The following is a 55737-nucleotide window of genomic DNA, read 5'->3' as shown; positions in this document are numbered from 1 at the left end:
TTCCCTAGAATATCGCCGCCGCGAATGGCCCTGCCTCAGCAGTAGCGAGCATGCTCACCCGATCACCGCGTTTCGCACTCTACAGGTCGCACCCCGAGCTGATCCTCAACCTGGGCAGTTGCCTCGCCGTGCTCGCCATCGTGGCCATCGTCAGCTACCTGCTGGCCCGTGAGCGCGACAGCGTCGAGCTGTCGGCCATCCGTTCTTCCAACAACATCGTCCAGCTGATCGAAAGCGATATCCTGCGCAATGCCGAACTCTACGATCAGTCGTTGCAAGGGCTGATCTGGGCAGTCGGGCGCAAGGAGCTGCCTGAAGTGCCTGGCGTGTTGCGCCAGCGCCTGTTGTTCAATGAAGCCTTCGTCGACCGCAAACGCGGTGACGTACTCTGGCTCGACAAGCAAGGTAACGTGGTGGGCGATTCCACCAGCGCCATACCGCGCCAGGCCAACTTCGCCGACACCGGTGTGTTCAAGGCCCATCAACACAACGCCAACCTCGGCTTGCTGGTCGGCCCGCCGTTCAAGGCCAAGCTGGGCGACCTGGACTGGTGCATCAGTTTCAGCCGGCGCATCCCCGGCCCAGACGGCGAATTCGCCGGCCTGGCAGCGGGGGCCCTGCGCCTCTCGTACTTCAGCGAATTGTTCAAGCGCCTGGACATCGGCGATGACAGCAGCATCAACCTGTTCAATACCGACGGCCAGTTGCTGGCGCGCCAGCCGACCCGCCCGCAAGACCCGCTGATCGGCACCAATTACGCCGAGCGGCCCAACTTCAAGCGCATCCTTGGCGAGCGCAGTGGCAGCTTCACAGCCCTTTCTGCCACCCACGGCACCTCGCGCATGTACACCTTCGCCCGGGTCGCCGACCTGCCGCTGATCGTGTTGGTGGTGCACTCGGCCGACGAGGTGTTCCAGTCGTGGCGGCGCACTGCGATTCTGGTCAGCGTGGCCACCGGCGTGCTGTGCATCGGCATCCTCTGGCTAACCTTGCTGCTGGGCCGCGAGCTGCGCCGCCGCCACGAGGCCGAACAAGGCCTGGCCACCCTGGCCGCCACCGACAGCCTGACCGGCCTGGCCAACCGCCGCCGGCTGGACCAAGTGCTGCGCCAGGAGTGGGCACGCGCGCAGCGCAACCACAAGCCGTTGGCCGTGCTGATGGTGGATGTGGACCATTTCAAGGCGTTCAACCAGCGCCACGGCCACGCGGGTGGCGACCATGCCTTACGGGAGGTGGCGAAGTGCATCGAGGGGTGCATCAGGCGCCCGGCGGACCTGGCGGCACGCTATGGCGGGGAGGAATTTCAGGTGATATTGCCAGAAACCGATCTGGCCGGCGCCACCCTGCTGGCCGAGCGCATTCGGGCCAGCGTCGCGGCCCTGGCGCCGTTTGCCAATGACACCCGTGCCGTCACGGTCAGCATCGGCATCGGCCTGTACGAAGCAAACCCCCAGCACGATCTGGCGAGCGTGCTGGGGGCTGCGGATGAGGCGCTCTACCGGGCCAAGGCCAACGGCCGTAACCGGGTAGAAGGGCCTGGCGACTAGGAGCGGGCGCGGGCGGCGTTACGCAGCGCTTTCACCTGGTCGTGGTTACGTTGCACGCCTTGCAGTTGTTTTTCCACCAGGGTGTAGCTCTGATCGCTGGCGGTACGGCCCAGTTTGACCAGTTTCTCGCGGGCTTCCTTGTAGGCTTTCAGGGCATGGTCCTCGCCCCGCTCCACTTCGTTCAGCACGGCCTCTTCATCCTTGCCGGTGACCATCGCCTTGAGGTTGACCCAACCACGGTGCAGGTCGCCGCTGATGCTGGTGGAAGTCTCAGGGTCGCCACCCAGGCGGCGCACTTCGCTTTGCAGTTCACCGGCGGCATTGGCGCACTCACCGGCGCGCTGCACGAAGAAGGCTTTCAGCTCTGGGTTCTTGACGTCATCAGCCGACGACTTGAAGCCTTTTTCGCCATCCTTGCTGTATTCGATCAGGTCGTTGAGCACATCAATTACGTCTTTGTTGGGGTTGCTCATTTCACGAACTCCTTGGCAGGTGATAGTCATCTGTAATGGAGCAGCGTTCGTGCCAACCTTAGACAGAAAAATAAATCGTTATAAATCAATAAGTTAACTAATTAGAAGAATGCACTCGAAGCGGCGTTCTGCATGATTGCCGCTTGGGCCTTCGTGCAGATTGCAGTATGGTCGGCGCTTTTGGACTGCCAGGTGCGTCGATGAAACCGGAAACCCTCGAACTGCTGGTCACCCGGACCATGCCCTTTGGCAAATACCAAGGCCGGATTATCGCCGACCTGCCGGGTGACTACCTGGCCTGGTTCGCGCGCAAAGGCTTCCCGGCTGGGGAACTGGGCGGGTTATTGGCGTTGATGCATGAAGTCGATCACAACGGGCTGATGGACTTGCTAGAGCCGTTGCGGCAAAAGCATCGGCGCTAATAGCGCCTCATTGGGTGCTGTAGGAGCAGCCTTGTGCTGCGAAAGGGCCGGTATGGCTGAACATTTTGTTAGCCGGTGATGGCCTCTTCGCAGCACAAGGCTGCTCCTACAGATACGGTCGCCAGCCGACCTCAGGGTCGGCTTTTGCTGGTTCAATGCTGACTTCAGGCTTGTGCTTGACCTGTAGGAGCAGCCTTGTGCTGCGAAAGGGCCGGTATGGCTGAACATTTTGGTAGGCAGTGATGGCCTCTTCGCAGCACAAGGCTGCTCCTACAGATACGGTGGCCAGCCGACCTCAGGGTCGGCTTTTGCTGGTTCAATGCTGACCTCAGGCTTGTGCTTGACCTGTAGGAGCAGCCTTGTGCTGCGAAAGGGCCGGTATGGCTGAATATTTTGTTAGGCGGTGATGGCCTCTTCGCAGCACAAGGCTGCTCCTACACAGTTCGCGGCTGGGTGGGGCTAGCCTTTCACCGGCGCGACGGCCAGTTCCACTTGCTCGCTCTTCTTGATCACCGCATACACCACGGCCGTCAGCAAGCTGCCGGCGACGATCGCCAGCAGGTACAGCAACGCATGGTTGATGGCATTGGGGATCAGCAGCACGAACAGGCCACCGTGCGGCGCCATCAGCTTGCAGCCGAAGTACATCGACAGTGCACCGGTCAAGGCCCCCCCGGCGACACTCGCCGGGATCACCCGTAGAGGGTCCTTGGCGGCAAACGGGATGGCACCTTCAGAGATGAAGCACAGCCCCAGTGCCAACGCGGCCTTGCCCGCCTCGCGTTCACTCTGGGCGAACTTGCGCCGGGCGAGGAAGCTGGCAATGCCCAGGCCGATGGGCGGCACCATGCCGGCGGCCATGGTCGCCGCCATGGGGGCGTAGCTCGACGAGGCCAGCAGGCCCACCGAAAACGCGTAGGCGGCCTTGTTGATCGGGCCGCCCAGGTCGACGCACATCATGCCGCCGAGCACCAACCCCAGCAGGATGGCATTGGTGGTGCCCATGCTGTCGAGGAACTGTGTCAGCCCTTCGAGCATGGCCGCCACCGGCTGGCCAACCACGTAGATCATCACCAGGCCCGTGAACAAGCTGGCCAACAGCGGAATGATCAGGATCGGCTTGAGCGCCTCCAGGCTGCTCGGCAAGCGTGCCCAGCGGGCAATGGCCTTGGCGCTGTAGCCGGCGAGAAAACCGGCGATGATGCCGCCGATGAAGCCCGCGCCCAGGGTGTTGGCCAGCAACCCACCAATCATACCGGGCGCCAGGCCCGGGCGGTCGGCGATCGACCAGGCGATGTAGCCGGCCAACAGCGGCACCATCAGTTTGAACGCCGCCTCGCCGCCAATCTGCATCAACGCTGCCGGCAAGGTGCCCGGCTCTTTGTAGGCCTCGATGCCGAACACGAACGACAAGGCGATCAGCAGGCCACCCGCCACCACCATTGGCAACATGAACGACACCCCGGTGAGCAGGTGCTTGTACACGCCGGTCTTTTCACCCTTACCGGAAGCGGAGGCCGCCGCGGCATCTGCAGCGTTCTCGACCTTGCCTTCAGCCAGGGCCTTGTCCAGGGTGGCGCGTGCCTGCTTGAGGGCGATGCCGGTGCCGCAGCGGTAAATGCGCTTGCCGGCAAACCGTGCGGTGGGCACTTCGATGTCGGCGGCCAGCAGCACCACGTCGGCTTCGGCGATGGCTTGGGCGGACAGCGGGTTGCGTGCCCCCACCGAGCCCTGGGTCTCCACGGTGAGTTGATAGCCCTGCTGCTGCGCGGCCTGCTGCAAGGCTTCAGCGGCCATGAACGTGTGCGCGACGCCGGTCGGGCACGCCGTGACCGCGACAATCCGCACGCCAGCCCCACTCAACGCTGCCGGGCTGTCGGGCGTATCCGCCAACAGCTGGGCGTTGGCCGCCGCCTCGTCGAGGAACCCCTCACGGTCGGCCAGGGCCTGGGACGGCGTGCTCTGGTACACGCGCTTGCCGACGAAGCGGGCCAGGTCGATAGGCCCGGTGCTGACTACCAGTACCCAATCGGCCTCGGCAAGCTGGGCCGCCGTCAGTTGCCGCTCGGGGTGCTCAGCGTCCTGCACCTCGACACGGGTGCTCCAGCCACGGCGCTGCGCGGCTGCCGCCAGCAAGCGCGCGCTCAGCACACTGGACACCTGGCCGTTGGGGCAGGCGGTGACAATGGCAATGTTCATCGGCAACCCTCTTGTTGTTCTGTCAGTTGCACGCCGGCTTCAAGGCGTGCCAGTTGCTCGCGGTCACGTATGCCAAAGCCGACCTGGGTCACGGCCTGGGCGGCAATGGCGGTAGCGCGGCTCAAGGTCTGCGCCGGCGCCTCGCCACGCAACAGGCCGTCGACCATGCCAGCCACCAGCGAATCCCCCGCACCCACGGTACTGGCCACCCGCACCGTGGGCGGCTGGGCATGCAGGGCGAGGTCGCGGGCGAACCAGCTGACGCCGTGCTCGCCGGCCGACACCACCACATGCTCGATTCCGCTGGCCAGCAGCCGCTCGGCAGCCGCGCGTTGCTGCGCTGGGGTTTGTACGGCCAGGCCCAGCACCTCGCCCAATTCCTCGGTGTTGGGCTTGACCAGCCAAGGCGCACTTTGCAGGCCGACACGCAAGGCTTCGCCGCTGCTGTCGAGGGCGACCTTGAGGCCTTGGGCTTTGAGTTTTTCGAGCAACTGGCGGAACCATTCGGGGCTGATACCCCGTGGCAGGCTGCCGGCCACCACTACCGCGTCATGCCCTGGGGCGATCTGTTCCAGCCGCCGCAGCAACGCGGTACGGGCGGCTTCATCGACTTCTGGCCCCTGGCCGTTGATATCGGTCACGCGGCCCTCAGCTTCGACCAGCTTGATGTTGCTGCGCGTTTCGCCTGGCACGCGGACAAAACAGTCGGCAAAACCACGCCAGGCGATCAAGGCCTCGAACGGCTGCAGGTTGTCCTGCCCAAGAAAGCCGCCCACGGTGACGCTGTGGCCAAGGTCGGCCAAGACCTGGGCAACGTTCAGCCCTTTGCCCGCCGCATCGCTGTGCTGGGCCTGGCTACGGTTGACGTGCCCCGGGCGCAAAGTATCGAGGCTGATGGTGATGTCCAGCGCCGGGTTCAGGGTAAGGGTGAGGATCTTGGCCATCAGTAACGCTCCACCAGCGCGCGAACCGCCGCGGCGCTGTCTTGTTGCAAGGCTTCGCGCGCCAGGGCGCGGGCCGTTTGGTGATCGGCCTGGCGAACCAGGGCTTTGACTTCGGCAATGCTGCGGGCGGCGACGCTCAACTCGTCAACATCCAGGCCAAGCAGCACGGCCACCGCCTGCGGGTCGGCGGCCAGCTCACCGCACACGCCCACCCACTTGCCTTCGGCATGGGCAGCGCGCACGGTCATGTCGATCAGGCTCAATACGGCCGGGTGCAGGCCGTCGGCCTGGGCCGACAGGCTCGGGTGGCCACGGTCGATGGCCAGGGTGTATTGGGTCAGGTCGTTGGTGCCGATGCTGAAGAAGTCCACTTCGCGGGCCAACTGCGGCGCCAGCAGGGCTGCCGAGGGCACTTCGACCATGATCCCCAGTTGCAGGTCGGTCACAGGGATTTCCTCACGCAGGCGCTCGACCATGGCCCGCGCTTCACGCCACTCGTGCACCTGGCCGACCATCGGGAACATGATCCGCAGCGGGCGCTGGTCAGCGGCGCGCAGCAAGGCGCGCAACTGGTCTTCCATGACCTGCGGGCGCTGCAACGTCAAACGCACGCCGCGCACGCCGAGGAAGGGGTTGTCTTCGGCAGCGATCGGCCAGTACGGCAGCGGCTTGTCGCCGCCGACATCCAGGGTGCGCACCACCAGGGGCCGGCCACCCAGGCCATCGAGCACGCGGCGGTACTCGGCCTCTTGGGTGGCGACGTCGGGTGCCTGGGGGTGGGCCATGAAGATCAGTTCGGTGCGCAGCAGCCCGACGCCTTCCGCGCCCTGCTCCACCACCTTGTCGATACCGCTGCTTTCACCGATGTTGGCGAAAACTTCGACCGCATGGCCATCGCGGGTGACTGCCGGCTCATGGCGACGGGCCCAGGCTGCCTGCAAGCGCTGTTCGCGCTGGTCGCGCTCGGCCAGGGCACGCTGCAGCTCGGCGGCCGCTGGCGCAACACTGACCACACCGCGTTGCCCATCGAGCAGCAATGGCGTGCCGGCCTCGAGCAGCAGAATCGACGCACCGGCACCGACCACTGCCGGAATGCCCAGGGCACGCGCGACAATGGCGCTGTGGGCCGTCGCGCCGCCTTGGGCGGTGACGATACCGGCGACCCGGCTCGGGTCCAGCCTGGCCACATCGGAAGGGCCGACCTCGGTCATCACCAGCACATAGGGCTGTTCGGGCTCGACCTGCGCCTGCACGCCGCACAACTGGGCCAGCACGCGCCGGCCGATGTCGCGCAGGTCAGCGGCCCGTTCGGCGAGCAAGGCGTCATGCAGCGACTCTTGCTGCCGGGCTGCCGCCTCGATCACGGCCATCCACGCCGCCGGGGCGCTTTCGCCCTGGGCCAGGCGCTGCTCGACATCGTCGGCCAACGCCGGGTCGGCGAGCATTTCTTGGTGGGTGACGAAGATCTCGCCGATGGCCTTGTCGCTGCGCTGCACCAAGTTGTGCAGCTCGCTGTTCACCGTTGCCAAGGCCTCGCGCAGCTTGGCCCGTTCCTGGGCGAGGGATTCGCCGCGCAGGGGGTAATCGATGTCGCGCTCGACGCAAACGTGCGCCGGGCCACTGGCAATCCCAGGCGCCGCGCCCACACCCTGAATCCGGCTGCCTGCGGCGGGTGCCTGAAGCACTTCGAGTGGCAGGCTGGCTAGCGGTGCGGAGCTTTGTGGCAGCGGCTCGACGTCCTCGCCCAAGCCCGCTTCGATGGCCGCCAGCAGCGCTGGCAAGGCATCGGCGGCGATGGCCGGTTCGGCAATCAGTTCCAGCTCTTGGCCACGGCGGGCGCCGAGGCTTAGCAGCTTGCTAAGGCTCTTGACCGACACCGCTGGCTGCGCGCTGTCGGTCAGCCGCACACGGATTTCGCCCTCGAAGCCTTTGGCCAGTTGCGCCAGCACCTTGGCCGGGCGGGCATGCAAACCATGGGGGTTGGCCAACACGATGCGCGCACTGGGCCAATCCGCCGGCGCCTCACCGCCCAGCACCTGCAGTACCGCACGGCTGCTGGTGGCCTGGTAGAGCATCTGCCCGCGCCCTTCGATCAGCACTTCGCACAAGCGCTCGAGCAAAGCCTGATGAGCGGCGCCGAGGCTGGCCAGGCAGAACAGGCCGTTGAGCGGCTGATCGCGATAGCGCAGCGGTTGCTGCGGGGTAATGAACGACAAGCCCGGCTGGCGCACCTGGCGCTCGCTGTGCAGCCACCACAGGCCCTCGCCCAGTGGCAAAGGCTCGGCCTGCTGCAGCACGGCGGCAAAGCCATTGTCGACGCAACCGGCGCGCTGCAGCAGGCGCGCACCACGCCAGGCCAGCTCGTCGAAATCTTCGGCCGGCAGGTTCAAGCCAACCAGTTGCGCATCCAACGCCAACGCCTGTGGCGCGCCTTGCAACAGTTTGAGCAAGGCTTCGGCAGAGCTGGCCCGGCGCAGCGCCTCGGCCAGGTCGGTCTCGCCCAGGGCACGGGTCAGCAATTGCAGCAGGCGCAGGTGTTCATCGGAACGGGCGGCGATGCCGATGGCCAGATAGACCTTTTGGCCATCGCCCCAGTCCACGCCTTCGGGGAACTGCAGCAAGCGCACACCGGTGGTGTGGACCAGGTCGCGGGTCTGCGGCGTGCCATGCGGGATGGCAATGCCCTGCCCGAGGAAGGTCGAGCCTTGTGCCTCGCGGGCCTGCAGGCCCGCAAGGTAGCCCTCGGCGACCAGGCCGTCGGCCACCAGCTGATCTGCCAGCAGGCGCAAGGCCTCGGCCTTGTCCGCAGCCTTCTGGCCCATGGCTATTTGCCCTGTGGCGAGCTCGAGCATGCCCTTCTCCTTTTGCAGTGCCCAGGTGGGGTACTGAGGTATTGTTGTCGAAAATGGCCAGTTGAACAGCCTTGCGCAGATGGCAGCCGAGGCAGAAAATTTGGCAGCTGAAACGATTAACCTGACCAGGCGGCCACGTTACTCGATAATCTCCCGAGGAAAAAGCCCCATCCTGTCGGACAATTGCGACAATGGTCGTCTGCGCGCGAGCGCAGCTCCGGGTCAAACTATCCGGTCTGGCCTCGCAGCCAGCCCCGGTAATAACAAGGAAAATTCGGTGAAACTCAGCGATATCGCCCGTCTGGCCGGTGTGTCCGTGACCACTGCCAGCTACGTCATCAATGGCAAGGCCGAACAGCAGCGCATCAGCAGCAGCACTGTCGAGCGTGTGCGCGCAGTGGTCGAGGCCCATGGCTTCACGCCCAACCCGCAAGCCGCCGGCCTGCGCAGCCGGCATACCCGCACATTGGGCTTCATTCTCCCGGATCTGGAAAACCCCAGCTACGCCCGCATCGCCAAGCAGCTCGAGCAAGGCGCCCGCGCCCGTGGCTATCAGTTGCTGATTGCCAGCAGCGATGACCAGCCGGACAGCGAGCGCCAGCTGCAGCAACTGTTCCGCGCCCGTCGTTGCGATGCCCTGTTCGTCGCCAGCTGCTTGCCTGTGGAAGACGACAGTTACCGTGAGCTGCAAGACAAAGGCCTGCCGGTGATCGCCATCGACCGTCGCCTGGACCCCGCACACTTCTGCTCGGTGATCAGCGATGATCGCGACGCCAGCCGTCAGCTGGCCGCCAGCCTGCTCAGCGCAGCCCCGCGCAGCATCGCCCTGATTGGCGCCCGCCCGGAGCTTTCGGTCAGCCAGGCCCGTGCCGGCGGCTTCGACGAAGCCCTGCAAGGCTATGCAGGTGAGGTGCGCCGTTATCAGGGTGAGGCGTTCAGCCGTGAATGCGGTCAGCGCCTGATGCAGCAACTGATCGACGAACAGGGTGGCCTGCCGGATGCCCTGGTAACCACCTCCTACGTGCTGCTGCAGGGCGTGTTCGACACCTTGCAGGCGCGCCCCGCCGACTCGCGCCAGCTGCAGTTGGGCACCTTCGGTGACAACCAGTTGCTCGACTTCCTGCCGCTTCCGGTCAACGCCATGGCCCAACAGCACGGGCTGATCGCCGCCACTGCGCTAGAGCTGGCCCTGGCAGCCATCGAGGAAGAGCGTTACGAGCCCGGCGTGCACGCCATCGGCCGAACCTTCAAGCAACGCATCCCAGCGGCCTGAACATGCGCCTGATCGACACCCACACCCACCTGGACTTCCCTGACTTCGACGCCGACCGCTCGCGCCTGCTGGCCAATGCGGCGGCGCGCGGGGTGGAACGCATGGTGGTGCTGGGGGTGTATCAGGCGAATTTCCAGCGGGTGTGGGACCTGGCCTGCGCCGACACGCGTGTGGCTGCTGCCCTGGGCTTGCATCCGGTTTACCTGGGCCAGCATCGCCCAGAGCACCTTGCCCAGCTGCGCGACTGGCTGGAGCGCCTGCAGGGCGACCCGCGCCTGTGCGCCGTGGGTGAGTTCGGGTTGGATTACTACCTGGAAGCATTGGACAAGGATCGCCAGCAGGCACTGTTCGAAGCACAACTGCAGATGGCCTGCGATTTCGAATTGCCGGCCTTGCTGCATGTGCGCCGCAGCCATGCCCAGGTGATCGCCACGCTCAAGCGCTACAAGCCGGCCCGGGCTGGGGTCATCCATGCCTTTGCAGGCAGCTATGAAGAGGCGCGCGAGTACATCAAGCTCGGTTTCCGCCTGGGGCTTGGCGGGGCGGCTACCTGGCCGCAGGCAGTGCGCTTGCGCAAGACCCTTGCCCGACTGCCGCTGGAAAGCGTAGTGCTGGAGACCGACGCGCCAGACATGGCCCCGGTGATGTACCCCGGGCAGCGTAATAGCCCGGAACACCTGCCGGAGATTGCCGCAGCGCTGGCTGAGGTGATTGGCATAGAGGTGGACGTGTTGGCTGACGCCAGCAGCAAGAATGCCTGTGAGTTATTTGGCTGGTAGCTGCCTGCCCCGGCGCTAGCGCTGTAGGAGCAGCCTTGTGCTGCGAAGAGGCCATTACCGCCACAGCCTCTCTACAGCCAAACCGGCCTCTTCGCAGCACAAGGCTGCTCCTACAGAGGTAGCCTCATTAAACCCTGAACGCCCCGATCAACCGTTTCAACTCCACCACCTGAGCAGACAATGCCCGGCTAGCCTCCTCGGTCTGGCAGGCTCCTTGGGTGGTGTCCTGCGCGGCGCTGTTGATCGCCACGATGTTCTGGTCGATGTCATGCGCCACGGCGGTCTGCTGCTCCACAGCAGCGGCAATCTGCTGGTTCTGCTCGACGATACTGCCCACCGCACCCAAAATATTGCCCAACGCCTGCTGCACCTGTCGCGTTTCATCCACGGTGCCAGCGGCCATCTGGTGGCTGCTGCCCATGGCACTGACCGCCGCTGCGACCCCCTCCTGCAAGCGCTGGATCATCTGCGCGATCTCTGCGGTCGAGTCCTGGGTGCGCCTGGCCAAGGTGCGCACCTCATCGGCGACCACCGCGAAGCCTCGGCCTTGCTCCCCGGCGCGCGCGGCCTCGATCGCGGCGTTGAGTGCCAGCAGGTTGGTCTGCTCGGCAATGCTGCGGATCACTTCAAGCACCCGCCCGATGGCCTGGCTGTCACTGGCTAGCTGATTGATGGCCCCCACGCTCTGGTCGATCTCGGCAGCCAGCCGGTCGATGCTGCCTTGCTGGCGTTGCACCAGGCCACGGCCAGTGGCGCTTTCCTGGTTGACCTGTTGCGCGCCATCGGCAGCCAGCGCCGCGCTGCGTGCGACCTCCTGGGCAGTGGCGCTCATCTGGTTCATGGCCGTGGCCACTTGCTCGATTTGCTCACGCTGGCCGCTGACTGCCTGGTTGCTCCGCACTGACACCGCCAACACTTGGCTGGCCTGTTCTTCGACGGCCACCACGGTGCGGCCAACCTGGTCGATCAGGCCACGGATACGCTGCACGGTGTCGCTGAAACCTTGCCCCAGCTCGCCCAACTCGTCGCGGCTGCGGGCCTGGAAGCTGACCGTCATGTCGCCGTCGGCGACCTTGCCCATCGCCTTGCCGAGCTGGCGCAGGGTCGCCCGGGTCGAGACGTAGAACCCGCTGTACAGGTACACAATCAGCGCGAACACACCGGCCAGCACCGCCACCAGGCCGATCATGCGCCATTGTTGCTCGCCCAGCCGGTCCTGCAGTTGGCCCCGCAGGTGCATGAGAATGGCCTCGTTGAGGCGGTAGGTGTGCCCCATCAGCTCATGGGTTTGCTGATAGAACGCAGGCCAGGGCGCGTCCAGAGTCTCGGCCACCACCACCTGCGCTTCGAATAACGCGGCGGCCTGCCTGACCGTCGCCTGGCTGGCCTGGGCGCTGCTGGCCAGGGCTGCTTTGGCCGCGGGGTCACTGCCCAGGGCGTCCTCCAAACGCAGTGCGTAGTCGGTGGCCAGGCGCTCGAGGCGCTGCAGCAAATCTTCGAAGCGCGCGCTGCCGGACGAATCCATGAAGCCACGCCCCAGGGCAATGGCCCCCATCGCCTGCCCGTCCGCCAGGGCCTGGGTGACCTGCGCCGTCGCCACACCAAGCAGGTCGTTCAGTTGCCGCACCGAGGTTTGGCTGTCCTGGCTCAGGCCAGATTGGCTGGCCACCAGGCGGGTCAGTACCTGGGCCTGGGCGAGCAAGGCGTCGAACAACGCCGTTTTGTTCTGCAGCGAGGACTCTTCGCGGGCGCGGGCAAAGGCATCGGCCAAGTCCTCGCGCTTGGCTTCCAGCTGCGGGTCGTCGCTATGCAGTGCCTGGAGATGCTCCTGCACGTTGCCCTGCAACGCAGCAATACGCGATTCGACATCACCGGCCTGGCCCGACTGGCCGATTACGGCATTGATCTGCAGGAGGCTGCCCAAGGCTTCGAAGCCTGCGCGCAGGGCCAGGCTTTCGCGCAGGGGGGCGATGCCCTGCAGCTCGGCGCGGGTGGCCTGAAACTGCTGGTACGCATCGCGTACCAGGTAGCCGCTGATGACCAGCATGGGCAGGAAAAACAGGACGCTGACAAGGCTGAACTTCTGACCGAAGCTCAGCCGGTTCATCAGTGCGATCGCCGGATAAAGCAGACGCTTCACGGGGCACCTCCTTGGATTCTTATTGTTCTACGGGGTAGCACAGTGCCACGTGTATACCGCAGATCGAATCGGAGGTTTGTAACTTATGGTTAAGCCCCGGTAGGAGCAGCCTTGTGCTGCGAAGAGGCCAGTTGCATCCCGAAGATTCAGGGGTGGTGCTACTGGCCTCTTCGCAGCACAAGGCTGCTCCTACAGGGCGCGTGTTACGGCGGTGAGGTCAGACCAGCACCGTCCACAACGCAAACGCGGCGTACCACAGCACCGCGCAGCGCAGCAGCAATTCCCAAAGGCTGTCCAGCCGGCTTAGGCCACGCTGGCTGTCTTCTTCCTCGGGGATATCGTCGGCAATGCGCCCAACCCTGGCCACCAGGTGGCCGGCGCTGATGTGCCAGTTAAGGAGCTCGTGCAGCATCACGCGGGTCACCGCGACGAAGTTGCCGACCAGCGCAAAGCTCAAGGCCATCACCCGCACCGGCAGCCAGTCCATGATGTGCCGCAGTTGCTCGGCACGCGCCTTGAGCGCGGGCTGCTTGCTGTGCTCGCCGCACAGCGCCAGCAGGCGATAGGCCAAGGCAGCGCCTGGGCCGAGCACGAAATACCAGAAGATCACGGCGAAGAAGCTCTGGTAGGCCTGCCACAGCAGGTAACCCTGCACCCGCACCAGCAGGCTGTGAGGCTCGTCGGCCACCAGGCCCAGGTCGCGCTCGGCCACGTGCAGGGCGGCCTGATCGTCACCCCGCCGCCAGGCATCGCGAAACGGCCCCAGCGCCGCTTTCGCATCGCCGCGGCCCAGGCTGTAGATCAACACCAGCAGGTGCACCGGCAATGCCAGCAGGCCATAGGCGACGGGCTCCAGCACATGCAGCAGCAAGGCCAGCACCGCTACCGGCGCCAGCACCAGAATGGCCAACGTCCACCACGGCTGCACCTTGCCGCTGCGCTCCAGGCGCACCAGTTCACCGAGGAAAAAACCATCGCGCTGTATTCGATGGCGCAGTGCCGAAAATTTCTCGACCCACAGCGCCAGCAGCAAAACCAGAAAACTCATGAGTTGTCCTCGTTATCCTTCACGGTTTGGCGATAGCGGCCCCAGTCGAAGGCCGGGCCTGGGTCGGTCTTGCGCACCGGTGCTATGTCGCTGTGGCCCTGGATGCGTTCAAGGCTGATGACCGGCCAGGCGTCGCGGATCTGCCGGGTCAGCTGCGCCAGCGTGGTGTACTGGGCATCGGTGTATGGCAGGTCGTCAGTGCCTTCGAGTTCGATGCCGATGGAGAAGTCGTTGCAGCCCTCGCGCCCGTCGAAGCACGAGACACCGGCATGCCAGGCGCGGTCGAGCAACGACACGAACTGGGTCACAGCGCCATCGCGCTCGACGAACAGGTGCGCCGAAACCGTCAGGTGGCAGATGCTCTGGAAATAGGGATGTTCATGGGCGTCCAGGCGGTTCTGGAAGAATGCCTGAACCTTGCCGGTGCCGAAACACGCCGGCGGCAAGCTGATGTTGTGAATCACCAGCAGGGAGATCGACTCGCCCTCGGGGCGCGCGTTGAAGTTCGGCGACGGGCAGTGGGTGATTCCGTGGAACCAGCCGGTGGCACGGTCCAATTGCATGGGGCAGATCCTGAAAAAACGCCGGGTACAGAGCAGCAGTATGCCCTGCGTCCGCGGCCGTTTGCATGTGAATCATTGTAATGATGACTCAATGGACCTGCTGTTGCCGCAGCCCTTCGAGCACCGACTCCAGCGCCCGCTCAAACAGCGCGCCGTCATCGAGCACCCGCACCTCTCCCCGGTGCAGCGCCTGGGCGAGGCTGCCGCTGTTCCACTCACGCACTTTCATGCCCGTGCGATTGGCGAACACCAGCCGATCGTTGCTGTCGATGCGCGCCACCAGCTTGCAGCGCAATGGGTCGTCTTCATCGAACACCTCGACCCAGCTGCCGATACGCAGGCGCTGCACCTGGCGCAATGCCGAGGCATTGCCGTCGACAAGGTGCAGGGGGGCGCAGGCGGGCTCTTCGGCAAGGGCCAGCACAATGTCCTCGTCCACCAGCACCTCGTCCAGCACGGGCGGGCCATCGGCCCTGTGCCCTTCGGACGCCGAGCAAGCGCGCAGGTGCAATTGCTCAAGCTGCTGGAAGAAGTCACGGGTGGCGGTGGAGTCCAGCGCCACGCCTGCCAGGCCTTCGCGCAAGGCCTTGAGCAGGCCGGGCACCTGTTGCAGCAGTTGCTGACAGGCCTGCGGGTCGTGGTGCGGGGCGATACTGGCGAGCAGCGTGTCCAGGGTGGCCAGGCCGTTGCGCCATGCCTCGGACCCTTCGCCCTGCTTGAGCCACGCCAGCAGCAGCACCTGGCTCCAGCCCTGCACCAGCATTTGCACCACCACGTGCGGCAGCACCCGCCCGCGCAGACGCTGGTTGAGCACCTGCTGCACCTGCTGGCGGGCCTGCAGGGTACGCGCCCGGCCCTCTTCGGCGTCGCGGGTACGCTGTTCGAGTAACTCGTTGCGGCGCCGCTCGTCCTGGCTGAAGGCGAGAAACTCGTCGAGCAGTTCAGCGAACAGGCAGGCGTCATCGGTGAAGTCGTTGAGCAGACGCTGAACGATATGTTCCACCCGTACATGCAAACTGTCGCGCAGGCCTTCGGCGCTGCTCTGCCAACCGATCGCGGCACCCGCGATCTCGTTGAGCAAGCGCCGAGCCGGGTGGCTGGCGCGGCTGAACAGCCCCTTGTCGAGCAGCGCGACCTTGAGCAGCGGGATGTGCAAACGCGCGATCAATGCCCGTAGGCTGGCGGGTAAGTTGTCGTCGTTGTGGATGAAATCGAACAGCAGGCCGATCAGGTTGATCATGTCTTCATCGGCCGTGGCGATGCGCCGACGCGTGCCACTGCGCACACTGACGCGCAACAACAGTTGTTCCAGCTGCTGGCCTAGCGCGAAGTCATCCGCCGCCTGCGTGGCGGGCACATAGTGCTGCAGGTGCGAAAGCAGGCGCAGCAGGTCGGCGGTGCTGATCGGCTGGGCAGCAGCCACCCGCTGCAAACGCGGCGCGATTTGCCCGCGCGCGGGGGCCAGAAGTGTTTGCAGTGAAGCAAAATACGCTTGCCCGGCACTGTCCGCCCCCAGCGCCCCTTGCGCCTCCAGGCTGGACGACCGGCGCCCGGCGCTCAGGCACCGATCCTCGGCGCGCCGACGTGGCGCAGGCTGCAGCTCGGGCAGCACACCGGCCGCGGCCAGCAACTGGTTAGCCTCTGCGTAGAGCACCTCCACATCACGCAACACGTAGCGTTCAAACAGCTTCAAGAGGATCAGCTTGACCCGCAGCCCGACTCCTAGGTTGCGGCCCGCTTCGAGGAAATAGCCGCACAGCGCAGCGGGGCCCACGGGGTTTTGCTGCTCGCCCACCGGGCGATCGAGCAATGCCTGCAAGCGCAAACCCAGTTGCTGCAGGGCAAGGCCGTCTCGCGAGAGCACCCGCGCGACCATGCCGTCGATGGCGGATTCACGCTCGCGCTGCGCCTTGTTGCCTGAACCCTGCGCTTCACCCAGGCCGCCCAGAGGGTCTGCCCGGCCGAGGCTGGCGAAGGTGTGATGGAAGGTGTCGAGAAAACCGCGCTCGATGCTCTTGCGCTTCAGGCGCACGTCGCGCATCGCTTCGAAATACAGGTTCTGGTCGCAGCGCTCAGCGGCCTTGTCGGCCATCTCGAAGAGGGTGACGTCGGTGTTGTCGAACAAGGCCTGCAGGCCTTGGCGCAATTGCAGCGCGGCTTTGTCGCGCACTTGCAGGAGCAATACCGGAAGGCAAGGCAGAGGCGTGCGCGCCCCTCGGTCGATGGCTGCCGCCAGGGGCACCACCTTGCCTTCTTTATGCATCCCTAACTCCTTGCAGGCTTGCTTGCCCCACGGGCAACGAATCGTCAAAGCTATGACGCCAAATACTGGTCACTATTATCGGCAAAAAAACGGACAGCTGCCAGCGCCGTTTCGCTTGCTGGGAAATGACCCTGTATTCGGCCAGATGCTCAGACGGGCCGACCAAAGGTCACCGGCCATGGCCCTGTACACACCGCTCCCCTGCCCTATAATCGCGGGCATCTAGCTTGTGGAGCCGACCATGCCGAACCTACGCCTCGCCGACCTGACCGCTGAAATCGAAGCCAACGTGCGCCGTGCACTGTTGGAGGACATCGGCAGTGGCGATATCACCGCGCAGTTGATCCCGGCCGAACGCCTGGCCAAGGCGACCATCATTACCCGCGAGGACTGCGTGATCGCTGGCACCGCCTGGGTCGACGCCGTGTTCCGCCAGCTCGACCCACGGGTGGCGGTGCACTGGCAAGTGGCCGATGGCGACCGCGCGCTGGCCAACCAGCCGCTGTTCCACCTGGAAGGCCCGGCACGCTCGCTGCTCAGCGGTGAGCGCAGCGCACTCAACTTCCTGCAGATGCTGTCGGGCGTCGCCACGCGCGCACGCTTTCTGGCCGACCTGGTCGCAGGTACCCAGGTGCGCCTGCTGGACACCCGCAAGACCCTTCCCGGCCTGCGCCTGGCGCAGAAATACGCGGTCACCTGTGGCGGTTGCGACAACCACCGCATCGGCCTTTACGATGCCTTCCTGATCAAGGAAAACCACATCGCCGCCAGCGGTGGCGTGGCCGAGGCAGTGGCGGCAGCGCACCGCATCGCCCCTGGCAAGCCGGTGGAAATCGAGGTGGAGAGCCTGGATGAACTGCGCCAAGCCCTGAATGCGGGTGCGGATATCGTCATGCTCGACGAGCTGACCCTGGACGAAATGCGCGAAGCGGTGCACATCACTGCGGGCAAGGCCAAACTCGAGGCCAGCGGCGGCGTCAACGAGAGCACCTTGCGGGTGATTGCCGAGACCGGCGTCGACTACATCTCCATTGGTGCCATGACCAAGGATGTGAAGGCCGTAGACCTGTCGATGCGTTTGAGCCTCTGAGAGGACGCGGTGCTTGTTCCGCCCTCTTCGCGGGTAAACCCGCTCCCACAGGATCACCGAAGGCTTGAGTAATGTGCGCCCCCTGTGGGAGACCGGCGTCGACTACATCTCCATTGGTGCCATGACCAAGGATGTGAAGGCCGTAGACCTGTCGATGCGTTTGAGCCTCTGAGAGGGCGCGGTGCTTGTACCGCCCTCTTCGCGGGTAAACCCGCTCCCACAGGATCACCGCAGGCTTGAGTGATGTGCCCCCCCTGTGGGAGCGGGTTTACCCGCGAAGAGGCTCGCACAGGCGCAGCAGATCTCAGGCATAAAAAAACCGGCCAGATGGCCGGTTTTTTTTCGGGCGTGGATCAGAACGCGGCGTTGGCCAGGCCGTCCAGGTAGCGCTCGACGTCCAGTGCGGCCATGCAGCCTGCACCGGCCGAGGTAATGGCCTGACGGTAAACGTGGTCGGCCACGTCGCCCGCAGCGAACACACCTTCGACGTTGGTGGCAGTGGCGTTGCCTTCGCGGCCGCCGTTGACCACCAGGTAGCCGTCCTTGAGGGTCAACTGGCCTTCGAACAGCGAGGTGTTCGGGGTGTGGCCAATGGCGATGAACACGCCGTCGACCTTGATTTCTTCGCTGCTGCCATCGTTATTCTTCAAGCGCGCACCGGTCACGCCCATGTTGTCACCCAGCACTTCGTCCAGGGTGGCATTGAGCTTGAGCTCGATCTTGCCTTCGGCCACACGGGCGTTCAGCTTGTCGACCAGGATCTTCTCGGCGCGGAAGGTTTCGCGGCGGTGAACCAGGGTCACTTTGCTGGCGATGTTGGCCAGGTACAGGGCCTCTTCCACGGCGGTGTTGCCGCCGCCGACGACCGCTACCGGCTTGTTGCGGTAGAAGAAGCCGTCACAGGTAGCGCAGGCCGAAACGCCCTTGCCCATGAAGGTTTCTTCCGACGGCAGGCCCAGGTAACGAGCGCTGGCGCCGGTGGCAACGATCAGTGCGTCGCAGGTGTAGGTGCCACTGTCACCCTGGAGGGTGAACGGCTTGTTGGCCAGGTCGACAGCGTTGATGTGGTCGAAGACGATCTCGGTCTCGAAGCGCTCGGCGTGCTCTTGCATGCGCTGCATCAGGGCTGGGCCGGTCAGGCCATGGGGGTCGCCCGGCCAGTTGTCGACTTCGGTGGTGGTGGTCAGCTGGCCACCGGCCTGCATGCCAGTGATCAGCAGCGGCTTGAGGTTGGCACGGGCGGCATAGACTGCGGCGCTGTAACCGGCAGGGCCGGAACCGAGGATGATGACGCGCGAATGACGTACTTCAGACATGTCGAACTCCTGTCGAGCCGGCCGCACGGGGCCAGCATCGGTGTGCCGGCGTTGCCAGCTGGAATTTAAAAAGGACCCACGCAACCTTGGGGAAGGCTACAACGCGTCGATCCAAAACCTAAAAGTTGAGCGCACTGTAGCGAGGTCGCAAAGATTAAGGAAATATCCTTCGACAATCCACCTCATAGGCATCGTCTATCCAGCAATTTCATTCACGAAAATCGCCCTGACGCTTTTGTTACAGCCGGTTTCGCCAACATCGCCCGCCTTTCGTCGGCGCGACAAACTCGGTAAGGTCAGCGCGTTTTCCTTCTGTTCGGAGTGTCTCGATGCAAGCCCCTGTCCTCTCTGGCCCCCAGTACCTGCGCGAAGGCCTGAAACTGGTGCTGAGCCCGAACCTGCGGTTGTTCGTGCTGTTGCCCCTGGCGGTCAACCTGCTGCTGTTTGGTGGCCTGATCTACTTTGCCGGCCATCAGTTCAGTGTCTGGGTCGACGCCCTGATGCCAACCCTGCCCAGCTGGTTGAGCTTCCTCACCTACATTCTGTGGCCACTGTTCGTCGCCTTGGTGGTGCTGATGGTGTTCTTCACCTTCACCCTGGTGGCCAACGTCATTGCGGCGCCGTTCAACGGTTTTCTGGCCGAGAAGGTCGAAGTGGTGGTGCGCGGCCAAGACAACTTCCCTGCCTTCAGCTGGGCCGAGCTGGTGGCCATGGTGCCGCGTACCTTTGGCCGCGAGATGCGCAAGCTGGGTTACTTCCTGCCACGGGCCATCGGCCTGTTCATCCTGTCGCTGATCCCGGTGGTCAACGTGGTCGCCGCGCCGCTGTGGCTGATCTTTGGTGTGTGGATGATGGCTATCCAGTACATCGACTACCCGGCGGACAACAACAAGATGAGCTGGCAGGACATGCTTGCCTGGCTGCGCCAGAAGCGCTGGCAGTCGCTGGGCTTTGGCGGCATCACCTACCTGGCGCTGATGGTGCCGGTGGTGAACGTACTGATGATGCCGGCGGCGGTGGCGGGGGCTACGTTGTTCTGGGTGCGTGAACGCGACTAAATCCAAACGCAGCCCTGTGTAGGAGCAGCCTTGCGCTGCGAAGAGGCCATTACTGACAATACCTGTCTGTGGCTAGTACCGGCCTCTTCGCAGCACAAGGCTGCTCCTACCGTCATTGACCGAGCCGGCTGGAAAACTGCCCCACTACATCCACCACCCGCTTCGCCCCCTCCTGGATTTCGACGATCACGTTGCCGGTTTCATCGGCCAACGACAGCCCCTGCTCGGCCTGGCGCTTGCTGGTGTCGATGATCGCCACCGCAGCCTGGGCCAATTGCTCGTTCTGCTGCACCACCCGGGCAATCTCTTCGGTGGCGGTGCTGGTACGCGAAGCCAGCTGGCGCACTTCGTCGGCGACCACGGCAAAACCACGCCCCTGCTCGCCCGCCCGGGCCGCCTCGATGGCAGCGTTGAGCGCCAGCAAGTTGGTCTGCCCGGCAATGTCACTGATGGTCTTGATGATCGAGCCGATCACCCGCGACTGCGTGTCCAACGCCTGAATGCCCTCGGCGGCCTCTTGCATCGACGACTCCAGGCCACGCATGACGTTTACCGTCTGCGTGACTACGTCGGTGGCCTTGCGCGCACTGGCGTCAGTGCTCAGCGAGGTGTTGAAGGCGATGTCCGCCGCCTCGGCAACCGCCTGCTCCTGGTTGACCTGGTCGGTGATCACGGTGGCGAACTTGACCACTTTGTACAGCACATCATGGGCGTCGAAGATCGGGTTGTAGGACGCTTCCAGCCAGATTACCCGGCCATGGGCATCGATACGCTTGAAGCGCTCAGCCACGTATTCGCCACGGCGCAGCTTGTCCCAGAACGCCTGATAGCCCGACGAATTGGCCTCTTCGGGTTCGCAGAAAATACGGTGATGCTTGCCGCGTATCTGTTCAAGGCGATAACCGACCGACGTCAGAAACCGTTCGTTGGCGGTCAGGATGGTGCCATCAAGGCCGAATTCGATGACTGCGGTAGAGCGCATCAGGGCCTTGATCAGGCTTTCGTGCTCACGGGAGGTCTCGATGGTGCGGGTGAGGTCGCTCGAGTGCAGGGTGAAATACTTGATGCGCCCTTCGCTGTTCTTGACCGGCTGCAGAATCGAGCGCAACCAGGCTTCCTGGCCATTGCCGCGCAGCAGGCGGAACGCCCCGTTGAGGTGCTCGCCCCGGCTGATCGCGCTTTTCATGCGTTGGTAGAAGTCGAGCGACTTCACGTGGGCCGGGACAATGTCCTCGAGTTTGCGTCCAAGCAATTGGTCGGCACGGTAGAGCATCTCGCTCTCGAAGTTGCCGTTGACCATCTCGATCCGTCCCTGGGGGTCGAGTTGGAGCACCAGCATCTCGCTGTCGAGGCTGCACTTGACCTGTTCGACCGACAGCAGGTCTTCGCGCAATTGCTGGATTTCTTGCTTGAGCTTGTTGTTGAACATCACCGCTCTCCTGGAGCGCAGCACGTAATCGAATGCATCTTCATCGGCTGCCACTGCCAGCTTCTTGAGCGCCGCCCACGCAAATATTCACACAATTGAAACAGCCGGCAATCAGGCGTCATTTGCACGTCACAAGGCCGTCACATCAGCGCAATGATGCGAGCGGAAACTTTTTGTCATGAATACACCCGCCCTACGCATCACCCTCGTCAGCGAAACCTTCCCACCCGAGATCAACGGTGTCGCCAACACCCTTGGCCGCCTCAGCGAAGGGTTGCGCCAACGCGGGCATGACATCGAGATCGTCCGCCCCCGCCAAGCCGGCGAGGAGCCTGTGCACAACGATCCGCAGCTGATGCTGTGCCGCGGTTGGGCCTTGCCCGGCTACCCCGGCCTGCAATGGGGCGAAGTGTCGATGCACCGGCTGTTGCGGCGTTGGCGCAGGCAGCGACCGGACGTGCTGTACATCGCCACCGAGGGGCCTTTGGGGTTGAGCGCATTGCGTGCGGCACGGCGCCTGGGGGTGCCGGTGGTCAGCGGGTTCCATACCAACTTCCCGCAGTATTCCGGCCAGTACGGCTTGGGCTTGCTGGCACGCCTGCTCACCCATTACCTGCGCTGGTTCCATCGCCGCACGGCAGTCACCCTGGTGCCCAGCGTCAGCCAGCGCCTGGAGTTGGAGCGTCGTGGTTTCGAGCGCCTGGACCTGTTGGCCCGTGGCGTCGACGCCTGCCTGTTCAACCCGGCCCGGCGCAGCCAGGCGCTGCGCGAAAGCTGGGGGGTCGGGCCGGACGATATCGCCGTGCTGCATGTCGGCCGGCTGGCGGCGGAAAAAAACCTAGGGGTACTGCGACCGTGCCTGGACGCCCTGCAGAAGACTTATCCACACAAGCGCTTGCGCCTGATCGTGGTCGGTGACGGCCCACAGCGCGCCACCTTGCAGCAGCAGGTGCCTGATGCCGTGTTCTGTGGTGCCCAGCGGGGCGAGGTGCTGGCCGAGCACTATGCCAGCGGTGACTTGTTCCTGTTCCCGAGCCTGACCGAAACCTTTGGCAATGTGGTGCTCGAAGGCATGGCCTCAGGCTTGGCGGTGGTCGCCTATGATGAGGCAGCGGCTGCCCAGCATATTCGGCATGGCCATAGCGGTGCGTTGGCGATGCCCGGCGATCAGGCGGCCTTCATCGATGCCGCTTGCTGGCTACTGGAAGAGGAAGAAACCCTGCGCCGGGTGCGCCTGAACGCACGGCAGCACGCCAGCCGACAGGGCTGGCCGGCGATTGTCGAGCAGTTCGAAACCTACCTGTGCAGTGCTTGCAAACAACGCACAGGCGACACGCAAAAAGCTTCAGGTGCTGCACTGGCGATCAAGCCAGGTTCGACAGCGCATCGCGGCTGACCTTCAGCCGCCGCGCGCGCCCATGCTTCAGCCCAGCGCCTTCTCGATGGCCTGAACCACGGCTGGATCATCCGGCGCAGTGCGCGGCGAGAAACGCGCCAGCACGCGCCCATCCTTGCCCACCAGAAACTTTTCGAAGTTCCAGGTGATGTCGCCTGGGAACTCAGCACCTTCCCCCGCCAGCAGGCGATACAGCGAATGGCGGTGCGCCCCGTTGACCTCAAGCTTGGCGCCCAGCGGGAAGCTGACACCATAGTTGAGGCTGCAGAACTCCTGGATCTCTTTCTCGCTGCCGGGCTCCTGGCCGGCAAACTGGTTGCACGGCAGCCCCAGAACGCTGAAGCCTTTGCCCTTGAACTGCTGATGCAGCGTCTCCAGCGAAGCGTATTGCGGCGTCAGGCCACACTTGGAGGCAACATTGACCACCAGCACCACTTGGCCCTTGAACGGTGCGAGGGGCAGTTCCCCGCCGTTCAGCGCCTCCAATTTCAGGTCGTGAAAAGCACTCATGATGTAATCCCCTCTCAGGTTCCCGATGGCCGCAGGGCGAAATCCGCCCAATAAAAAAGCGCTCGTCCAAGCCGTCCACCTCCCGTTGGGAAGGCAAATCGGCTTGCCCGAGCGCCTGGCGACTCTCTGAGCTTAGCGCAGAAAATCAGTGGTGATGGCCACCTTCACCGTGGATGTGACGGTGCGCGATTTCTTCTTCGCTGGCGTCACGTACGTCGACAACCTTGACCTGGAAGGTCAGGCGCTGGCCGGCCAGCGGGTGGTTGCCGTCAACGGTGACGTCGTCGCCGTCGATGTCGCGAATGGTGACGATCTGCATCTGGCCATCCGGCGCCGACGCGTGGAACTGCATGCCGACTTCCAGCTCGTCGACGCCTTCGAACAGGCTGCGGTTCAGGGTGCTGACCAGCTCGGCCAGGTATTCACCGTAGGCATCTTCTGGCTCGATGGAAACGTTCAGCTCGTCACCGGCCTGCTTGCCTTCCAGGGCCTTTTCCAGGCCCGGGATGATGTTGCCGGCACCGTGCAGGTAAACCAGCGGCGCGCCACCGGCGGAGCTGTCGATGGTCTCCCCGGCGTCGTTGGTCAGGGTATAGTCGATGGAGACAGCCTTGTTGGCGGCGATCAGCATGGGGCAAGACCTTTTGCAAAAGTATGTAGAGCGGACAAGTGTAACCAAGCCATCGCCCGATTGCGAACGCGCCTCGGCCGAGGAACAGCCCATCAGTCGGATCACCGGCTTCCATCAGGACGAAGAAGGCCACTGGGTGGTCGAGTTGTCGTGCGGCCACACCCAGCACCTTCGTCACCAACCGCCCTGGCAAGCGCGCCCTTGGGTGCTCGATGCCGAGCAGCGCCAACAACGCATCGGCGAGGCTTTCGCGTGTGGCTGGTGTGCACAGGCAGCCGATAGCGCTACCCTTGGCCGTTGATTCCTTGCACCGCTTTAATTCGAGAAGCACGCATGCAAACTTTTTTCATAGCGCCGACCGACTTTGGTGTCGGCCTGACGTCGATCAGCCTCGGCCTGGTGCGCACCCTTGAGCGCGCAGGCCTGAAGGTCGGCTTTTTCAAGCCGATCGCCCAGCCCCACCCAGGTGACACCGGCCCGGAACGCTCCACCGAACTGGTCGCACGCACCCACGGCATCAAACCGCCCATGCCGCTGAGCCTGGCCCACGTCGAGCGCATGCTCGGCGATGGCCAGCTGGACGAGTTGCTGGAGGAAATCATCCGCCTCTACCAGCAAGCCTGCATCGGCAATGACGTGGTCGTGGTCGAAGGCATGGTGCCTACCCGCCACGCCAGTTACGCGGCGCGGGTCAACCTGCACCTGGCCAAGAGCCTGGATGCCGAGGTGATACTGGTTTCGGCGCCCGAAAACGAGGTACTCAGCGAGCTGTCCGGCCGCGTCGAACTGCAGGCCCAGCTGTTCGGCGGCCCCCGCGACCCGAAAGTGCTGGGGGTGATCCTCAACAAGGTGCGCACCGACGAAAGCATGGCGGACTTCGCCACCCGCCTGCGCGAACACTCGCCACTTCTGCGCGGCAACGACTTCCGCCTGCTCGGCTGCATCCCTTACCAGCCTGAGCTGAATGCCCCACGCACCCGCGACGTGGCCGACCTGCTGGGGGCCCAAGTGCTCAACGCGGGCGATTACGAGCAGCGGCGCATGAGCAAGATCATCATTTGTGCGCGCACGGTGGCCAACACCGTGCCGCTGCTCACCCCTGGCACCTTGGTGGTGACCCCGGGTGACCGCGACGACATCATCCTTGCCGTAAGCCTGGCGGCGATCAATGGCGTGCCCCTGGCCGGCCTGCTGCTGACCAGCGACAGCAAGCCCGACGCACGCATCCTCGGCTTGTGCCGCGGCGCCTTGCAGGCCGGCCTGCCGATTCTGTCGGTGAGTACGGGTTCGTACGACACGGCCAACCAGCTCAATTCGCTGAACCGCGAGATCCCGGTGGATGACCGCGAACGTGCCGAATTCATCACCGACTTTGTCGCCAGCCACCTCGACGCTGCCTGGTTGCACCAGCGCTGCGGCACACCACGCGAGTTGCGCCTGTCGCCTGCGGTGTTCCGCTACCAACTGATCCAGCGCGCGCAACAGGCCAACAAACGCATCGTCCTGCCAGAAGGCGCCGAACCGCTGCTGGTACAGGCGGCAGCGATCTGCCAGGCCCGTGGCATTGCGCGTTGCGTGCTGCTGGCCAAGCCGGAAGAAGTCGAAGCGGTCGCCCGTGCGCAGGGCATTACCTTGCCTGCGGACCTGGAGATACTCGACCCTGAGTTGATTCGCGGGCGCTATGTCGAACCGATGGTCAACCTGCGCAAGAGCAAGAACCTCAACGCCCCAATGGCCGAGCAGCAGCTGGAAGACCCGGTGGTGATCGGTACCATGATGTTGGCCCTGGATGAAGTCGACGGCCTGGTGTCGGGCCTGGTGCATTCCACCGCCAACACCATCCGCCCTGCCCTGCAACTGATCAAGACCGCGCCAGGTGCCAGCCTGGTGTCCTCGGTATTCTTCATGCTGTTCCCCGAGCAGGTGCTGGTGTACGGCGACTGCGTGATGAACCCGCACCCAAGTGCCGCTGAACTGGCAGAAATTGCCCAGCAGAGCGCCGAATCGGCACACACCTTCGGCATCGCGCCGCGGGTGGCGATGATCAGTTACTCAAGCGATTCGGCGAGCGATGAAGAAGTCGACAAGGTGCGTGAAGCGACACGCTTGGCGCAGGGCGCCGCGCACGATCTGCTGATCGATGGGCCCTTGCAGTATGACGCGGCGGCCAACCCGGCCATTGCCCGCGAGCTGGCACCAAACAGCCCGGTTGCCGGGCGTGCCACGGTGTTCGTGTTCCCTGATCTGAATACCGGCAACACCACGCACAAAGCGGTGCAGCGCAGCGCCGATGGGGTCAGCCTGGGGCCAATGCTGCAGGGTTTGCGTAAGCCGGTGAACGATTTGCCGCGTGGGGCTCAGGTGGATGACATCGTGCATACCATCGCCCTGACGGCGATCCAGGCCAGCGTCGTACGCTGAATCCAGGGGCTGCTGTGCAGCCCAATCGCCGGCAAGCCGGCTCCCACAGGACTTAAGACCCACACGGTCATGTGGGAGTCGGCTTGCCGGCGATTGGGCCGCACAGCGGCCCCTGTGTTGTGGCCTTACTGCTGAACTTGGCCCTGGTCATACTGCTGGCCAGGAATCGGCTTCAGGTTGACCTCGACACGACGGTTTTGCGCACGGCCGTTAGCATCGGCATTGCTGGCGATCGGCTGGTCCGGGCCCATGCCACGTGCCGAAATACGAGAAGCATCGACACCCTGCGAAGTCAGGTAGGTGCTGACCGCTTGCGCACGGCGCTGGGACAGGTCCATGTTGTGCTGGCGGCTGCCGGTGCTGTCGGTGAAGCCAACCACTTCGATGGTGTTCTGGTTGAACTGCTTGAACGAGCCGGCCAGGTTGTTCAGCGGCGAGTAGAAGCTAGGCGCGATGTTGGCCGAGTCGGTGGCGAAGGTGATGTTGCCGGGCATGATCAGCTTGATCTGGTCACCCTGGCGCTGCACTTCGACGCCGGTATTGGCCATTTGCGCGCGCAGTTCGGCTTCCTGCTTGTCGGCGTAATAGCCGTAACCTGCGGCGGCGGCACCCACTGCGGCAGCGCCGATCAGTGCGCCTTTACCGCGGTTGTTGTGGTCGATGGCGGCGCCGGCGATGGCACCGGCCAGCGCGCCCAGGCCGCCGTACTTGGCGGTCTTGCTCATCCCCGTGGAGCCCTGCGCCTGACCCTGGTTGTCGTACGGGTTCTGGCTGGCGCAGCCCGTCATCAGGGCAGCGGCGGTTGCGACGATAATCAGACGACGCATGGTGAACATGGACAAGCTCCTACTGAAATTCATAAATGCGGCAGACCGCGAATGGATCTATGCCAGCCTTGGATTGCCCAGACGGCAAAAAATTCCATGAACACCTTTTCATGCAGGTTCATGCCCGCACGAACGGGTTCTCGCGCATCTCGTCACCCAGGCGGGTGTCTGGCCCGTGGCCAGTGACCACGATGGCCTCTTCATCCAGCCGGTACAGCCGCTCCTTGATCGAACGAACGATAGCCCGCTGATCGCCACCCCACAAATCGGTGCGGCCAATACCGCGACGGAACAGGGTGTCGCCGGCAATCAGCAGCTTGGCATCGGCAAACCAGAAACTCATCGAACCCGGCGTGTGCCCTGGGGTGTGCAAGGCCACGCCACAACCACAGGCCAGCGCCTCGTCATCACTCAACCAGCGGTCTGGCGGCGGCACCGGGGTGTAGGGCACGCCGAACATCTGGCATTGCATCTCCAGGTTGTCCCACAGCGACTGGTCGTCCTTGTGCAGGTGCAGCGTCGCGCCGGTTAGCTCCTTGAGCTTGCCCGAGGCGAGGAAGTGATCGAAGTGCGCGTGGGTGTGAATGATGCTCACCAGGGTCAAGCCATGGGCCTGCAGGCGCGCGAGGATCTTGTCCGGGTCACCGCCTGGGTCGACGACGATGGCCTTTTTGGTCAATGGGTCGCCGATCAAGGTGCAGTTGCACTGTAGGGGACCTACGGGGAAGGTTTCGCGGATGAGGGTGGGTGGGGCTTGGTTCATTGTGTATCTCAATAACATTGAGGATCTCACTCGCCTTCAAGTCGAGGTGGCTCCTGGTGGTTTACAAGATATTGCGCTGTGCCTGCCAGGTGCAAGACTGGCGGTATTGGATGTTTTCGAAATCGAGCGCCGCCCGCGCGGCGCTTCGCAGCACAAGGCTGCTCCTACACCTGTTTCGGGCCAGTGAGGCCTGTAATGTTGGCGCGCGACCGCCTTTGTTGATTCGACACGATATTGAGGTGGGCGGTCAGGGGCCACGCGCCAATGGCTCAGGAATAATTGGCCCGAAACAAGTGTAGGAGCAGCCTTGTGCTGCGAAGCGCCGCGCGGGCGGCGCTCGTTCTCATAGGCGCCTCAGAATTGTGTCCTGCACCCACTTGCCATGCTGTTTTACGGCAAGAACAACCTGAACAACCCGCCCCCCAGCGCCCCGCCATTGGAAATTTCAATCCGCCCCCTCACCCCATCGCTCTCATGCAGCGCCGCGATCCGCGCAGCGAAATACAGGCCCAGGCCCGTGCTGCCACTGTGTGAATCGATGCCCTGGATGAACTCTTCCTGGCGCTCGAGCATGCGCTGTGGATAACCCGGGCCGTCATCGTTGACGCAGATGACCAGTTGATTCGCCTCTTCTTCGATGCTGATCAACAACGCATGCCCGGCAAACCGGGTGGCGTTGGTGATCACGTTGGCGATCACCGATGCCACCAGCTCTCGGTCGAAGAAGCCCAGCGGGTTGTCGGTGTCGATGCGCCAGGTGGCGAGGATGTCGTTGTGCTTGAGCACTTCTTGGTGGGCGGCCAGTTGGGCTTCGATGAAGTCATCCAGCTCATGGTAGTCCGGGCACACCGGCAGCTGGTTCACGCCCAGTTTGTACAACCCCAGCAGTTGCACCAGCATACCGTTGAGGTGCCGGAACTCATGTTCCATCACCCCTTGCTCGGTGCCGCCGCGCAACTCTTCAGGCAGGCGCGCCAGCCACTGGTCATGGGACTGGATCAGCGCGGACAGGGAGTTCTTGAGGTCGTGCACGGTGGAGGCGATCACCGTGGAAAAATCCAGCCCCTGATTGTCTTGATTCATGCGCCGAACACTCGGATGTGCAGTTTGCCATAGCGGTCATAGCGGTTGTCGCTGGCAGGGATGCCGGCCACGCTGGTCAAGGCGTCGCGGCATTCCTGCATGATCGCAGGCTGTGGGTCATCCCCCCCGATGCGCAGCAGCGCCTGGGCGGTGTTGAGGGCGATGCTGATGTTCTTGGGTTGCAAGGCCAAGGCCTTGCGGAACAACTGCAGCGCTTCGTCGAGCTGACCTCCCTGGTAACTACGCACTCCCTGGCGGTTGAGGGTGACGGCCTCGGTGATCGCATTGAGCACCGCCGGATCATCCGTCAGCTTGGCCACCCTCTGCATCACTTTGGGGTCGTCGCCGTAACTTTCAACGCAGCTTTTGAGCACGCCGAGCGCGGCCGCTTCCTGCCCTGACGCCTGCAGCTGAGCCGCCACCGTCAACGCAGCATCGACCGAGAAAAACTGCTCCATCTTGTCCAGACGCTGCATGGCCTGCTCGGTGAGCTTGGCGGCCGTCTCGGCATCGCCGGCCTGCTGCAGGCTGGCGGCCTTCATCATGCGGGCGCGTACCTGCAGGCCCTGATCTTCAGGGTATTCCTTGGCCACTTCACTGAGCACGGTGTTGATCTCGACGCGGGTACGGGCGTCCAGGCCAAAACCTGCGTTTTTGTTCATCAGCGCCTGAACCAGGCCAAGGTTGTTCTCGGCATCCTTGTAGCGCGAGCTCTGCCCCTGGTTCACGGCATGGCGGAACGCCTTGGAGGCACTTTCGAAATCTTCGTTGCCCAGCGCCAGCTTGCCCAGCGTGGACTGCCGGCGTACCGACAGCGGCGACAGGCGCACCGCTTCTTCCAGCATGTTCTGCGCGCGCTTGGTTTCGCCCTGCGCCACCAGCACTTCAGCCATGCCGTCGTACAGGCCCGGCATGATCGGGAAGGCCTTCAGGGCCTGTTCATACACACCCTGGGCCTGGGCATTCTGGCCACGCTTGTGCATCAAGCTGCCCAGCGCCGAATACACCCACGGCTGCGGGCGGCTGGCGAGAATGGCCTTGAGAAACTTTTCCAGCTCGTCGAAGCGATTGAGCCCGCGCAAGGCATCGGCGCGGTAGCGCAGGCACAGGGGCGCGAAACGCGGGTCCTTCTTGCACAGCTCGGCACACGCTGCCAGGACTTCGGCCGGGCGGCCGCGGTCCAGCGCCTGGAGGATCGGCTTGAGCAAGGTCTTGCGCTGGAACAGCTTCTCGACGCGCTGGGCCAGGCCCACCCGGTTGAACGGCTTGGTCAGGTAGGCATCGGGCTCATGCTCGATGGCACTGAGGACGATGGCCTGGCTGCTCTCGGCGGTCACCATGATGAACACGCATTCATGGCTGATGTGCTTGTCGAGGATCAGGTCCTCAAGCACCTGCTGGCCGTTCTTCTTGCCGTCGCCCAGGTGGAAATCCTGCAGGATGAAGTCATAACGCTTCTGCGCACACATGCGCAGCGCCTGCTCGCCGCTGTCGGCCGTGTCCACGTCGCGCACACCCAGTTCGCGCAACATGGAACGGGTCGACGTACGAAAGTCGGTAAAGTCGTCGACGATCAGAAAGCTCTTTTGCCCGTACTGCAGCATCAACACGACCTGTATTGGGATGATTGAAAAATCGCGCAAGGCGATGCATACCACCGAATGCTGTATCGGCAGCCGGCCGGGAAAGATGAGGATAGAGCACACAGCGCGCTAAACAACGGCCCAGTAATAGCCTCAAGCCATTACTTTAGCGGGCAAACCCCTGGTGCGGCTACTGTCAGGCCAGCAGGCCCAGCGCCTTCGCTTTGGCCACCGCCTGGGTGCGGCGCTCGACGCCCAGTTTGCTGTTGATATGGCTGGCATGGGTCTTCACGGTGTGCAGCGAGATGAACAGCCGTTCGCTGATCTGCTGGTTGGAACAGCCTTGGGCGATCAGCTCAAGCACGGCCCGCTCCCGCCCACTCAATGCCTCGCCACTGCCACTGCTGACGGCAGGTAACGGAGGCAGGCGTTTGAGCAGTTCGACCTGGACCGGGCAAGCCGAGCGCGCTGCAAGCTGCTCGTGCAGCCACTGCGGGTGTTTTTCGAGCAAGGGTTGGAACGGTTGCAGGACACCGCCTTGGGCGACCTCGAGTGCCTTTGGCAGCAGCCCGGCAGCCTGCGCGTCTCGGCCTTCAGCGAGCAGCAGGGCGAGCCACTGGCACAGTGCACTGACGGCCAGCAGCATGCCGCCACTGGCCACGCCACGTTCGACCAGCCCTGACAGGCGCTGAACCGACGCCTCGGTGCGCAACTGGATACGCTCGAGCAATGCCTGCTGCAGTTCGATATGCAGGGGTAATAGCGGGTGGAACTCCGGCGCTGCTGCCGGTTGCTCGCCACCGTAGGTCTGCCCCAGCCGCAGCAACCAGGATTCGGCAAGATCGGTGCGCCCCTGTGCCAACCACAGTTCGCACTTCACCAGGGTAATCATGGCCAAGTAGTAGATCGGTGGAACATCCCAGATGTGCATCAGCCGCTCCGCCTCGGCCAGCTCGGCGAACGCTTCGGCGAAGTGGCCCTCGCGGCCATCGAGCGTGGCAATGACGCAGTGGCCGATCAGCACGCTGATGTCTCGGCAGGCACGCGCTTCGCCAAGCCCGGCACGCAAGCGCGCACGGCCTTGGGCTGATTGCAGGCGCGACACCAGCAGGTAACCCTCGTAGAGCGTCAGCCTGGCCCGAACGGCGTACAACCGCTGCCCCGACAGCCCCTGCAGGCGCTGCAGGCCCTGGCGCACTTCGTCCAGCGCCCGCAACACTTCACCCCGGGCATGCAGCACCCGTGCTCGATCGTAATGAGCCAGGGCTTCGAACAGCGGGTTGCCGACGCGCTGGGCCAGCTCCAGGGCTTCGCGGTTCCAGCCGCGTGCATGCCAGAAGTCGGCATCGGTGATGGCCAGGTTGGACAGTGTCGACAGGCACACCAGGCGCTGGCCGTAGCGCTTGCACGGCAAGCTTTGCAAGGCTTCGCCACAGTAGGCCAGGGTACGCGCGCGATCCCCCCGCCCCCGCGCGATCACCCCACTCAGGGCCAGCCACTGGGCCAGCATGGACTTCTGTGCGGTCGCCGAGGGCGCAGGCAGAAAACGGCTGAGGTAGCTTGCCAGTTCTTCGGCCGCATCCAGCTGGCACGCCAGCCCCAACGCCCAGCTGTACAGCACGATCAGGCGCGGCGTGCTGATCAGCAAGCTGTCGGGCAGGTCCATCTTCCAGCGCAGCAACATGCCAACGTTCTGCTCGGCCAGCAGTTGCTCCTCGGAGAGGCTCTGCACCAGGTCGGCCGCCACGTCGAGGTGGCCGGCCCGCAGCGCCTGCTCAACCGCCTCGTCCAGCAAACCCTGGGCCTCGAACCAGCGGCACGCCCGCAGGTGCAGGCGCGCTGGCGGTTCGCTGGCCTGGCGGCTTCGCAGCAGGTCGGAGAACAGGTGATGGTAACGAAACCAGTGGCCGTGCTCGTCCAGGGGCACCAGAAACACTTGATGGGCCTGCAGGAAGCGCAGGATATCGGCGCTGTCCTGGCGGTCGCGCAGGGCATCGCACAGCTGGGCACAGAAGCGCTCCTGGCACGCCGTGTCGTAGAGAAAGGCCTGCACGTCGGCCGGCAGGATCTCGATGACTTCTTCCAGCAAGTAGTCGCGTATCAACCCCTCGCCACCGTGCAGTGCGTGGGGCAAAGCCTGCTCATCACCGGACTCGCTGGCGGCCAGCTGCCAGAAGCGCAGCCCGGCCACCCAGCCGTCACTGCGCTGGATCAGGTTATCCAGCGCCTGGCCGCGCAAGCCGGTGGGTTGGCGGCCGATTACCGCCAGTGACTCGTCGGGTGTCAGCCGCAGCTCTTGCTCGTTGAGTTCGACCAGTTGCCGCGACAGGCGCAGGCGCGCCAGGTGCCAGTCCGGGCGCTGGCGGCTGGTGATCAACAGCACCAGGCCACTGGGCAAGTGATTGAGGAAAAACTGCAGGCAGCGGTCGAGTACGGGCCCTTGGGCCAAATGGTAATCGTCCAGCACCAACAGCAGAGGCGTATCGGCTTGCAGGTATTGGGCGAGTTCATCGAGCAGGCCGTCGATCCACTCCTCGAACGCGAAGGGCTGGTGGCGCTGGCGCATTTTCAGCAGGCCCATGGCTTGGCCACCCAATGCAGGGCAGTACTGCTGCAGGCCTTCGAGCAGCCGCTCGAGAAAACGGCCGGGGTCGGCATCGCGCTGGCTCAGGCCAAGCCAAAGGCTACGCCAGTGCTCCGGCAGGGACTCGCAGAATTCGATGGCCAGCGAGCTTTTGCCAAAGCCCGCCGGTGCGTTGACCAGCAGCAACCGCCCATTGAGGCCGGCGTGCAAACGCTGACATAACCGCGCACGCGGCACATGGCCGTCCGGCAGCGGCGGCCGGAAGAAACGCCCGTCCAGCAGGCCTAGGGCCTGGCTGGCGAATCCATGCGTACGGGACAGATCTGTCATGGCCGGCTCGTTCTGAAGGGAAGACAACGGCGGTACGGATGTTTGCGAGACTAGCGGGTAATGCAGCGCATTTGAAGATGATGGGCACAATAGGGCTGTAAAAGACTACGACAAAAAGCAACAACCCTGATGGACAGGGGCTGGAGCGGGGGTTTGATTGGGTATTCAGCAGATTTATTGCCCGCGCCCACAGGGATTGCGCAGCTTTCAAGGCCAGTGCAATACCTGTAGGAGCAGCCTTGTGCTGCGAAGAGGCCGGTAAGGCTAGAGATTATCTTCGGCTGCAATGGCCTCTTCGCAGCACAAGGCTGCTCCTACAGGGCTTGAAACCATCGCCGGAGCAGGAAAAAGAAACGCCCCGGCAAGCCGGGGCGCTCTAGGGATCACACGGAGTTGGCGTTTAACGGTTCAACGTACACCTGCCTGGCGCAGGGCCGCGGGCTGGAAATCAGCCTTGCTGGCACTGAAGCCGAAGTCGTAGGCACGCTTCTCTTCGTTCTTCATGCCCAGCGCCAAATAACGACCCGACTGCAGGTCGTAGATGGTTTCCAGGGTGTACCAAGGCACCTCTTTGTTGTAGTACGGCTGGGAATGGGCTTCGGAAACGCGCCACAGCTGGCCACGGCCGTCGTACTGGTCGATCACTGCGGCCTGCCAGGTGTCTTCATCGATGTAGAAGTCACGCTTGGCGTAGATGTGCCGCTGGCCCGGCTTGAGGGTTGCGACCACGTGCCAGACGCGGCGCAGCTCGTAGCGCGACAAGTCTTGGTTGATGTGCCCGGCCTTGATGATGTCGGTGTACTTCAGCTTGGGGTCATCCAGCTTGAAGGCGTTGGAGGCGATGTACAGTTCCTTCTTGCCTTCCAGCTTCCAGTCGTAACGGTCTGGCGCACCGTTGAACATGTCCAGGTTGTCCGAGGTACGCAGGCCGTCGGCAGCGGTACCGGGGCCGTCGTATGACACTTGCGGTGCCTGCCGTACACGACGCTGGCCGGCGTTGTAGATCCACGCCTTGCGCGGCTCCTTCACCTGGTCGAGGGTTTCGTGCACCAGCAGCACGGTCCCGGCCAGGCGAGCGGGCGCGGTCACTTCCTGCTTGAAGTAGAACAGGATATTACCCGGGTTGCTTGCGTCGTAATCCTTCATCTTGTCGCGGAAGACGAACTGGTCGGAGAAATACACCGGGTTGAAAGAGCCGTTCTGCTGTGGCGTAGCCTGAGTAACCAGGCGGCTGACACTGCCCCCTCGGTAGCGTGTGATGTGGTTCCAGATCACTTCCAGGCCGCTTTTCGGGATCGGGAACGGCACCGCCGTATCGAAGTTGTTCAAGCCGTTGCCGCCTTCCACCAGTGTGGTCTGGGTGGCGTTTTTCTTGATGGCGGCGAATACATCGTCAGGCACGGTGGAGCCGCGGTGGGTCTTGAACACCGGGATCTTGAAGGTGTCTGGGTAGCGCTTGAACATTGCCACCTGGCCCGGCGAGAGCTTGTCCTTGTACTGGTCGACGTTCTGCGCGGTGATGGTGAACAGCGGCTTTTCGCTGCCATACGGGTCGGAAAGGAACCCCTTGGCATCGACGCTGCCCGCTGATTTCGACAGCGGTTGCCAAGCACTGATCGAGCCATCGGCGTTACCGGCCTTTTCGGCGCCCATCGGGGTCAGGGTGCTGCCCAGCTTGGCCGCCTCATCGGCAGACACCGCTGCCATGACACTGGTCGCCAGCAGGGACAGGCCCAGCACACCGGCTTGCAGCAGACTTCTGGTCTTGTTCATGTCGTGTCGTCCTGGATCAGTATTCTTAGAAGTTCACGCCGAAGCTGAGGGCGACGAAGTCGCGGTCATCCACGGTGCTGTACTTGCCGTCGAAGAAGTTGGTGTACGACAGGCTCGCCGTGTAGGTGTTCTGGTACTCGGCGTCCAGGCCCAGGCTGACGGCCTTGCGGCCTTCTTCAAAGTTGGCGCCAGGGCCGGGCGAGTAGCCGGAAACGTCATGCGACCAGGCCACGCTCGGCTTGAGGTTGACCCCGGCGAAGACGTCGTTGTAGTCCCAGATGACCCGGCCGCGGTAACCCCAGGAGGTGCTGGTGGTGTAGCCGTCGTTCTCGCACTTGCGATTCAGGTTGGTGGTCGATGCACCGGCACCCGCGCCTGCGATGGTGCTGGCGTTGAGCGCCTGGCAGGTGTCCGCGCCACCTGTGGCTGGCAGTGGGCCGGGGCCGAATACCGGGTCGCGGCCGTAGCGGGTTTCGTGGGCGTTTTCCAGGCCGCCGACATGGGTAACCCCCACCTCGCCCACCACGGTCATGCGGCTGGCGCCCATCACCTGGTCGAAGAAGTGCGTCAGGGTGGTCTGGAACTGGGTGATTTCCTTGCGGCGGTAGCCGTGCAGGTCCTGGCCAGGGGTACCGGAGAGCAGCGAAGCGTTGCTCAGGGCGCCACCAATTGGGCGTACACCCGAGAACAGGATGTCGGTGGTATTGAGCTGCACAGGCGCGTTGGGGCGGTAGCTTACTTCACCACTCCAGGCGGTACCGGTAGGCAGCGTGGTGGAGAAGCTCAGGCCGTACAGGCGGATGTCCTCAGGGTACTCGACGAAGTACTCGGAGTTACCGGCCACGATCAGCGGTGCCAGCGCGCGCAACTGTGCCGGCAGGGCACTCAGGCCAGCGAACACGGAGGGCGGGGCACCGGTGGCGCTGAAGATCGGCGCACGGCTGTGGTAGTTCATGAAGTAGGCACCGAACTCGGTGTCCAGCGGGTCGAACATGTAGCGCAGCGCCACACCGAACTGGCCGCTGTCACGCGCATCACGGTCGGCCCCGCGGCGCACCATCACGCCTTCCTCGTTGATGTTAACGCCCTGGGTGGCGAGGAACTGCTGGGCCGCGCCCGGTACTGTGCGGCTGCTGTTGAGCACGCGCAGGTTGTCGGTACAGCCGTCGGCAATGATGTCCGGCTGCGAGAAGAACGTGCCGCAGTTGTCGACGACGGTCTGGTCCCATTCGATCTGGTAGAAGGCCTCGGCCGACAGGTTGTCGGTCAGGCTCTGGGAGATGTAGAACATGTTGACCGGGATCAGGCCTTCCTTGATCTCGGCCCCAGGGCGGCGGAACGCGGACACGTCGATCGGGTTGATCGAGTTGATACCACCGCCGATGAAGGTACTCTCACCCCAGCTGACAACCTGCTTGCCCAGGCGCACCGAGCCTGGCATGTCGCCAATCGAATAGTTGTGGTAGACGAACGCATCGAGCAGTTCGGCGCCGGACGACTTGGCGCCTTCCTTGCGATTGGAGTCGCTGATGTCCTTGAACTGGCGGCTTTCGTCCTTGAGCTCGAAGTCATACCAGTACTTGCCACGCACGAACACCCCGGTGTCGCCGTACTTGAGCTCCAGGTCGTGGATGCCCTTGAAGATCTTGGAGAAGGTCTCGCCACGCTTGAAGTTGAGGTGGCCGTCATCGGAGGTCTGCGACAGCCCCTTGCCGCCATTGTTGACCCCGATCAGGTTCTTGTTCGGGCTGGCGGTCGACCAGCTGGCGCCAACGGAGAGCGACGAGTCGAACTGCCCTTCGATTTCACCTATGTTGAAACTGACAGCGAAAGCAGGACTTGCGAGCGTGGAAGCAAGGCTGACGGCCAAGGGCAACTTGGCCCGGCGCCAGAACAGGTTTGCAGATTTCATCGACGCTACTCCATGTACTTTTTTGTTATGGCAGTGAGTCCTTTCAGAAACGGTCCGTGGGACCGGTGTGCAGGTTTGCACCTGCGGCAACACGGCTTGCGCGTGTCGCCCTCCCCCATTCCTGAAAATCTCCTGGCCTCGACTATAGCCAGCAAGGCACAGGCGCTTGATCCCTCTAAAGTGTGATTTGCGCTCCGTGCCGCCAACTCGCTACGAGGTTTTTCGGGTTACGTGCTGGCCGTGCTGAAGCATGGCGCATTTTTCCTGTTTGGCAAGGCGCCGAGCTCTCTAGCCTGCGGGTCGTGTTCTGTCGTCCACGACCCGCACGGGGTTTACAGGGTAGAAAGGAACGCACTGTTACTGGCCTGCCACTGGACGATGTCCTGGCGGATGCGTTTCTTGTCGAGTTTGCCGACACTGGTCTTGGGAATTTCAGTAACAACGGCGATCTGACTTGGAATCGCCCATTTATTGATGTGCCCTTCTTCGACAAAAGGCTTGAGGTGGTCCTTGAGTGACTTGGCATCGATGGCCTGCCCATCACGTACCACCAACAGGGCAAACGGCCGCTCGCCCCACTGCGGGTCGGCGATCCCCACCACCGCCACTTCGCGCACGGCCGAATGACGGCTGATCAAGTCTTCGAGGTCGAGCGAGGATATCCACTCCCCGCCGGTCTTGATCACGTCCTTGATGCGATCGCGGATATCGATGTAGCCCATGCCGTCGAGGGTCGCGACATCACCGGTGTGCAGCCAGCCGCCCTGCCACAGCTCCTCGCTCTTTTGCGCCTCCTTGAAGTAACCCATGGTCAGCCAGGGCGCGCGCAGCACCAGTTCGCCCTGGGTCTCGCCATCGGCCGGGAGGAAATTGCCCTCGCCGTCGACGATCGCCGCCTCGACCAACGGCACCGGCACACCGGCCTTGATCCGGTAGGTGACACGCTCGTCCTCGCTGCCCGCCTGTAGCTCATCGTTCAGGTGCGCTGCCGAGATCAGCGGGCAGGTCTCGGACATGCCGTACGCGGCAGTCAGCTGGATGCCACGCGCCAGGGCCGCCTGATACAGCGAGCGGTTGAGCGCGCTGCCGCCGATGATGATCTTCCAGCCTGCGAAGTCCTGGCCCTGGGCGGTCGGGCAATTGAGCAACATCTGCAGGATGGTCGGCACGCAATGGGAGAAGGTGACCTGCTCTTCACGCCACAGCTTGACCAGCATGTCCGGCTCGTAACGCCCCGGGTACACCTGCTTCATGCCCAGCATGGTGGCGGCGTATGGGATGCCCCAGGCATGTACGTGGAACATCGGGGTAATGGGCATGTACACATCATCGCTGCCAAGCAGGCGCACACTGTCGATACTGCCAGTGACCGACGTTTCGGCCAGGGTATGCAGCACCAGCTGGCGATGGGTGAAGTACACCCCTTTGGGGTTGCCGGTGGTGCCGGTGGTGTAGAAGGTGGTGGCCACCGAGTTTTCGTCGAAATCCGGGAAGTCATAGCGCGGGCTGGCGGCGGCGAGCAACTGCTCGTACTCGCCGACCAGGTTGGGCAGCTCGGCGGACTTGTCCGGGCCGTCGGTCAGCAGCAAGGTCTTGTCGACGGTGGTCAACTGCCCGGCAATCGCTTGGTAAAGGCCGACGAAGTCGCTGTTGACCAACACCACGCGGTCTTCGGCGTGGTTCATGGTGTAGAGGATTTGTTCTGGCGACAGGCGCACGTTGATGGTGTGCACCACCGCGCCGATCATCGGGATGGCGAACATGCATTCCAGGTAGCGATGGCTGTCCCAGTCCATCACCGCCACCGTGTCACCGGCCTTGACCCCGGCCTCAGTCAGCACATTGGCCAGGCGCGCGATACGCTCGTTGAGCTGTGGATAAGTCAGGCGCAGCTGATCGCGATAGACGATCTCGCGGGTTTTCTCGTAGCGGCTGCCGGACATCAGCAGGCGTTTGATCAGCAGGGGGTAGGCGTAGGCGCCTTCGGCGGGTTTGATGATGCGGGTCTGCAACATGGGTATCCCTTTTCTGAAAAACGGGCCGGACAAGTCTGGATCTACTGTAGTAGCTGAATGTGACGGTCAAATCAGCCGAAGGAATGATTTGGACCGACGAGGTATGAGTGGCAGGCGTTGACGCGTGGTAACCGCGGGCTAGACACTGCGCTCAACCGCTTCGGACAGTGCCCCCGAAGTTGATGGCCCATTTCCCGTCCTGCCACCGGAGAACCCCATGCCCAGCCCGCGTCGCGCCGTGTTTCTCGATCACCAGTCACTGGACTTGGGTGACCTCGACCTGTCCCCTTTGCGGGACCAGTTCGACGCATTCGAGCTGTTTGCCGCCACCCGTCCGGAGCAGGTTGCCGAACGCCTGCAGGGCGCCGTTGCGGTAATCAGCAACAAGGTCATGCTGGATGCCGCGACCCTTGCGGCCAACCCGCAGCTCGAGCTGATCCTGGTGGCCGCCACCGGCACCAACAATGTCGACCTGGCGGCGGCCCGCGCCCAAGGCATCACCGTGTGCAACTGCCAGGGCTACGGCACGCCGTCGGTGGCCCAGCATACCCTCGCCCTGCTGCTGGCCTTGGCCACGCGGCTGTGCGACTACAACCAGGCAGTGGCCGACGGCCAATGGGCCAAGGCCAGCCAGTTCTGCCTGCTGGACTTCCCCATCGTCGAGCTGGAGGGCAAGACCCTCGGCCTGCTCGGCCATGGCGAACTGGGCGGCGCAGTGGCGCGCCTGGCCGAAGCCTTCGGCATGCGCGTCTTGAGCGGGCAGATCCCCGGCCGCCCGGAGCGCGCCGACCGCATGCCCCTGGAAGACCTGCTGCCGCAAGTGGACGCGCTGACCCTGCATTGCCCGCTGAACGAGCATACCCGGCACATGATCGGGGCCCGTGAGCTGGCCTTGCTCAAGCCCGGCGCCCTGGTGGTGAATACCGCACGGGGTGGCTTGATCGACGAACAGGCTCTGGCCGACGCCCTGCGCCAAGGCCACCTGGGTGGCGCCGCTACTGACGTGCTGAGCGTCGAGCCACCGGTCAACGGCAACCCGCTGCTGGCAGGCGATATCCCGCGGCTGATCATCACCCCGCACAGTGCCTGGGGCGCAGTGGAGTCGCGCCAGCGCATCGTCGGCCAGCTTAGCGAGAATGCCCAGGCCTATTTCGCCGGTCAGCCACGCCGCGTGGTCAGCTGAGCGCAGCGTTAGCCTCTGCTACACTGCGCGACTTTTTTTACAGGAGGCGTCGTCCATGGACCCGCGCAGTGAAGTGTTGCTCCGCCAGGCGGACCTGTTCCAAGGCCCGCTGCTGCTCGCCGGCGCGCCCGCCGACGACCTGCTCGGCCACCTGCCCATGGCCCATGGCTGGACCTGGCATGCCGGTGACCAGGCCATGCTCGAGGGCCGCTTCGCTGGCCGTAGCCATTACGGTGTCGAAGCCCCCCCGGTGGCCTTCGACAGCGCTGTGCTGTTCCTGCCCAAGTCCCGCGAGCTGGCCGCCTACCTGCTCAACGCCCTGGCCTCGCGCCTGGCCGGGCGCGAGCTGTACCTGGTCGGCGAGAAACGCGGCGGCATCGAAGGCGCGGCGAAGCAACTGCAGGCCTTTGGCAAACCGCGCAAGCTCGACAGCGCCCGGCATTGCCAGTTGTGGCAGGTGACCGTTGACCACGCGCCTGCGGCCACGCCGCTGGAAAGCCTGGCCGAGCGCTTCGAACTCGACCTCGAAGATGGCCCACTGCAGGTGGTCAGCCTGCCGGGCGTGTTCAGCCACGGCCGCCTCGATCGCGGCAGCGCCCTGCTGCTCAAACACCTGGATGGCCTGCCAAGCGGGCATGTGCTGGACTTCGGTTGCGGTGCCGGGGTGCTGGGCGCCACGGTGAAACGCCGCTACCCGCAAAGCCGGCTGACCCTGCTCGACGTGGACGCGTTTGCCGTGGCAGCCAGCCGCCTGACATTGGCCGCCAACGGCCTGGAAGGTGAAGTGATCAGCGGTGATGGCATCGACGCGGCCCCTGCCGAGCTGAGCGTGATCCTGAGCAACCCGCCGTTTCATACCGGGGTGCACACCAATTACCAGGCTTCGGAGAATTTGCTGAAAAAATCCGGCGTTCATCTGCGAAAAGGTGGCGAAATGCGCCTTGTTGCCAATAGCTTCCTGCGCTACCAGCCACTGATCGAAGGGGCCTTGGGTAACTGCCAGGTACGCGCCGAGGCGGACGGTTTCCGGATCTACCAGGCAACACGCGGTTAAAAACAGCGCTTGCCGAAACCGCTTCGGCTAGGCAGAATCCGCACCGTCCTAGGGGAGTAGTCTCCCGCGAGCACCCAGCTCGCCCGGCACGCGTCAACATACTTGGCCCACAGGCCATGGCGCGTGCGACCCACTATGCAGAGCCTGCATAGAGAGATCCGCACAGACGGATCCGCGGTTTGACAAGACCTATGACACGCACACCTTACCCGGGGCGGGAAGGCTGTACGTGTCATAGCCGTGTCGACCCGCCCCCGTAGGAAACCTGATGCTGGAATCTCTGCTGGTCCCCACCGCCATCGTTGCCCTCGCCGAAATCGGCGACAAGACGCAACTGCTCGCGCTCATTCTCGCCGCTCGCTTCCGCAAGCCTTGGCCGATCATCGCCGGCATCATCGCCGCTACCCTGGCCAACCATGCCGCCGCGGGTGCCGTGGGCGCGTGGGTCGGCGGGTTCTTCAGCGACTCGGCGCTGCACTGGATCCTGGCCGCCAGCTTCACTGCCACGGCGCTGTGGACACTGGTGCCAGACAAGATGGATGACGATGAAAACCCTGCGCGCCGCTTCGGCCCGTTCCTCACCACGCTGATTGCGTTTTTCCTGGCCGAGATCGGCGACAAGACCCAGGTGGCGACAGTCATGCTTGCCGCGCAATACCCGCACCTGATCATGGTCATCATCGGCACCACGCTGGGCATGCTGATTGCCAACGTGCCGGTGGTATTGGCGGGTAACTTTGCGGCAGACAAACTGCCGTTGACCCTGATTCGCCGACTGGCGGCTACCGCGTTCTTCGTGCTGGCGGTGGTGGCCGTGTACTCGGCGATGAAGGCCAGTGGCTGGGTAGGCTGATAGTCGCTGGGTAGGCTGACCTGTAGGAGCAGCCTTGCGCTGCGAAGAGGCCAGTGACAGCACAGCAGACCTTCGGCGCTGTCACCGGCCTCTTCGCAGCACAAGGCTGCTCCTACAGGACGCAGATTACTTCTTGGCAGCCTGATACAGCGGCATCACCTTCGGAATCGCGGCCTGCAACGAGGCAATACGGCTTTCGGACGCCGGGTGAGTGCTCATGAACTCAGGTGGCGCGCCTTCGGAAGCCTTGCTCATCTTGTTCCACAAGGTGATCGCGGCATTCGGGTCGTAACCGGCACGTGCCGACAGCTCCAGGCCGATCAGGTCCGCCTCGTTCTCATTGGCACGGCTATTGGGCAAGGTCATGGCGTAGTTCACCACGGTGTCGGCCATGGCCATGCTGCTTTGGCCCAGGCCGAAGATGGCACCCGCACCCTGACGGGCCATTTCCACGCCATAGGCCTTGGACATGGCTTCGCGGCTGTGCTCACGCAGGGCGTGGGCGATCTCGTGACCGACCACCGCCGCAATCTCGGCATCGGTCAGCTTGAGTTGGTCGATCAGGCCGGTGTACACGATGATCTTGCCGCCAGGGCCACAGTTGGCGTTGAGCTCGTCGCTCTTGATCACGTTGACTTCCCAGTTCCACTGGGCGGCATCCGGGCGAAACTTCGGCGCCTGGGCGATCAACCGGTCAGCGATGACCTGCACGCGCTTGGCATCGGCACTGGACTTGTCCAGCACGCCCTTGTTCGACGCCTCACCGAGGGTCTGCTGGTAGGACTGGGCGTACATCTGGTTGACCTCATCGGTCGAGAGCATGCTGAACATGTACTGCTTGCGCTCGACACCGACGGCTCCGCCGCTGGTGGTATTCACCGCCTGGCAGCCTGCCAGCAGGATACCGGCACTCAACACACTGACAACAAATGACTTACGCATGGAAACACTCCCTTTTACATGCGGCGTATCCTAGGCCTAGTCGCCTGGACCCGCCATAGCCGCAGGGAAGAATTTTACCGGCTGCACGGCCGCGCGTTCTGGCCGGCGTCAGGCCGGCGTCAGGCACTCCGGGGCATCCAGTTTCGGGTCATTGACGAAGTTTGCCAAGGCCCGCTCACGCAGCGTAGCCGGAGGGCTGGCCAGCAGTTCCTGCAGGCGTGTGATCGGCGTATCAGGGTCCAGCCAGGCCGCCTGGCCCGCCTCGTCCAGAATCAACGGCCGGCGCTGGTTCATGGCGGCCTGGGTCACCACTGCGCAGCTCAGCCAAACCTGGTCCTGCACCGGATAGGCCTCCCACACCGCCGCAAAATACAGTGACGACCCCTCCCCTGGGGTCAGCCAGTAGGGGCGTTTGCGCACCGTACCGCGCCATTCATAAAAGCCATTGGCCGGCATCAGGCAGCGGCGCTGGCGAAACGCTTCGCGGAACATCGGCTGTTCGGCAAGGGTTTCGGCTCGGGCATGGGCAGGCGTGCGGGACAGGTCAGTGAGCCAGGCTGGCGTCAGGCCCCAGCGCGCCTTGGCCAAGCCATGCTCGCCGTCGACCTGGCGCTGGATCAACACCGACGCACCGGGCGAGATATTCCATTGTGCCGGCTGGCCGACGGGGAAGCCCGGCAGACTGGCAAGGGCCTGGGGCCAGCGAAACAGGGCGTAACGTCCACACATGGGCGAATTTTTTACCTAGCAGATCAAGGTACCGGGATAGCTCTCCGGTTCGTCACCAACCAGTGGCTGGGCATCATTGTACGCATCGATCAGCTGCCGTGCGTACTCGGCCTGCTCGTCGGGCACGGCAAGCCCCAGCAAACCCTGCATCGGCAGCTCACCGGCAGCACCCACCAGGTCGCGGCCGACCAGGTGCACCGAGATGCCCTCACTGGCCAGCATGCCCACCAGCATTTCAGCCTCCAGCAGGCTTTCCGGTTCGTAGATCCGTTGCATCAGGCATCGTCCTCGCGTCTGACTTCGAGCATCCATTCGTCACCGTGCACCTGCAGGATGAACACCACTGGCTGGCAACAGACCTGGCAATCCTCGGTATAGACCTGGTCGCCACTGGAGATATCGACAGTGGTTTCCACCCGTTCGCCACAATACGGGCAATCATAGAAGTCAGTTTCCAGCATCGCGGCCTCCACGGTGACTTATGCGTATAATTGCCGGTCTGATTACAGGGCCTGTGCGTGTTCGAGCCGTTTTTCGAACCCCGTCCCTACCTATTACCCTAGCCGTTTCCAACAAGAGAGCATGATGGGCGAATTCGATGCCATCCGACCGTACGACGACGCTGAGGTCCCTGCCGTGTTGGCACGCCTGCTCAGCGACCCGGCATTCCTCGATATCCTCACCCACTTCCGCTTCCCGCGTGCTGCCGCCCCACTCGGCTGGCTGCTCAAGCCACTGATCGCCCGCCGCCTGCGCAAGGAATTCGCCGGCGTTACCTGCGTGTCGACCTTGCAGGACAAAGTCGAATACTACGTCGACCAGACCATCGAGCGCGCCACCGACGGCGTTACCTATTCGGGCGTCGAGCAACTCAAGGCTGGCACCGCGTACTTGTTCCTGGCCAACCACCGCGACATCGTCATGGACCCGGCCTTCGTCAACTACGCCGTGTACCACGCCGGCCTGCCGACCCCGCGCATCGCCATCGGTGACAACCTGCTGCAAAAACCCTTCGTCAGCGACATGATGCGCCTGAACAAGAGCTTCATTGTGCACCGCTCGCTCAGCGGTCGTCGCGAGAAGCTGGCGGCTTACCAACTGCTCTCGGCCTACATCAACCACTCGATCCGCAACGATGGCGCATCGATCTGGATCGCCCAGGCCGAAGGCCGCGCCAAGGACGGCGACGACCGTACCGACTCGGCGATCCTCAAGATGTTCCACATGAGCCGCAAGGACGAGCCGTTCGGCGCGGTCATTCAGAGCCTGAACCTGACGCCGGTTTCGATCAGCTACGAGTACGACCCCTGCGACCAGGCCAAGGCCCGCGAGCTGTACATCCGCGCCACCACCGGCACCTACAAGAAGGCGCCGGGCGAGGACGACAACAGCATCGCCAAGGGCATCACCGGCTACAAAGGCCGAGTGCACATCAACTTTGCCGCGCCGGTGACCGAGTACTTCGAGGACACCAAGCAGCTGGCAGCCGAAATCGACCGGCAGGTCCTCGGTGGCTACCGGTTGTTCCCGGTGCACTACCTGGCCTACGCGATGTGGGACGAGAAGGATGAGGCACTGCAAGTGCCGAGCGCCGAGAAGGTGTTCCCAGGCGAAGAGCTGGCGCGTGCCAAGGAAGAATGGCAGCGTCGCTTGGAAGCTTGCCCTGAAGAACAGCGGCCGTACCTGGTGTTGCAATACGCGACGCCGGTGCGCAACCAGTACCAGGTCAAGCAGCAAACGCCAGTTGCCTGATCAACCCGGGGCTGCTTTGCAGCCCCAAGGTTTTACACCCAGGTACTGAACCAGGACAGCAGCAGCGCCATGGCCAGGCACGAAAAACCGAGAATATAGAAGTAACGCGGCACCCTCAGGTCAAACGCATCCACCACCCCCTCATCCACCGCCAGGCTTTCCCGCGTGACAGCCTCGCGCCGCCGTGCGCTGTGCAGCAGCATCCCGCCGGGGCACGTCATCAGCAACGCCAGCAGGTTGATCAGCTTGGTCGGATGGGCGGCCAGAAACCCCCAGAGCACTTGCAACGACATTACACAACCTCGGTTTGAAGGACGGCAAAGGCCGGCATTCTACCCAAGTCCGGCGTGGGCGCTCGGGCTCGGCGACAAAGTGTCACTAAATTTCATCTGTCACAGGTTCGTCATCAGAACAGGCCACTCTGTCGGCCTTTTCCCGATCCGGAGCTCGTTCATGCTGCACGCCGAAAACCAGGACCGCCTCTATCTCGTAGCCCAGAGCGACGAACAGCAGGCGTTGATCGACGGTTTTGCCATCAATGTGCAGGACCGCCAGTGGCTGGTCTATTGCGCGCTGGGTGGGCACGCGCATCAGGACTTGCCGGAGGTGGATGTGGCCACCGGTTTCAGCCTGCTGGACTTCCACATCCAGGCGGCCTGAAGCCCCCCAAAAAAAACAAACCCGCTGCCTGTCAGCCAGGCAGCGGGTTTGTTTTAGCAGGGCTGAACGCTTATTCGCCCAGTACTTGCCCGATGGTCGGGTCTTTGAACAGGCGGGTCAGGGCGTCGCTCAGCACGTCGCTGACCAGCTTGGTGTTGGTTTCCTGGTTCGGCGCCATGCCGAAACGCTGGTCCAGCGAAGCACCGTAACGGCCGCTGTAACGGCGGTTGGCGTTGGCCACGTCGGCACGGAAGGTGGCACCGATGGTGGCCTCGGTCACGTACAGGTTGTCCTTGGGCGACTGGTACTTAAGCTCGGCCAGGGTCACGGTCAACTGCGGGGCATTGTAGGCATTCGCCGTCGGGGTGAAACCGAGCAGGCGCACAGCGGCTTCGGCCTGGGCCTGCAGCTTGGGCAGCACATCATTGCCACTGACACTGATGGTGCTGGTCTCGGGGTACATGCCACCGCGCGTGCCCAGGGACTGCGAAGCCCGGCCATCAACCACTTTGACCACCACCGGCTGACCGTGGCCGACAGGTGCGAGCTGGGCGGTGAGCTTGGGTTGCGGGCTGAGTTGTTGCGGGCTGTGGGCACATCCGACCAGGCTGAGGCTGGCCACCGCGATCAAACCGAACAACAGACGTTGCAACATGCGCGTTTCTCCAGAAAATGCGGCTAAGGCGCACAGTATACCTAGCGGCAACCTACAAGCGGCAAGCCACAAGAAAAAGCAGTACGCAGCGGTAGCCGGCTTTATATTGCCGGTTGCAGCCAGCCGCCCACTGCCCGCCAGCGCCCGGGTTTGCGCCCGCGCAAACACCCGTTGGCATCAACACAGCCTGCTGGCCTGACAAACGCTGCAATAAAAACCACGAATAACGACCTTTCTGCCTTCGACATCGCTATAATCTCCCCCCGATTATAAGGACGTCTCCTGATCGGGCCCCGCATTTGCCGCTTGACCCCGGCACCTTCACCGCTTCGCCCACAGAGAGCCTTCCACTCAGGTCTTGCATCGGCTGTCGTGCCTGCTTTTCCGGCCCTTCGCACTGCATGAACCTGTGGGTTGCCATCGCGCAGTCCCCTTTTGAGGTTCACGTCTCCAAAAGAGCGTGAAAAAACGGTTTTTCACAACTTCACGAGAGTGTGGCGAGCAAATGAACAGTCTGGCATGTGCAAAAGCGGCAGATGTGTCCCGAACAGCCCTGAACAGGCGGCAACTGCGCTCATCCCGGATGAGTGTCTGAGGCCGTTCCATAACGCACGCACGACACCTTGACCATAAGTCGAATTGCCGCACCCGTGGCAATCGGGGTTCAATACCCGAACCCGAAGACTGATTGGCGGTGTCCGCGGAAGTTGCAAGAACTGCGAAAAGTCGGACATGGCGATCCTGGCGAACCCAGGGATCCTATGCTGTCAATTAGGTAGCTGTAGATTGTGGAGACGCGTTAAATGGCGCAGAACGAATCGGTTGATGTAGTACTGGTAGGCGCGGGCATCATGAGTGCCACCCTGGCCGTACTGCTCAAGGAGCTCGACCCGACCCTCAAGCTGGAGGTCGTCGAGGCGATGGACTCCGGGGCCGCGGAAAGCTCCAACCCCTGGAACAACGCAGGTACCGGCCACGCTGGCCTGTGCGAGCTTAACTACACGCCCCAGGCCGCCGATGGCAGCATCGACATCAAGAAGGCCGTACACATCAATACCCAGTTCGAGGTCTCGCGCCAGTTCTGGGCTTACCTGAGCAAGAAGGGTAACTTCGGCTCGGCGCGTGCCTTCATCAACCCTGTCCCGCACCTGAGCTACGTCGAAGGTGACAAGGGTGTTTCCTTCCTCAAGAAGCGCTTTGAACTGCTCAAGCAGCATCACGCCTTCTCCGAGATGGAATACACCGAAGACAAGGCCGTGATGAGCGACTGGATGCCGTTGATGATGCCCGGCCGCCCGGCCGACCAGCACATCGCCGCCACCCGCGTGGCGAAAGGCACCGACGTCAACTTCGGCGCACTGACCAACAAACTGCTCAAGCTGCTGGGCGACTCGCCCGACGCGCAGGTCAAGTACAGCAAGAAAGTCGTCGGCCTGCGCCGTAACGGCAACGGCTGGACCGTGAGCATCAAGGACGTCAACAGCGGCGGCAGCCGTGAAGTCGACGCGCGCTTCGTGTTCCTCGGTGCCGGTGGCGCGGCCCTGCCGCTGCTGCAACTGTCGGGCATCCCCGAGAGCAAAGGCTTCGGCGGCTTCCCGGTCAGCGGCCAGTGGCTGCGTTGCGACAACCCGGAAATCGTCAAACAGCACCAGGCCAAGGTTTACAGCCAGGCTGCGGTCGGCGCGCCACCGATGTCGGTGCCGCACCTGGACACCCGCGTGGTAGACGGCAAGACCTCGCTGCTGTTCGGCCCGTACGCAGGCTTTACCACCAAGTTCCTCAAGCATGGTTCGCTGATGGACCTGCCACTGTCGGTGCGCATGGGCAACATCGGCCCGATGCTGGCCGTGGCCCGCGACAATATGGACCTGACCAAGTACCTGGTCAGCGAAGTGATGCAGTCGATGGAACAGCGCCTGGAATCGCTGCGCCGCTTCTACCCGCAAGCCAAAGCCGAAGACTGGCGCCTGGAAGTGGCCGGCCAACGTGTGCAAATCATCAAGAAAGACCCGAAAAAGGGCGGCATTCTGCAGTTCGGTACCGAGCTGGTCTCGGCCCAGGACGGCAGCCTGGCCGCTCTGCTCGGCGCATCGCCGGGCGCTTCGGTAACCGTTTCGATCATGCTGGAACTGATCGAGCGTTGCTTCCCCGAGCAGGCCAAAGGTGCCTGGGCTGCCAAGCTCAAGGAAATCTTCCCCGCTCGCGAGAAGGTCCTGGCAACCGATGCCGCGCTGTACAACAAGATCAGTGCCGACAACGATGCCGCGTTGGAACTGGTGGAAGACAGCCCGGCCAAGCATTACGCCTGAGCTGGCTGAAACGAAAAAACGCCCCTCGGGGCGTTTTTTTGTGCCTGCGTTTTGGCCTGTGCCGGTCTCTTCATGGGCAAGCCCACAGGTTTTTCACAGATCTTGAGAGCGGTGCAATACCTGTGGGAGCGGGCTTGCCCGCGAAGAGGCCAGTACAGGCTTAACAATCAGCCGCGGGCTTTATCGATGATCTCGATGTACTCAGGGGCATTGCGCTGGTCGGCGATCTGTTCGACGAAGGTCTTGCCGTGCTCGTCCTTGCCATCCAGGTCCAGGCCCGCTTCGACGAAGAAGCCGACGAAACGCTCGAAGTCGTCGACACGCAGGCCACGGTAAGCCTTGACCAGCTTGTGCAGCGACGGCGAAGTCACACCATCGGCCGGCTCGAACTGAAGGAACGACTTGATGTAGTCGTCGCTGATTTCGTCACCGATTACCTGTTTCTTGTCTTTACGCATTGCCGACTCCAACTGGACCATCACGGAATTTCGAAGGCCGGCAGTTTACCCCCCGCAGGGCGCGCGCCTCAACGCGTACGTACGGTGCCGGTGTGCAGGTCGGCCCAGATATGGCCGTTGCCGTAGGTCAGAAACTGCACGTAGAGCGTTTCGTTGCGCAGCAGGTCCATGATCACGCGGTAATCACTGACCGGGTAGTTGAGGCTCAAGGTGCGGGTTTTCTCATCATAAACCGGCTTTTTCAAGCTTTTGCCAGCTTCGCCATCGAAGGTCAGCAGCACCTGGGCGATGGTGGCGCCCTTGCTCAGCGGCTTGCCCTTGAGGCGCATTTGCAACGATGCGGTGATGGGGATTGGTTGTTGGTCGGACTGGCGCTGGGCACCGACCACCACTGCATAATCGGTCACTTGCAGCAGTTGCTGACCGGTCGGTGCTTCCTGGCGCAGGGACAGGTCGTCAGACGGCAGAAACTGGCTGTGCAGCGGGGCGGCACAGATCGGCAGGCTGACCGCCAGCAGGAGGGGAAGAATCGCACGCATGTGAGGCTCCTTGGCTTGAACAGGCACTCTAGCATGCTGTGTTCAGCCTGTACCGGGAGCCCGCGATCAATCGAACTGGGCGCGCATCCAGGCCTGGTACTCGGCCACGCCGGCCTCGCCTTCACGCGGCGCCCAGTGGGCATGCTCGCCCTCGCCCACTGGCCGGTACGGCCCTGCCTTGCACTCGAAGAGGATGCTGTCCGGTTCCAGTACCACCAACCCGTGGTAGGTACCGGACGCCAGGTCTACACCCAGGCAGTCGCCGCCGGCCTGCAGCACCCGCTTTTCAGTCACCGCACCGTGCTCATCGAAGATCAGCAGGCCAAGGCGCCCCTTGAGCACGATCAGTGCTTCGGCCTTGTCGTCGCTCAGGTGCCGATGGGGTGGGATGTAGGTCGTCGGCTGCAGCCCGACTGCCATGCGGTGGCAAGGCTCTTCCATCTCATGGAAGTTATGGTGCTGCCGCCCGCGAGGGTTGGCGGCAGCCTTCTGCGCCAGCTCGGCGAACAGCGATTGGTCGATGAACGCGGGCTGGCGCATGGTTACAGCCCCTTGACGGCGAAGATGCCGTTAGCGTTACGCCAGTAGCCCTTGTAGTCCATGCCATAGCCGAAGATGTAGCGATCGACGCAGGGCAGGCCGACGTAGTTGGCTTTAAGGTCCGGGCTGGCTTTGCGATCGTGGTCCTTGTCGATCAGCACCGCGGTGTGCACCGAGCGCGCACCGGCGTGCTTGCAGAACTCGATGATGGCGCTGAGGGTGTGGCCTTCGTCGAGGATGTCGTCGACGATCAGCACGTCACGGTCGATGAACGAGACTTCTGGTTTGGCTTTCCAGAACAACTCGCCGCCGCTGGTCTGGTTGCGGTAGCGGGTGGCGTGCAGGTACGACGCTTCCAGCGGGAACTGCAGGTGGGTCAGCAGCTTGCCCGAGAAGATAAGGCCGCCGTTCATCACGCAGAAGACCACCGGGTTCTTGTCGTGCAGGTCTTTGCAGATCTGCTCGCCGACCTTGGCGATGGCCGCTTCGACTTCGGCTTCGGTGTACAGACAGTCTGCTTCGCGCATGACTTGACGGATGTGCTCGAGATCGGCGGGCATTGCGCTCTCCAGGGGGGGGTATTTTGGAAAAGCGGGCAAAGGTACGCATCCGCTCGCCACAGATCAAGCATTTATGGACTAACGTCCAAAAGGACTACACGACAGCACAGGCTGAATAGATTAATCTAGCGCGGTTTTTTTGCCCGCCTTTCGGAGCCCCCCCTATGCCCACTCGTGAGATCCGCCATCCGCTGATCCGCCACAAGCTCGGCCTCATGCGCCGTGCCGACATCAGCACCAAGAATTTTCGCGAACTTGCCCAGGAAGTCGGCGCGCTTCTGACCTATGAAGCCACCCAGGACCTGCCACTGGAAACCTACGAGATCGACGGGTGGTGTGGCAAGGTGCAGGTCGAAAAAATCGCCGGCAAAAAGATTACCGTCGTCCCGATCCTGCGCGCCGGCATCGGCATGCTCGACGGCGTGCTCAGCCTGATTCCGGGTGCCAAGGTCAGTGCCGTCGGCGTCGCGCGCAACGAAGAAACCCTCGAAGCTCACACCTACCTGGAAAAGCTCGCGCCGGACATCAACCAGCGCCTGGCCCTGATCATCGACCCGATGCTGGCCACCGGCGCCTCGATGGTCGCCACCATCGACCTGCTGAAAAAAGCGGGTTGCAAAGAGATTCGCGCCATGGTGCTGGTCGCCGCACCCGAAGGCATCAATGTGGTGGAAAAAGCCCACCCGGATGTGCAGATCTACACCGCTTCGATCGACCAGCGCCTGAACGAGCACGGCTACATCGTGCCGGGCTTGGGTGATGCCGGCGACAAGATCTTCGGCACCAAGCAAAAGGACGCCTGACCATGCAGGACGGCTTCAACGACCCGCTTTGGCGCCAGGTCGTTTCGGGCGCGCAGATGCTCTTCGTGGCATTTGGCGCGCTGGTGCTGATGCCACTGATCACCGGCCTCGACCCGAACGTCGCGCTGTTCACCGCCGGCATCGGCACGCTGCTGTTCCAGCTGGTCACCGGCCGTCAGGTCCCGGTGTTCCTGGCATCCAGCTTTGCCTTCATCACCCCGATCATCCTTGCCAAGGGCCAGTTCGGCCTGGCCGAAACCATGGGCGGCGTAATGGCCGCAGGCTTCGTCTACACCTTCATGGGGCTGATGGTAAAAATCAAAGGCACCGGTTTCATCGACCGCATGCTGCCGCCTGTGGTGATTGGCCCAGTGATCATCTCGATTGGCCTGGCCATGGCGCCCATCGCTGCCAACATGGCCATGGGCAAGGGCGGTGACGGTGCTGCGCTGATGCCTTACAAGACCGCCATGCTGATCTCGATGCCGGCACTGCTGACTACCTTGATCGTCGCAGTTTTCGGCAAGGGTATCTTCCGCCTGGTGCCGATCATCTCCGGCGTACTGGTGGGCTTTGCCCTGGCGTTTGCCTTTGGCGTGGTCGACACGGCCAAGATTGCCGCTGCACCGTGGTTGGAGATCCCCAACTTCACCGCGCCGGCGTTCAACTGGCAGGCCATCCTGTTCATCGTGCCGGTAGCCCTGGCACCGGCGATCGAGCACATCGGTGGGGTGATTGCGGTGGGCAGCGTCACCGGGCGCGACTACCTGAAAAAGCCTGGCTTGCACCGCACCCTGCTGGGTGACGGCCTGGCGACCACGGCTGCCGGCCTGTTCGGTGGCCCACCCAACACCACCTACGCCGAAGTGACCGGCGCGGTGATGCTGACCAAGAACTACAACCCGAAGATCATGACCTGGGCGGCGGTGTTTGCTATTACCCTGGCCTTCATCGGCAAGTTCGGCGCGCTGCTGCAGAGCATTCCGGTACCGGTCATGGGCGGCATTCTGTGCCTGCTGTTCGGCTCAATTGCGGCGGTGGGCATGAACACCATGATCCGCCACAAGATCGACCTGGCCGAGGCGCGCAACCTGGTGATCGTTTCGGTGACCCTGGTGTTCGGTATTGGCGGCGTGTTGATCGGCAGCGGTGACGGCCCGGACGACTGGGGCCTGAAGGGCATCGCCCTGTGCGCCGTGGTGGCCATTGCCCTGAACCTGATCCTGCCGGGCAATGATGGCTGGAAGAACAAGAAGCTGGATGATCAGCTGCCTTGATTGCCACGCGCTCCTGCCGCAAAACGCCTCCCCTGTAGGAGCAGCCTTGTGCTGCGAAGAGGCCGTTGAAAACACATCAATCTTCTGTGTCATCACCGGCCTCTTCGCAGCACAAGGCCGCCCCCACAAGGGCGGACTCATTCAGGCTTTTTCGCACATCCCCGCCAGCACCTTCACCCACTCTGGGTGATCATTCAGGCACGGCACCAGCAGCAATTCCTCGCCCCCGGCTTCGATGAACTGTTCTTTGCCGCGATCGCCGATCTCTTCCAACGTTTCGATGCAATCGGCAACGAACGCCGGGCACATCACCAGCAGCTTCTTCACCCCCGCCTTGGCCAACTCGTCCAGCCGCGTCTCGGTATAGGGTTCGATCCACTTGGCGCGCCCCAGGCGCGACTGGAACGACACCGACCACTTGCCATCTGGTATGCCCATTTTCTGCGCAAAGGCCTTGGCCGTGGCCAAACACTGCCCGCGATAACACACGGCGCGCATTTCGGCACTGGCGTCCTTGCAGCAATCGGCCGCCTGAAAATCATGCTTACCGGTGGGGTCGAGCTTTTTCAGGTGCCGCTCCGGCAGCCCATGAAAACTCAGCAACAGGTGGTCGTAATCCTGCTGCAGGTAAGGCTTGGCGCTGGCCACCAACGCCTCGATGTACTCGGGATGGTCGTAGAACGGCTGCAGCACGCGCATCTGCAACGGCAACTGGCGCTCGCTGACCGTCTGTTTGGCCAACGCCACCACAGTGGTCACCGTACTGTCGGCGAACTGTGGATAAAGCGGTGCCAAGGTGACCTTGCGCACGCCCTGAGCTGCCAGGCGCTCCAGCACTTCGGGCAACGCCGGCTGGCCGTAGCGCATGGCGATTGCCACCGGGCCATGGGGCCAGTGCTCGACCATCGCCGCCTGCAGGCGGCGGGTCAGCACCACCAGTGGCGAGCCTTCGTCCCACCAGATCGACGCGTAGGCGTGCGCAGACTGTTCCGGGCGCTTGATCAGAATCAACGACACCAGCAAGCGCCGCACCGGCCAAGGCAGGTCGATCACATACGGGTCCATCAGGAACTGGTTGAGGTAACGGCGCACATCGGCCACCGAAGTGGAGGCCGGGGACCCCAGGTTAACCAGCAGCAGGGCGTGATCGGTCATGCAGCGTCCTATGTCAGAGGCGGCTGGACAAGTCGTCCAGGGCCGATTGCAGATCGTTGAAACGGAAAGTGAAACCTGCCGCCAGCAAGCGCACCGGGCGCGCCCGCTGGCCGCCGAGCAGCAGCGTCGACAGCTCGCCGAGCCCTGCCTTCAGCAAAAGCGCAGGCACAGGCAGCAGCGCCGGCCGGTGCATCGCACGGCCCAGCCGCCTGGCGAACTCACGGTTGCGCACAGGCTCTGGGGCGCAGGCATTATAAGGACCGCTGGTGTCCTTATGCTGCAAGAGAAAATCAATCAGGGCGACCTGGTCGTCTATATGGATCCACGGCATCCACTGCCGACCATCGCCCAACGGCCCGCCCAGCCCGAGCTTGAAGGGCAACCGCAGGCGCGACAAAAAGCCGCCATCGCTGGCCAGTACCAACCCAGTGCGCACCAGCACCACGCGGATGCCTTGAGCTTGCGAACGCTGGGCCGTTTCTTCCCAGGCAATACACAACTGGCTGGCAAAATCTTCGCGCACCGGCTGGGACGCCTCGGTGAGTTCACGCTCACCGCCGTCCCCATACCAACCCACCGCAGAACCAGAAATCAGCACCTCAGGGCGCTGCTCACGCGCACCCAGCCACGCCAGCAGTTGCTCGGTGAGGGTGATACGGCTGGCCCACAACAGGTTGCGCCGGGCTCCGGTCCAAGGCCGGTCGGCGATCGGCGCACCCGCCAGGTTGATGACCGCGTCGAGGTGATCGTCCGCTTGCAGTTCGTCCAACTGGGCGATACCGCGCACCCCGCTACCGCACAGTTTGGGCACCTGCTCCGGTCGGCGGCTCCAGACCGTGAGGCGATGGCCCTGGCCGAGCCAGAACTGGCACAGATGCTGGCCAATCAAGCCAGTGCCGCCTGTCAGCAATATATGCATGGCTGTGTCCTCGCAGAATGCGGCTGTGGTCTATTTTTAAGATCAAGGCACTTTTTTGACCCGACGCTCTCGGATAAACATAGGCCAACCTGCTCTATAAAGCGGAATAACCTTATACAAAAGTT

The 55737-nt window shown here is 63.3% G+C and carries 48 protein-coding genes, 4 pseudogenes and 1 riboswitch; of the genes and pseudogenes, 18 read left to right on the top strand and 34 right to left on the bottom strand.

Translation table 11 applies throughout. From position 1 onward, the window contains the following. Positions 1 to 50 precede the first annotated feature (50 nt). A complete protein-coding gene (locus QOS90_RS23370) occupies positions 51 to 1547 on the top strand; it encodes a sensor domain-containing diguanylate cyclase (protein WP_085274090.1) in 1497 nt (498 codons plus the stop codon). Here the strand turns inward: QOS90_RS23370 and QOS90_RS23365 are convergent. Further along, positions 1544 to 2020, bottom strand: a complete 477-nt coding sequence (locus tag QOS90_RS23365) for a ferritin-like domain-containing protein (protein ID WP_027595486.1) — start codon at positions 2018 to 2020, stop codon at positions 1544 to 1546. The genes QOS90_RS23370 and QOS90_RS23365 overlap by 4 nt on opposite strands. A gap of 200 nt (positions 2021 to 2220) precedes the next feature. Here QOS90_RS23365 and QOS90_RS23360 point away from each other — a divergent pair, with 200 nt between their 5' ends. Further along, a complete protein-coding gene (locus QOS90_RS23360) occupies positions 2221 to 2442 on the top strand; it encodes a DUF3820 family protein (RefSeq protein ID WP_027595485.1) in 222 nt (73 codons plus the stop codon). A gap of 459 nt (positions 2443 to 2901) precedes the next feature. On the opposite strand, the gene QOS90_RS23355 is transcribed toward QOS90_RS23360, so the two are convergent. The 3 genes from QOS90_RS23355 to ptsP are packed head-to-tail and all read right to left on the bottom strand — an operon-like array spanning position 2902 to position 8437. Beyond that, the gene (locus QOS90_RS23355; RefSeq protein WP_085274091.1) at positions 2902 to 4641 is read right to left on the bottom strand and encodes a PTS fructose-like transporter subunit IIB; all 1740 of its coding nucleotides are present in this window, start codon (positions 4639 to 4641) and stop codon (positions 2902 to 2904) included. Then, entirely contained in the window at positions 4638 to 5585 is a 948-nt protein-coding gene (gene pfkB / locus QOS90_RS23350) for a 1-phosphofructokinase (protein ID WP_027594421.1), read from the bottom strand. The genes QOS90_RS23355 and pfkB overlap by 4 nt, the downstream gene beginning before the upstream one ends. Beyond that, on the bottom strand, positions 5585 to 8437 hold the full coding sequence (ptsP, locus tag QOS90_RS23345; protein WP_027594422.1) for a phosphoenolpyruvate--protein phosphotransferase: 2853 nt from the start codon (positions 8435 to 8437) through the stop codon (positions 5585 to 5587). Before ptsP ends, pfkB begins: the two co-directional genes overlap by 1 nt. A 277-nt stretch (positions 8438 to 8714) precedes the next feature. Here ptsP and cra point away from each other — a divergent pair, with 277 nt between their 5' ends. Next, positions 8715 to 9710 (top strand): catabolite repressor/activator, encoded by a 996-nt coding sequence (cra, locus tag QOS90_RS23340; protein WP_027594423.1) that lies wholly within the window; start codon positions 8715 to 8717, stop codon positions 9708 to 9710. A gap of 2 nt (positions 9711 to 9712) precedes the next feature. Then, complete coding sequence (locus tag QOS90_RS23335; RefSeq protein ID WP_027594424.1) at positions 9713 to 10489, top strand: TatD family hydrolase; 777 nt, start codon at positions 9713 to 9715, stop codon at positions 10487 to 10489. Between the two features lie 127 nt (positions 10490 to 10616). Here the strand turns inward: QOS90_RS23335 and QOS90_RS27745 are convergent, their stop codons facing one another. The 5 genes and pseudogenes from QOS90_RS27745 to QOS90_RS23315 all read right to left on the bottom strand — a co-directional run bounded on the left by QOS90_RS27745 (position 10617) and on the right by QOS90_RS23315 (position 16503). Next, positions 10617 to 11321, bottom strand: a complete 705-nt coding sequence (locus QOS90_RS27745; protein WP_371918159.1) for a methyl-accepting chemotaxis protein — start codon at positions 11319 to 11321, stop codon at positions 10617 to 10619. Positions 11322 to 11474: 153 nt separating this feature from the next. Continuing rightward, positions 11475 to 11678: pseudogene (locus QOS90_RS27740) on the bottom strand (HAMP domain-containing protein); the annotation flags it as partial. 1168 nt (positions 11679 to 12846) lie between these two features. Continuing rightward, entirely contained in the window at positions 12847 to 13677 is an 831-nt protein-coding gene (gene ampE / locus QOS90_RS23325) for a regulatory signaling modulator protein AmpE (RefSeq protein ID WP_027594426.1), read from the bottom strand. Further along, the gene (ampD, locus tag QOS90_RS23320; RefSeq protein ID WP_085274092.1) at positions 13674 to 14240 is read right to left on the bottom strand and encodes a 1,6-anhydro-N-acetylmuramyl-L-alanine amidase AmpD; all 567 of its coding nucleotides are present in this window, start codon (positions 14238 to 14240) and stop codon (positions 13674 to 13676) included. Before ampD ends, ampE begins: the two co-directional genes overlap by 4 nt. A gap of 88 nt (positions 14241 to 14328) precedes the next feature. Beyond that, the gene (locus QOS90_RS23315; protein WP_085274093.1) at positions 14329 to 16503 is read right to left on the bottom strand and encodes a DUF1631 domain-containing protein; all 2175 of its coding nucleotides are present in this window, start codon (positions 16501 to 16503) and stop codon (positions 14329 to 14331) included. A gap of 241 nt (positions 16504 to 16744) precedes the next feature. On the opposite strand from QOS90_RS23315, the gene nadC reads away from it, so the two are divergent. Next, on the top strand, positions 16745 to 17593 hold the full coding sequence (nadC, locus tag QOS90_RS23310; RefSeq protein ID WP_027594429.1) for a carboxylating nicotinate-nucleotide diphosphorylase: 849 nt from the start codon (positions 16745 to 16747) through the stop codon (positions 17591 to 17593). 76 nt (positions 17594 to 17669) lie between these two features. Beyond that, positions 17670 to 17765, top strand: a pseudogene (locus tag QOS90_RS23305) (carboxylating nicotinate-nucleotide diphosphorylase); the annotation flags it as partial. A gap of 181 nt (positions 17766 to 17946) precedes the next feature. Here the strand turns inward: QOS90_RS23305 and trxB are convergent. Next, positions 17947 to 18909: a thioredoxin-disulfide reductase gene (gene trxB, locus QOS90_RS23300; RefSeq protein ID WP_027594430.1), complete on the bottom strand. Its 963-nt coding sequence runs from the start codon at positions 18907 to 18909 to the stop codon at positions 17947 to 17949. 329 nt (positions 18910 to 19238) lie between these two features. Here trxB and cysZ point away from each other — a divergent pair, with 329 nt between their 5' ends. Further along, positions 19239 to 19967: a sulfate transporter CysZ gene (gene cysZ, locus QOS90_RS23295; protein WP_027594431.1), complete on the top strand. Its 729-nt coding sequence runs from the start codon at positions 19239 to 19241 to the stop codon at positions 19965 to 19967. Positions 19968 to 20079: 112 nt separating this feature from the next. Here cysZ and QOS90_RS27735 read toward each other — a convergent pair. Together QOS90_RS27735 and QOS90_RS27730 are read right to left on the bottom strand one after the other, a co-directional pair. After that, positions 20080 to 20505 (bottom strand): annotated as a pseudogene (locus tag QOS90_RS27735) (methyl-accepting chemotaxis protein); the annotation flags it as partial. Between the two features lie 114 nt (positions 20506 to 20619). Continuing rightward, positions 20620 to 21306: pseudogene (locus QOS90_RS27730) on the bottom strand (PAS domain-containing protein); the annotation flags it as partial. A 268-nt stretch (positions 21307 to 21574) separates the two neighbouring features. Here QOS90_RS27730 and QOS90_RS23285 point away from each other — a divergent pair. Beyond that, the gene (locus tag QOS90_RS23285) at positions 21575 to 22792 is read left to right on the top strand and encodes a glycosyltransferase family 4 protein (RefSeq protein ID WP_085274094.1); all 1218 of its coding nucleotides are present in this window, start codon (positions 21575 to 21577) and stop codon (positions 22790 to 22792) included. A 27-nt stretch (positions 22793 to 22819) separates the two neighbouring features. Here QOS90_RS23285 and QOS90_RS23280 read toward each other — a convergent pair whose 3' ends face one another. Both QOS90_RS23280 and QOS90_RS23275 read right to left on the bottom strand, forming a co-directional pair. Next, positions 22820 to 23302 (bottom strand): glutathione peroxidase, encoded by a 483-nt coding sequence (locus QOS90_RS23280; protein WP_027594434.1) that lies wholly within the window; start codon positions 23300 to 23302, stop codon positions 22820 to 22822. Positions 23303 to 23447: 145 nt separating this feature from the next. Continuing rightward, positions 23448 to 23933: an FKBP-type peptidyl-prolyl cis-trans isomerase gene (locus QOS90_RS23275; RefSeq protein ID WP_085274095.1), complete on the bottom strand. Its 486-nt coding sequence runs from the start codon at positions 23931 to 23933 to the stop codon at positions 23448 to 23450. On the opposite strand from QOS90_RS23275, the gene QOS90_RS23270 reads away from it, so the two are divergent. Both QOS90_RS23270 and pta read left to right on the top strand, forming a co-directional pair. Then, on the top strand, positions 23932 to 24234 hold the full coding sequence (locus tag QOS90_RS23270; RefSeq protein WP_027594436.1) for a DUF3565 domain-containing protein: 303 nt from the start codon (positions 23932 to 23934) through the stop codon (positions 24232 to 24234). The genes QOS90_RS23275 and QOS90_RS23270 overlap by 2 nt on opposite strands. A gap of 32 nt (positions 24235 to 24266) precedes the next feature. Next, entirely contained in the window at positions 24267 to 26354 is a 2088-nt protein-coding gene (gene pta / locus QOS90_RS23265; RefSeq protein WP_027594437.1) for a phosphate acetyltransferase, read from the top strand. Positions 26355 to 26479: 125 nt separating this feature from the next. On the opposite strand, the gene QOS90_RS23260 is transcribed toward pta, so the two are convergent. The 8 genes from QOS90_RS23260 to QOS90_RS23225 all read right to left on the bottom strand — a co-directional run bounded on the left by QOS90_RS23260 (position 26480) and on the right by QOS90_RS23225 (position 39224). After that, complete coding sequence (locus tag QOS90_RS23260; RefSeq protein WP_027594438.1) at positions 26480 to 27190, bottom strand: YiaD family glycine zipper/OmpA-like lipoprotein; 711 nt, start codon at positions 27188 to 27190, stop codon at positions 26480 to 26482. A gap of 109 nt (positions 27191 to 27299) precedes the next feature. Next, the gene (locus tag QOS90_RS23255; RefSeq protein ID WP_085274096.1) at positions 27300 to 27944 is read right to left on the bottom strand and encodes an MBL fold metallo-hydrolase; all 645 of its coding nucleotides are present in this window, start codon (positions 27942 to 27944) and stop codon (positions 27300 to 27302) included. 390 nt (positions 27945 to 28334) lie between these two features. Beyond that, positions 28335 to 29027, bottom strand: coding sequence for a sensor histidine kinase (locus tag QOS90_RS23250; protein WP_027594440.1), 693 nt, complete (start codon positions 29025 to 29027; stop codon positions 28335 to 28337). After that, positions 29024 to 30631 carry a tetratricopeptide repeat-containing response regulator gene (locus tag QOS90_RS23245; RefSeq protein WP_027594441.1) on the bottom strand — a complete coding sequence of 536 codons (1608 nt, stop codon included), beginning with the start codon at positions 30629 to 30631 and terminating at the stop codon, positions 29024 to 29026. Before QOS90_RS23245 ends, QOS90_RS23250 begins: the two co-directional genes overlap by 4 nt. Before the next feature lie 175 nt (positions 30632 to 30806). After that, positions 30807 to 33524, bottom strand: coding sequence for a winged helix-turn-helix domain-containing protein (locus QOS90_RS23240; RefSeq protein WP_085274097.1), 2718 nt, complete (start codon positions 33522 to 33524; stop codon positions 30807 to 30809). A 408-nt stretch (positions 33525 to 33932) separates the two neighbouring features. Then, on the bottom strand, positions 33933 to 35297 hold the full coding sequence (locus QOS90_RS23235; protein ID WP_027594443.1) for a DUF1329 domain-containing protein: 1365 nt from the start codon (positions 35295 to 35297) through the stop codon (positions 33933 to 33935). Positions 35298 to 35322: 25 nt separating this feature from the next. Next, positions 35323 to 37209, bottom strand: a complete 1887-nt coding sequence (locus QOS90_RS23230) for a DUF1302 domain-containing protein (protein WP_027594444.1) — start codon at positions 37207 to 37209, stop codon at positions 35323 to 35325. 332 nt (positions 37210 to 37541) lie between these two features. Next, the gene (locus QOS90_RS23225) at positions 37542 to 39224 is read right to left on the bottom strand and encodes a fatty acid--CoA ligase (RefSeq protein ID WP_085274098.1); all 1683 of its coding nucleotides are present in this window, start codon (positions 39222 to 39224) and stop codon (positions 37542 to 37544) included. A 217-nt stretch (positions 39225 to 39441) separates the two neighbouring features. Here QOS90_RS23225 and QOS90_RS23220 point away from each other — a divergent pair, with 217 nt between their 5' ends. The 3 genes from QOS90_RS23220 (at position 39442) to QOS90_RS23210 (ending at position 42314) form a co-directional block, all read left to right on the top strand. Beyond that, positions 39442 to 40407: a 2-hydroxyacid dehydrogenase gene (locus tag QOS90_RS23220; protein ID WP_027594446.1), complete on the top strand. Its 966-nt coding sequence runs from the start codon at positions 39442 to 39444 to the stop codon at positions 40405 to 40407. 55 nt (positions 40408 to 40462) lie between these two features. Continuing rightward, positions 40463 to 41461: a methyltransferase gene (locus tag QOS90_RS23215; RefSeq protein WP_027594447.1), complete on the top strand. Its 999-nt coding sequence runs from the start codon at positions 40463 to 40465 to the stop codon at positions 41459 to 41461. A gap of 39 nt (positions 41462 to 41500) precedes the next feature. Then, positions 41501 to 41620: riboswitch (yybP-ykoY riboswitch) on the top strand. Positions 41621 to 41729: 109 nt separating this feature from the next. After that, the gene (locus tag QOS90_RS23210) at positions 41730 to 42314 is read left to right on the top strand and encodes a TMEM165/GDT1 family protein (RefSeq protein ID WP_027594448.1); all 585 of its coding nucleotides are present in this window, start codon (positions 41730 to 41732) and stop codon (positions 42312 to 42314) included. A 126-nt stretch (positions 42315 to 42440) separates the two neighbouring features. Here the strand turns inward: QOS90_RS23210 and QOS90_RS23205 are convergent, their stop codons facing one another. The 4 genes from QOS90_RS23205 to QOS90_RS23190 form a co-directional block, all read right to left on the bottom strand. Further along, positions 42441 to 43256 (bottom strand): M48 family metallopeptidase, encoded by an 816-nt coding sequence (locus QOS90_RS23205; RefSeq protein ID WP_027594449.1) that lies wholly within the window; start codon positions 43254 to 43256, stop codon positions 42441 to 42443. 108 nt (positions 43257 to 43364) lie between these two features. Continuing rightward, positions 43365 to 43985 (bottom strand): SOS response-associated peptidase, encoded by a 621-nt coding sequence (locus tag QOS90_RS23200; protein WP_085274099.1) that lies wholly within the window; start codon positions 43983 to 43985, stop codon positions 43365 to 43367. A 15-nt stretch (positions 43986 to 44000) separates the two neighbouring features. After that, positions 44001 to 44261, bottom strand: coding sequence for a putative signal transducing protein (locus QOS90_RS23195; RefSeq protein ID WP_027594451.1), 261 nt, complete (start codon positions 44259 to 44261; stop codon positions 44001 to 44003). Further along, entirely contained in the window at positions 44261 to 44446 is a 186-nt protein-coding gene (locus tag QOS90_RS23190; RefSeq protein ID WP_027594452.1) for a CPXCG motif-containing cysteine-rich protein, read from the bottom strand. Before QOS90_RS23190 ends, QOS90_RS23195 begins: the two co-directional genes overlap by 1 nt. Positions 44447 to 44567: 121 nt before the next feature. On the opposite strand from QOS90_RS23190, the gene QOS90_RS23185 reads away from it, so the two are divergent. Beyond that, complete coding sequence (locus tag QOS90_RS23185) at positions 44568 to 45737, top strand: 1-acyl-sn-glycerol-3-phosphate acyltransferase (RefSeq protein WP_033694199.1); 1170 nt, start codon at positions 44568 to 44570, stop codon at positions 45735 to 45737. A 32-nt stretch (positions 45738 to 45769) separates the two neighbouring features. Here the strand turns inward: QOS90_RS23185 and QOS90_RS23180 are convergent, their stop codons facing one another. Next, a complete protein-coding gene (locus QOS90_RS23180) occupies positions 45770 to 46030 on the bottom strand; it encodes a hypothetical protein (protein ID WP_027594454.1) in 261 nt (86 codons plus the stop codon). A 160-nt stretch (positions 46031 to 46190) separates the two neighbouring features. On the opposite strand from QOS90_RS23180, the gene QOS90_RS23175 reads away from it, so the two are divergent. Further along, positions 46191 to 46397 carry a hypothetical protein gene (locus QOS90_RS23175; RefSeq protein WP_027594455.1) on the top strand — a complete coding sequence of 69 codons (207 nt, stop codon included), beginning with the start codon at positions 46191 to 46193 and terminating at the stop codon, positions 46395 to 46397. A gap of 70 nt (positions 46398 to 46467) precedes the next feature. Here the strand turns inward: QOS90_RS23175 and QOS90_RS23170 are convergent, their stop codons facing one another. After that, positions 46468 to 47052: a YajG family lipoprotein gene (locus tag QOS90_RS23170; protein WP_085274100.1), complete on the bottom strand. Its 585-nt coding sequence runs from the start codon at positions 47050 to 47052 to the stop codon at positions 46468 to 46470. 803 nt (positions 47053 to 47855) lie between these two features. On the opposite strand from QOS90_RS23170, the gene mqo reads away from it, so the two are divergent. After that, the gene (gene mqo / locus QOS90_RS23165; protein WP_027594457.1) at positions 47856 to 49361 is read left to right on the top strand and encodes a malate dehydrogenase (quinone); all 1506 of its coding nucleotides are present in this window, start codon (positions 47856 to 47858) and stop codon (positions 49359 to 49361) included. Positions 49362 to 49528: 167 nt separating this feature from the next. On the opposite strand, the gene QOS90_RS23160 is transcribed toward mqo, so the two are convergent. The 4 genes from QOS90_RS23160 to QOS90_RS23145 form a co-directional block, all read right to left on the bottom strand. Continuing rightward, positions 49529 to 49819, bottom strand: coding sequence for a PA4642 family protein (locus QOS90_RS23160; RefSeq protein ID WP_003247360.1), 291 nt, complete (start codon positions 49817 to 49819; stop codon positions 49529 to 49531). 68 nt (positions 49820 to 49887) lie between these two features. Next, positions 49888 to 50358: a hypothetical protein gene (locus QOS90_RS23155; RefSeq protein ID WP_085274101.1), complete on the bottom strand. Its 471-nt coding sequence runs from the start codon at positions 50356 to 50358 to the stop codon at positions 49888 to 49890. Positions 50359 to 50424: 66 nt separating this feature from the next. After that, on the bottom strand, positions 50425 to 50898 hold the full coding sequence (locus QOS90_RS23150; protein WP_085274102.1) for a WbuC family cupin fold metalloprotein: 474 nt from the start codon (positions 50896 to 50898) through the stop codon (positions 50425 to 50427). A gap of 2 nt (positions 50899 to 50900) precedes the next feature. Further along, positions 50901 to 51458, bottom strand: coding sequence for a hypoxanthine-guanine phosphoribosyltransferase (locus tag QOS90_RS23145; protein WP_027594460.1), 558 nt, complete (start codon positions 51456 to 51458; stop codon positions 50901 to 50903). A 164-nt stretch (positions 51459 to 51622) separates the two neighbouring features. Between QOS90_RS23145 and upp the strand changes: the two genes are divergently transcribed. Both upp and QOS90_RS23135 read left to right on the top strand, forming a co-directional pair. Then, positions 51623 to 52261, top strand: a complete 639-nt coding sequence (upp, locus tag QOS90_RS23140; RefSeq protein ID WP_027594461.1) for a uracil phosphoribosyltransferase — start codon at positions 51623 to 51625, stop codon at positions 52259 to 52261. Between the two features lie 2 nt (positions 52262 to 52263). Next, positions 52264 to 53538 (top strand): uracil-xanthine permease family protein, encoded by a 1275-nt coding sequence (locus QOS90_RS23135; protein WP_027594462.1) that lies wholly within the window; start codon positions 52264 to 52266, stop codon positions 53536 to 53538. A gap of 141 nt (positions 53539 to 53679) precedes the next feature. Here QOS90_RS23135 and hemH read toward each other — a convergent pair whose 3' ends face one another. Further along, complete coding sequence (hemH, locus tag QOS90_RS23130) at positions 53680 to 54693, bottom strand: ferrochelatase (RefSeq protein ID WP_027594463.1); 1014 nt, start codon at positions 54691 to 54693, stop codon at positions 53680 to 53682. A gap of 13 nt (positions 54694 to 54706) precedes the next feature. After that, the gene (locus QOS90_RS23125) at positions 54707 to 55612 is read right to left on the bottom strand and encodes a TIGR01777 family oxidoreductase (protein WP_027594464.1); all 906 of its coding nucleotides are present in this window, start codon (positions 55610 to 55612) and stop codon (positions 54707 to 54709) included. Between the last annotated feature and the right edge of the window lie 125 nt (positions 55613 to 55737).

The sequence above is a fragment of the Pseudomonas sp. LAIL14HWK12:I10 genome, from assembly GCF_900184205.1.
GTDB lineage: Bacteria > Pseudomonadota > Gammaproteobacteria > Pseudomonadales > Pseudomonadaceae > Aquipseudomonas > Aquipseudomonas kermanshahensis.
This window is presented reverse-complemented; position numbering and strand designations above follow the sequence as displayed.

Excerpts from the sequence above, each read along its gene's own strand:
- QOS90_RS23210 (WP_027594448.1), top strand. The coding sequence starts at position 41,730 with ATGCTGGAATCTCTGCTGGTCCCCACCGCCATCGTTGCCCTCGCCGAA.
- QOS90_RS23200 (WP_085274099.1), bottom strand. The coding sequence starts at position 43,985 with ATGTGTGGACGTTACGCCCTGTTTCGCTGGCCCCAGGCCCTTGCCAGT.
- QOS90_RS23355 (WP_085274091.1), bottom strand. The coding sequence starts at position 4,641 with ATGAACATTGCCATTGTCACCGCCTGCCCCAACGGCCAGGTGTCCAGT.
- ampE (WP_027594426.1), bottom strand. The coding sequence starts at position 13,677 with ATGAGTTTTCTGGTTTTGCTGCTGGCGCTGTGGGTCGAGAAATTTTCG.
- QOS90_RS23125 (WP_027594464.1), bottom strand. The coding sequence starts at position 55,612 with ATGCATATATTGCTGACAGGCGGCACTGGCTTGATTGGCCAGCATCTG.
- hemH (WP_027594463.1), bottom strand. The coding sequence starts at position 54,693 with ATGACCGATCACGCCCTGCTGCTGGTTAACCTGGGGTCCCCGGCCTCC.
- QOS90_RS23215 (WP_027594447.1), top strand. The coding sequence starts at position 40,463 with ATGGACCCGCGCAGTGAAGTGTTGCTCCGCCAGGCGGACCTGTTCCAA.
- ampD (WP_085274092.1), bottom strand. The coding sequence starts at position 14,240 with ATGCAATTGGACCGTGCCACCGGCTGGTTCCACGGAATCACCCACTGC.
- QOS90_RS23160 (WP_003247360.1), bottom strand. The coding sequence starts at position 49,819 with ATGCGTAAAGACAAGAAACAGGTAATCGGTGACGAAATCAGCGACGAC.
- QOS90_RS23240 (WP_085274097.1), bottom strand. The coding sequence starts at position 33,524 with ATGACAGATCTGTCCCGTACGCATGGATTCGCCAGCCAGGCCCTAGGC.
- QOS90_RS23260 (WP_027594438.1), bottom strand. The coding sequence starts at position 27,190 with ATGTTCACCATGCGTCGTCTGATTATCGTCGCAACCGCCGCTGCCCTG.
- QOS90_RS23275 (WP_085274095.1), bottom strand. The coding sequence starts at position 23,933 with ATGCTGATCGCCGCCAACAAGGCTGTCTCCATCGACTATACCCTGACC.
- QOS90_RS23150 (WP_085274102.1), bottom strand. The coding sequence starts at position 50,898 with ATGCGCCAGCCCGCGTTCATCGACCAATCGCTGTTCGCCGAGCTGGCG.
- QOS90_RS23230 (WP_027594444.1), bottom strand. The coding sequence starts at position 37,209 with ATGAAATCTGCAAACCTGTTCTGGCGCCGGGCCAAGTTGCCCTTGGCC.
- pta (WP_027594437.1), top strand. The coding sequence starts at position 24,267 with ATGCAAACTTTTTTCATAGCGCCGACCGACTTTGGTGTCGGCCTGACG.
- QOS90_RS23285 (WP_085274094.1), top strand. The coding sequence starts at position 21,575 with ATGAATACACCCGCCCTACGCATCACCCTCGTCAGCGAAACCTTCCCA.
- QOS90_RS23145 (WP_027594460.1), bottom strand. The coding sequence starts at position 51,458 with ATGCCCGCCGATCTCGAGCACATCCGTCAAGTCATGCGCGAAGCAGAC.
- QOS90_RS23195 (WP_027594451.1), bottom strand. The coding sequence starts at position 44,261 with ATGCAACGGATCTACGAACCGGAAAGCCTGCTGGAGGCTGAAATGCTG.
- QOS90_RS23175 (WP_027594455.1), top strand. The coding sequence starts at position 46,191 with ATGCTGCACGCCGAAAACCAGGACCGCCTCTATCTCGTAGCCCAGAGC.
- cysZ (WP_027594431.1), top strand. The coding sequence starts at position 19,239 with ATGCAAGCCCCTGTCCTCTCTGGCCCCCAGTACCTGCGCGAAGGCCTG.
- QOS90_RS23135 (WP_027594462.1), top strand. The coding sequence starts at position 52,264 with ATGCAGGACGGCTTCAACGACCCGCTTTGGCGCCAGGTCGTTTCGGGC.
- QOS90_RS23315 (WP_085274093.1), bottom strand. The coding sequence starts at position 16,503 with ATGCATAAAGAAGGCAAGGTGGTGCCCCTGGCGGCAGCCATCGACCGA.
- trxB (WP_027594430.1), bottom strand. The coding sequence starts at position 18,909 with ATGTCTGAAGTACGTCATTCGCGCGTCATCATCCTCGGTTCCGGCCCT.
- QOS90_RS23190 (WP_027594452.1), bottom strand. The coding sequence starts at position 44,446 with ATGCTGGAAACTGACTTCTATGATTGCCCGTATTGTGGCGAACGGGTG.
- QOS90_RS23185 (WP_033694199.1), top strand. The coding sequence starts at position 44,568 with ATGATGGGCGAATTCGATGCCATCCGACCGTACGACGACGCTGAGGTC.
- QOS90_RS23255 (WP_085274096.1), bottom strand. The coding sequence starts at position 27,944 with ATGAACCAAGCCCCACCCACCCTCATCCGCGAAACCTTCCCCGTAGGT.
- QOS90_RS23225 (WP_085274098.1), bottom strand. The coding sequence starts at position 39,224 with ATGTTGCAGACCCGCATCATCAAACCCGCCGAAGGCGCCTACGCCTAC.
- mqo (WP_027594457.1), top strand. The coding sequence starts at position 47,856 with ATGGCGCAGAACGAATCGGTTGATGTAGTACTGGTAGGCGCGGGCATC.
- QOS90_RS27745 (WP_371918159.1), bottom strand. The coding sequence starts at position 11,321 with ATGAGCGCCACTGCCCAGGAGGTCGCACGCAGCGCGGCGCTGGCTGCC.
- QOS90_RS23170 (WP_085274100.1), bottom strand. The coding sequence starts at position 47,052 with ATGTTGCAACGTCTGTTGTTCGGTTTGATCGCGGTGGCCAGCCTCAGC.
- QOS90_RS23280 (WP_027594434.1), bottom strand. The coding sequence starts at position 23,302 with ATGAGTGCTTTTCACGACCTGAAATTGGAGGCGCTGAACGGCGGGGAA.
- QOS90_RS23360 (WP_027595485.1), top strand. The coding sequence starts at position 2,221 with ATGAAACCGGAAACCCTCGAACTGCTGGTCACCCGGACCATGCCCTTT.
- QOS90_RS23180 (WP_027594454.1), bottom strand. The coding sequence starts at position 46,030 with ATGTCGTTGCAAGTGCTCTGGGGGTTTCTGGCCGCCCATCCGACCAAG.
- QOS90_RS23245 (WP_027594441.1), bottom strand. The coding sequence starts at position 30,631 with ATGCTGCAGTACGGGCAAAAGAGCTTTCTGATCGTCGACGACTTTACC.
- QOS90_RS23370 (WP_085274090.1), top strand. The coding sequence starts at position 51 with ATGCTCACCCGATCACCGCGTTTCGCACTCTACAGGTCGCACCCCGAG.
- QOS90_RS23250 (WP_027594440.1), bottom strand. The coding sequence starts at position 29,027 with ATGAATCAAGACAATCAGGGGCTGGATTTTTCCACGGTGATCGCCTCC.
- QOS90_RS23220 (WP_027594446.1), top strand. The coding sequence starts at position 39,442 with ATGCCCAGCCCGCGTCGCGCCGTGTTTCTCGATCACCAGTCACTGGAC.
- QOS90_RS23155 (WP_085274101.1), bottom strand. The coding sequence starts at position 50,358 with ATGCGTGCGATTCTTCCCCTCCTGCTGGCGGTCAGCCTGCCGATCTGT.
- upp (WP_027594461.1), top strand. The coding sequence starts at position 51,623 with ATGCCCACTCGTGAGATCCGCCATCCGCTGATCCGCCACAAGCTCGGC.
- ptsP (WP_027594422.1), bottom strand. The coding sequence starts at position 8,437 with ATGCTCGAGCTCGCCACAGGGCAAATAGCCATGGGCCAGAAGGCTGCG.
- QOS90_RS23365 (WP_027595486.1), bottom strand. The coding sequence starts at position 2,020 with ATGAGCAACCCCAACAAAGACGTAATTGATGTGCTCAACGACCTGATC.
- QOS90_RS23335 (WP_027594424.1), top strand. The coding sequence starts at position 9,713 with ATGCGCCTGATCGACACCCACACCCACCTGGACTTCCCTGACTTCGAC.
- pfkB (WP_027594421.1), bottom strand. The coding sequence starts at position 5,585 with ATGGCCAAGATCCTCACCCTTACCCTGAACCCGGCGCTGGACATCACC.
- QOS90_RS23205 (WP_027594449.1), bottom strand. The coding sequence starts at position 43,256 with ATGCGTAAGTCATTTGTTGTCAGTGTGTTGAGTGCCGGTATCCTGCTG.
- QOS90_RS23270 (WP_027594436.1), top strand. The coding sequence starts at position 23,932 with ATGGGGCAAGACCTTTTGCAAAAGTATGTAGAGCGGACAAGTGTAACC.
- nadC (WP_027594429.1), top strand. The coding sequence starts at position 16,745 with ATGCCGAACCTACGCCTCGCCGACCTGACCGCTGAAATCGAAGCCAAC.
- QOS90_RS23235 (WP_027594443.1), bottom strand. The coding sequence starts at position 35,297 with ATGAACAAGACCAGAAGTCTGCTGCAAGCCGGTGTGCTGGGCCTGTCC.